Annotated in this window: 47 protein-coding genes, 3 pseudogenes and 1 riboswitch (2 of these 51 cut by a window edge); of the genes and pseudogenes, 36 read left to right on the forward strand and 14 right to left on the reverse strand. The window is 71.3% G+C overall.

Going from position 1 to position 57,671, the window contains the following annotated elements; translation table 11 throughout:
• Positions 1–157, forward strand: partial view of a hypothetical protein gene (locus BC793_RS11825; RefSeq protein WP_109592204.1) — the end only. 347 nt of this gene lie to the left of the window's left edge; 157 of the gene's 504 nt are visible here — the last part of the coding sequence; the start codon falls outside the window, past its left edge; it ends in the stop codon at positions 155–157.
• 43 nt (positions 158–200) lie between these two features.
• On the opposite strand, the gene BC793_RS11830 is transcribed toward BC793_RS11825, so the two are convergent.
• The 7 genes from BC793_RS11830 to BC793_RS11860 form a co-directional block, all read right to left on the reverse strand.
• Positions 201–1,634, reverse strand: a complete 1,434-nt coding sequence (locus BC793_RS11830; protein WP_109592206.1) for a phytoene desaturase family protein — start codon at positions 1,632–1,634, stop codon at positions 201–203.
• 383 nt (positions 1,635–2,017) lie between these two features.
• Complete coding sequence (locus BC793_RS11835) at positions 2,018–3,043, reverse strand: glycosyltransferase family 2 protein (protein ID WP_109592464.1); 1,026 nt, start codon at positions 3,041–3,043, stop codon at positions 2,018–2,020.
• A gap of 47 nt (positions 3,044–3,090) precedes the next feature.
• Complete coding sequence (locus tag BC793_RS11840) at positions 3,091–3,843, reverse strand: carotenoid biosynthesis protein (RefSeq protein ID WP_109592467.1); 753 nt, start codon at positions 3,841–3,843, stop codon at positions 3,091–3,093.
• Positions 3,840–4,409 (reverse strand): GNAT family N-acetyltransferase, encoded by a 570-nt coding sequence (locus tag BC793_RS11845; RefSeq protein ID WP_109592208.1) that lies wholly within the window; start codon positions 4,407–4,409, stop codon positions 3,840–3,842. Before BC793_RS11845 ends, BC793_RS11840 begins: the two co-directional genes overlap by 4 nt.
• Positions 4,406–5,086 carry a monooxygenase gene (locus BC793_RS11850; RefSeq protein WP_109592210.1) on the reverse strand — a complete coding sequence of 227 codons (681 nt, stop codon included), beginning with the start codon at positions 5,084–5,086 and terminating at the stop codon, positions 4,406–4,408. The genes BC793_RS11845 and BC793_RS11850 overlap by 4 nt, the downstream gene beginning before the upstream one ends.
• Positions 5,087–5,089: 3 nt before the next feature.
• Positions 5,090–5,563 carry a YbaK/EbsC family protein gene (locus BC793_RS11855; RefSeq protein ID WP_109592212.1) on the reverse strand — a complete coding sequence of 158 codons (474 nt, stop codon included), beginning with the start codon at positions 5,561–5,563 and terminating at the stop codon, positions 5,090–5,092.
• Between the two features lie 2 nt (positions 5,564–5,565).
• Complete coding sequence (locus BC793_RS11860) at positions 5,566–6,375, reverse strand: SDR family NAD(P)-dependent oxidoreductase (protein ID WP_170167226.1); 810 nt, start codon at positions 6,373–6,375, stop codon at positions 5,566–5,568.
• Between BC793_RS11860 and BC793_RS48770 the strand changes: the two genes are divergently transcribed.
• Both BC793_RS48770 and BC793_RS51225 read left to right on the forward strand, forming a co-directional pair.
• Positions 6,356–6,619 (forward strand): hypothetical protein, encoded by a 264-nt coding sequence (locus tag BC793_RS48770; protein ID WP_146246238.1) that lies wholly within the window; start codon positions 6,356–6,358, stop codon positions 6,617–6,619. The genes BC793_RS11860 and BC793_RS48770 overlap by 20 nt on opposite strands.
• 197 nt (positions 6,620–6,816) lie before the next feature.
• Positions 6,817–6,897: pseudogene (locus BC793_RS51225) on the forward strand (DUF305 domain-containing protein); the annotation flags it as partial.
• 137 nt (positions 6,898–7,034) lie between these two features.
• On the opposite strand, the gene BC793_RS11870 reads toward BC793_RS51225, so the two are convergent.
• Positions 7,035–7,514, reverse strand: coding sequence for a DUF4396 domain-containing protein (locus BC793_RS11870; protein WP_109592214.1), 480 nt, complete (start codon positions 7,512–7,514; stop codon positions 7,035–7,037).
• Positions 7,515–8,335: 821 nt separating this feature from the next.
• On the opposite strand from BC793_RS11870, the gene BC793_RS11875 reads away from it, so the two are divergent.
• From BC793_RS11875 to BC793_RS11920, 8 genes and pseudogenes are all read left to right on the forward strand, one after another.
• A complete protein-coding gene (locus BC793_RS11875; protein WP_109592471.1) occupies positions 8,336–8,737 on the forward strand; it encodes an SAV_6107 family HEPN domain-containing protein in 402 nt (133 codons plus the stop codon).
• Positions 8,738–10,390: 1,653 nt separating this feature from the next.
• Positions 10,391–11,068: pseudogene (locus BC793_RS11885) on the forward strand (hypothetical protein); the annotation flags it as partial.
• 593 nt (positions 11,069–11,661) lie between these two features.
• Entirely contained in the window at positions 11,662–13,371 is a 1,710-nt protein-coding gene (locus tag BC793_RS11895; protein WP_109592220.1) for a DNA polymerase Y family protein, read from the forward strand.
• Positions 13,372–13,382: 11 nt separating this feature from the next.
• Positions 13,383–16,700, forward strand: a complete 3,318-nt coding sequence (locus BC793_RS11900; RefSeq protein WP_109592222.1) for an error-prone DNA polymerase — start codon at positions 13,383–13,385, stop codon at positions 16,698–16,700.
• A 63-nt stretch (positions 16,701–16,763) separates the two neighbouring features.
• Entirely contained in the window at positions 16,764–17,111 is a 348-nt protein-coding gene (locus BC793_RS11905; protein WP_109592473.1) for an SSI family serine proteinase inhibitor, read from the forward strand.
• Between the two features lie 44 nt (positions 17,112–17,155).
• Positions 17,156–17,899 (forward strand): annotated as a pseudogene (locus tag BC793_RS11910) (methyltransferase domain-containing protein); the annotation flags it as partial.
• A gap of 62 nt (positions 17,900–17,961) precedes the next feature.
• Complete coding sequence (locus tag BC793_RS11915) at positions 17,962–19,137, forward strand: alkaline phosphatase family protein (protein WP_373871205.1); 1,176 nt, start codon at positions 17,962–17,964, stop codon at positions 19,135–19,137.
• Between the two features lie 317 nt (positions 19,138–19,454).
• A complete protein-coding gene (locus BC793_RS11920; protein ID WP_109592226.1) occupies positions 19,455–19,844 on the forward strand; it encodes a DUF3040 domain-containing protein in 390 nt (129 codons plus the stop codon).
• A gap of 589 nt (positions 19,845–20,433) precedes the next feature.
• Here BC793_RS11920 and BC793_RS11925 read toward each other — a convergent pair.
• From BC793_RS11925 to BC793_RS11935, 3 genes are read right to left on the reverse strand one after another with little or no spacing between them, the layout of a single operon-like run.
• Positions 20,434–22,878 carry a transglutaminase TgpA family protein gene (locus tag BC793_RS11925; protein WP_109592228.1) on the reverse strand — a complete coding sequence of 815 codons (2,445 nt, stop codon included), beginning with the start codon at positions 22,876–22,878 and terminating at the stop codon, positions 20,434–20,436.
• A complete protein-coding gene (locus BC793_RS11930; protein WP_109592230.1) occupies positions 22,875–24,167 on the reverse strand; it encodes a DUF58 domain-containing protein in 1,293 nt (430 codons plus the stop codon). Before BC793_RS11930 ends, BC793_RS11925 begins: the two co-directional genes overlap by 4 nt.
• Positions 24,168–24,169: 2 nt before the next feature.
• Positions 24,170–25,204, reverse strand: a complete 1,035-nt coding sequence (locus tag BC793_RS11935) for an AAA family ATPase (RefSeq protein WP_109592232.1) — start codon at positions 25,202–25,204, stop codon at positions 24,170–24,172.
• 410 nt (positions 25,205–25,614) lie between these two features.
• On the opposite strand from BC793_RS11935, the gene leuS reads away from it, so the two are divergent.
• Together leuS and aroA are read left to right on the forward strand one after the other, a co-directional pair.
• Positions 25,615–28,416, forward strand: a complete 2,802-nt coding sequence (gene leuS / locus BC793_RS11940; protein ID WP_373871206.1) for a leucine--tRNA ligase — start codon at positions 25,615–25,617, stop codon at positions 28,414–28,416.
• A 133-nt stretch (positions 28,417–28,549) separates the two neighbouring features.
• Complete coding sequence (gene aroA / locus BC793_RS11945; RefSeq protein ID WP_109592233.1) at positions 28,550–29,803, forward strand: 3-phosphoshikimate 1-carboxyvinyltransferase; 1,254 nt, start codon at positions 28,550–28,552, stop codon at positions 29,801–29,803.
• 1,856 nt (positions 29,804–31,659) lie between these two features.
• On the opposite strand, the gene BC793_RS11950 is transcribed toward aroA, so the two are convergent.
• The 3 genes from BC793_RS11950 to BC793_RS11960 are packed head-to-tail and all read right to left on the reverse strand — an operon-like array spanning position 31,660 to position 34,362.
• On the reverse strand, positions 31,660–32,385 hold the full coding sequence (locus BC793_RS11950) for a TVP38/TMEM64 family protein (RefSeq protein ID WP_109592235.1): 726 nt from the start codon (positions 32,383–32,385) through the stop codon (positions 31,660–31,662).
• Between the two features lie 53 nt (positions 32,386–32,438).
• Complete coding sequence (locus BC793_RS11955; RefSeq protein WP_109592237.1) at positions 32,439–33,152, reverse strand: type 1 glutamine amidotransferase; 714 nt, start codon at positions 33,150–33,152, stop codon at positions 32,439–32,441.
• Complete coding sequence (locus BC793_RS11960) at positions 33,142–34,362, reverse strand: MurT ligase domain-containing protein (RefSeq protein WP_109592479.1); 1,221 nt, start codon at positions 34,360–34,362, stop codon at positions 33,142–33,144. The genes BC793_RS11955 and BC793_RS11960 overlap by 11 nt, the downstream gene beginning before the upstream one ends.
• A 380-nt stretch (positions 34,363–34,742) precedes the next feature.
• Positions 34,743–34,933: riboswitch (cyclic di-AMP (ydaO/yuaA leader) on the forward strand.
• Positions 34,934–34,939: 6 nt separating this feature from the next.
• On the opposite strand from BC793_RS11960, the gene BC793_RS11965 reads away from it, so the two are divergent.
• The 23 genes from BC793_RS11965 to BC793_RS12075 form a co-directional block, all read left to right on the forward strand.
• Positions 34,940–35,752: a C40 family peptidase gene (locus tag BC793_RS11965; RefSeq protein WP_170167229.1), complete on the forward strand. Its 813-nt coding sequence runs from the start codon at positions 34,940–34,942 to the stop codon at positions 35,750–35,752.
• Positions 35,753–36,314: 562 nt separating this feature from the next.
• Positions 36,315–36,746: a division/cell wall cluster transcriptional repressor MraZ gene (gene mraZ / locus BC793_RS11970; RefSeq protein ID WP_043523825.1), complete on the forward strand. Its 432-nt coding sequence runs from the start codon at positions 36,315–36,317 to the stop codon at positions 36,744–36,746.
• A gap of 241 nt (positions 36,747–36,987) precedes the next feature.
• The gene (gene rsmH, locus BC793_RS11975; RefSeq protein WP_203896117.1) at positions 36,988–38,067 is read left to right on the forward strand and encodes a 16S rRNA (cytosine(1402)-N(4))-methyltransferase RsmH; all 1,080 of its coding nucleotides are present in this window, start codon (positions 36,988–36,990) and stop codon (positions 38,065–38,067) included.
• Positions 38,064–38,711 carry a cell division protein FtsL gene (ftsL, locus tag BC793_RS11980; protein WP_109592241.1) on the forward strand — a complete coding sequence of 216 codons (648 nt, stop codon included), beginning with the start codon at positions 38,064–38,066 and terminating at the stop codon, positions 38,709–38,711. Before rsmH ends, ftsL begins: the two co-directional genes overlap by 4 nt.
• 6 nt (positions 38,712–38,717) lie before the next feature.
• The gene (locus tag BC793_RS11985) at positions 38,718–40,985 is read left to right on the forward strand and encodes a penicillin-binding transpeptidase domain-containing protein (protein ID WP_109592243.1); all 2,268 of its coding nucleotides are present in this window, start codon (positions 38,718–38,720) and stop codon (positions 40,983–40,985) included.
• A gap of 56 nt (positions 40,986–41,041) precedes the next feature.
• Positions 41,042–42,547, forward strand: a complete 1,506-nt coding sequence (locus BC793_RS11990) for a UDP-N-acetylmuramoyl-L-alanyl-D-glutamate--2,6-diaminopimelate ligase (RefSeq protein WP_109592245.1) — start codon at positions 41,042–41,044, stop codon at positions 42,545–42,547.
• On the forward strand, positions 42,544–43,926 hold the full coding sequence (locus BC793_RS11995; protein WP_109592247.1) for a UDP-N-acetylmuramoyl-tripeptide--D-alanyl-D-alanine ligase: 1,383 nt from the start codon (positions 42,544–42,546) through the stop codon (positions 43,924–43,926). The genes BC793_RS11990 and BC793_RS11995 overlap by 4 nt, the downstream gene beginning before the upstream one ends.
• Positions 43,923–45,041, forward strand: coding sequence for a phospho-N-acetylmuramoyl-pentapeptide-transferase (mraY, locus tag BC793_RS12000; RefSeq protein ID WP_109592249.1), 1,119 nt, complete (start codon positions 43,923–43,925; stop codon positions 45,039–45,041). The genes BC793_RS11995 and mraY overlap by 4 nt, the downstream gene beginning before the upstream one ends.
• 69 nt (positions 45,042–45,110) lie before the next feature.
• Positions 45,111–46,547 (forward strand): FtsW/RodA/SpoVE family cell cycle protein, encoded by a 1,437-nt coding sequence (locus tag BC793_RS12005; protein ID WP_109592251.1) that lies wholly within the window; start codon positions 45,111–45,113, stop codon positions 46,545–46,547.
• On the forward strand, positions 46,547–47,650 hold the full coding sequence (gene murG / locus BC793_RS12010) for an undecaprenyldiphospho-muramoylpentapeptide beta-N-acetylglucosaminyltransferase (protein ID WP_109592253.1): 1,104 nt from the start codon (positions 46,547–46,549) through the stop codon (positions 47,648–47,650). The genes BC793_RS12005 and murG overlap by 1 nt, the downstream gene beginning before the upstream one ends.
• A 30-nt stretch (positions 47,651–47,680) precedes the next feature.
• Positions 47,681–49,117: a UDP-N-acetylmuramate--L-alanine ligase gene (gene murC, locus BC793_RS12015; RefSeq protein ID WP_109592255.1), complete on the forward strand. Its 1,437-nt coding sequence runs from the start codon at positions 47,681–47,683 to the stop codon at positions 49,115–49,117.
• Positions 49,118–49,122: 5 nt separating this feature from the next.
• A complete protein-coding gene (locus BC793_RS12020) occupies positions 49,123–49,893 on the forward strand; it encodes a cell division protein FtsQ/DivIB (protein ID WP_109592257.1) in 771 nt (256 codons plus the stop codon).
• A gap of 297 nt (positions 49,894–50,190) precedes the next feature.
• Entirely contained in the window at positions 50,191–51,312 is a 1,122-nt protein-coding gene (ftsZ, locus tag BC793_RS12025; RefSeq protein ID WP_109592259.1) for a cell division protein FtsZ, read from the forward strand.
• 33 nt (positions 51,313–51,345) lie between these two features.
• The gene (locus BC793_RS12030; RefSeq protein WP_109592261.1) at positions 51,346–52,056 is read left to right on the forward strand and encodes a YggS family pyridoxal phosphate-dependent enzyme; all 711 of its coding nucleotides are present in this window, start codon (positions 51,346–51,348) and stop codon (positions 52,054–52,056) included.
• A gap of 208 nt (positions 52,057–52,264) precedes the next feature.
• Positions 52,265–53,008 carry a cell division protein SepF gene (locus tag BC793_RS12035; RefSeq protein WP_109592263.1) on the forward strand — a complete coding sequence of 248 codons (744 nt, stop codon included), beginning with the start codon at positions 52,265–52,267 and terminating at the stop codon, positions 53,006–53,008.
• A gap of 87 nt (positions 53,009–53,095) precedes the next feature.
• Positions 53,096–53,401, forward strand: coding sequence for a YggT family protein (locus BC793_RS12040; protein ID WP_109592265.1), 306 nt, complete (start codon positions 53,096–53,098; stop codon positions 53,399–53,401).
• Between the two features lie 43 nt (positions 53,402–53,444).
• Positions 53,445–54,260 (forward strand): DivIVA domain-containing protein, encoded by an 816-nt coding sequence (locus BC793_RS12045; protein WP_109592267.1) that lies wholly within the window; start codon positions 53,445–53,447, stop codon positions 54,258–54,260.
• Positions 54,261–54,296: 36 nt separating this feature from the next.
• Positions 54,297–55,067, forward strand: a complete 771-nt coding sequence (locus BC793_RS12050) for a hypothetical protein (protein WP_109592269.1) — start codon at positions 54,297–54,299, stop codon at positions 55,065–55,067.
• Positions 55,064–55,366: a DUF167 domain-containing protein gene (locus BC793_RS12055; protein ID WP_109592271.1), complete on the forward strand. Its 303-nt coding sequence runs from the start codon at positions 55,064–55,066 to the stop codon at positions 55,364–55,366. Before BC793_RS12050 ends, BC793_RS12055 begins: the two co-directional genes overlap by 4 nt.
• 277 nt (positions 55,367–55,643) lie before the next feature.
• Complete coding sequence (locus BC793_RS12060) at positions 55,644–56,063, forward strand: TraR/DksA family transcriptional regulator (protein WP_109592273.1); 420 nt, start codon at positions 55,644–55,646, stop codon at positions 56,061–56,063.
• Positions 56,060–56,626, forward strand: a complete 567-nt coding sequence (gene lspA / locus BC793_RS12065) for a signal peptidase II (protein WP_109592275.1) — start codon at positions 56,060–56,062, stop codon at positions 56,624–56,626. Before BC793_RS12060 ends, lspA begins: the two co-directional genes overlap by 4 nt.
• A 41-nt stretch (positions 56,627–56,667) precedes the next feature.
• Positions 56,668–57,552 carry an RluA family pseudouridine synthase gene (locus BC793_RS12070; protein ID WP_239169888.1) on the forward strand — a complete coding sequence of 295 codons (885 nt, stop codon included), beginning with the start codon at positions 56,668–56,670 and terminating at the stop codon, positions 57,550–57,552.
• A 15-nt stretch (positions 57,553–57,567) separates the two neighbouring features.
• On the forward strand, positions 57,568–57,671 hold the beginning of the coding sequence (locus tag BC793_RS12075; protein WP_109592483.1) for a hypothetical protein. The gene runs 895 nt beyond the window's last position; 104 of the gene's 999 nt are visible here — the first part of the coding sequence; the start codon lies at positions 57,568–57,570; its stop codon lies beyond the right edge, outside the window.

The raw sequence follows: 57,671 nt of genomic DNA on the forward strand, positions 1-57,671 counted from the left end.
GGCGGCCTCCGGAACCGACGACGCGGTGCCGGTCAACTTCACCGTCGAGGACCTGGCGCCGCTCGGCCCCGACGAGGTCCTGGTCGGCAGAAGCGGAAGCAGGCAGGAGAAGGTGACCGAGCAGGAGTTCCGCCGGCGGGCCGGGCAGTCCTGTTAGGCCTGTTCCGTAGGGGCAGACCAGCCGCCCCTGCGAAACAGGCCTAGGCGGGCCCGATCGCGTCGGCCACGATCCGGGCGGACAGGGTCACCATCGGTAGCCCGCCGCCCGGATGCACCGACCCGCCGACCAGGAACAAACCGTCCACCGGGCCGCGGTTGCCGGGTCGCAGTAGACCACCCGCGGTGCCGTAGATCGTCCCGCCCGGCGCCCCCGCGGACTCGGCGAGATCCGCCGGCGTCCGGGTCTCCACGAAGTCCAGCCGGTCCCGCACGTCCACGCCACGCCGGGCCAGCACGTCCAGGACATGCCCGGCGTACGCGTCCGCCAGCCCCGGCCGCCGCCAGTCCACAGCGGACACCGCGGTGCCGTGGCGGGGCGCGTTGACCAGTACGAACCACGCCTCCCGTCCCGCCGGGCGCACCGCCGGATCCACCGCCCGGGTGACGAACACCGCCGGGTCGTCCACCGGCCGGGCCCGCCGCCCCGGCGCCGGGAAGATCGCGTCGAACTCCCCGTCGTAGCGGTGCGGGAAGAAGACCGTGTGATGGGCCAGTTCCGGGGTGTCCCCGCGCACCCCGAGCAGCAGCACGAACCCGCCGAGGCTCCGGTCGGCGAGCCCGGCCAGCCGGCCCGGGGTCGGCAGCAGATCCCGGTAGAGCGTGACCGCGTCCACGTCGGACACCACCACGTCGGCGCGCACGAAACGGCCCGACCGCAGGCTCACCCCGCGGACCGCGGCATCGGCCTCGATCGCGGCCACCTCGGAACCCAGCTCCAGGCGTACCCCCAGATCGTCACATCGCGCGCGCAGCGCCGCGGCCAGCGTGCCCAGGCCGCCCGGCAGATACCAGCCACCGTAGGTCAGCTCCGCGTAGGGGATCGCGGCGAGCGCCGCCGGCGCGTGCCGCGGATCGGTGCCGGTGTAGGTCGCGTAGCGATCCAGCAGCATCCGCAACCGTCGATCCCGCAGGTAGCGCCGGCCCAGCCCGCGCAACGACCGTCCCGGCGCGATCGCCGCGAGATCACCCACCCGCCAGGAGAGCCGCGCCAGCGACGCGGCGGACACCGGCCGCTGGAGCACCGACTCCCACGAGGCCTCCCAGATCCGCGCCGCCCGCCGCCAGAACCGGTCCCAGTCCCGCGCCGCGCCGTCACCGAGCGCGGCCGCGATCCGCTCCAGGAACACCGCATGATCCGGCGACGAGTCGAGCACCACCCCGTCCGGGAAGACGTGCCGCACCACCGGATCCAGCGGCTCCGGCCGCAGGTCCAGCCCCAGATCGTCGAAGACCTGCGGCAGCGTGAGCAGACTCGGCCCGGTGTCGAAGCGGTAGCCGTCCCGCTCGTACACCGCCAGCTTCCCACCGGGCGCCGCGGCCCGCTCGTGCACCGTCACCCGGTGCCCGGCCGCCGCCAGCCGCACAGCGGCGGCGAGACCACCGACCCCGGCCCCGATCACCACGATCTCGCTCACCGCTACCCCCTTCTAAAGGCCCACCCATGTCGTACGGCCAGACCGCCCCCGCCGAACCGTCCCCGTCCCGTAGCTCCCGCGCGAGCGATGCGCGCCTCCCGGCCCTGCCGCGACCGCCGGGCCGGTTGCCCCCTCACCGGCTGGTCCCCACCGCTGTCTCAACCCTCCCGAAACAGCGGTGGAAGCCAGCCGGTTCTCTCGGGCTGGTCCCCACCGTTGTCTCGGGCCTTCCGAGACAGCGGTGGGAGCCAGCTGGTTCTTGCGGGCTGGTCGTCACCGTTGTCTCGGGCCTTCTGAGACAGCGGTGGGAGCCAGCTGGTTTTTCGGGCTGGTCGTCACCGTTGTCTCGGGGCGGTTGAGACAGCGGTGGGGGCCAGCCGGGGTTAGAGGGCGCGTCCACGCCACGCCAAGCGGCCGGTGCGTCGCATGTGGAACGAGCGGGCCACCAGCCAGGCGAACAGGACCACCGAGAGCGGGTGGGCGAACGCGTCCACGAGACGGCCGCCGGTGGCGGCGGCGCTGACCAGACGGCCGGTCACACCGAGCAGATATGCGGCGGCGACGGCCGGCAGGGAACCCGCCAGGAACGGAACCGGGACGGCGTACAGCAAAAGGAGAAGGACCACGACGGCGGCCGCGCCGGACGCCGAGCCGAAGGACGCCCACAGCGATTTGCCGTAGCCGTTCGCCAGTTCGTGCCAGGTGGCGTACATGTGGCAGGTGGCCAGGCGGGAGCCGTCGGCGAGGGCGATCCGCCCGCCCGAGCGCTTCACCGCGCGGGCCAGGCCGATGTCCTCGAGGATGTCGTCGCGGACGGCGGCGTGGCCGCCGGCCCGGTGATATCCGGCCCGGTCCAGGACCAGCCATTGGCCGCCGGCGGCGGCGAGCGACGGGCGCGGGGAGCGTTCCATGACACGCAACGGCAGGAAGGTGAGCCAGGACCATTGCAGCAGCGGCTGGACGAGCCGGCCGGCACCGATGATCTTCGGGTACGGGGAGAGCAACGTCACCCCGGTCTCCCGAAGAAGCCGGACCGCCCCGGCGATCGCGTCCGGTGCCAGGACCACGTCCGCGTCGACGAAGATCAGCACGTCGGCGTCCCCGGCGTCGTCGGCCAGTTGCCGGCACGCGTTCGGTTTGCCCAGCCAGCCGTCGGGCAGCGGGCCGCCGGTGAGCAGCCGCACCCGCGGGTCGTCGCCGGCGACCGCCCGGACCACCCCGGCGGTGCCGTCGGTGGACCCGTCGTCGAGGACGTGAACGGTCAGGTTCGGCACACCGCGCTGGACGAGCAGCGCCTCCAGACAGGGCGTGACCCGGCCGGCCTCGTCCCGCAGCGGCAGCAGAACGGCCACCCGTTCGCCGGTGGTGGCGTCACGGCGGGGCCTGCGCAGCAACAGTGCGTTGACCATCGTGTGCGCGGTGAGCAGCAGCAACGGTGCCAGCACGAACCAGGTGATCACGTGGCCCGGCGTTTCAGCAACGGCAGGACGGCCAATCCCATCAGGACGCCACCCCACGCGGCCGAGGCGGGCAGGTCCAGGAAGACGGCGTGGGCGAGGATCGAGGAGAAGTACGTCCACAGCCAGAGCGCCAGCATCGGCACGTCCTCGGGCTCCGGGGCCGACGCGGAGTGCCCGGCCGCGGCCGACAGCACGGTCATCAGCAGGACGGCGAACCCGAGCCAGCCCAGATAGTTGCCGACCGGGATCCCCGGCACCCCGGGCAGCGCCGGAACCGGATCGTGCCAGCGCCAGTATCCCTCGGCGACCATCTGCGGATCGAGGAACAGGTCCCACGCGGCCAGCCCACCGGCCGCCACCGCGATCCGGGCCACCCGGCCGCGGGCCACCCGCAGCGCCGCGAGCCACGCCGGCCAGGCCATCCACGTCCAGGCCAGCGGAATGATCAGCGGCACGCCCAGCACTTTCGGCCCGAGCTGACCCGAGTAGTCGTAGGTCCCGAACGGGAACCCGGTCGCCACCCCGACCGCCTCGACCGCGAAGCCGCCGAGCATCGCCGCACCCACCAGCGCCGCGGCCGCCCGGCCACCACGGAACCACCACGCGTGCGCCACCGACAGCACGACACCGATCAGCACGGTCGCCACGGTCAGGGCGGCACGTGTCCCGCCACCGGTCAGCGGATAGCAGATCTGGGCCAGGATCAGGGCGCCCAACAGCGTCCAGGAAACCGTGCGCAACGCCGTCAGCCGCCGACGATTCCCTCGGCCGGCCGCTCCACCAGCGGCAGCTCCCGCCCGAGGATCGCGAACGCCCGTTCGTCGCCCGGGAACAGGAAGTCCCGCAGCACGTCGGAGAAACCGAACCGCCGATACAGCCGCCACGCCCGGGACGCCTCCTCGTCGGCCTCCGGAGTGGACAGCAGCACCCGTTGGCCGTCGGCCATCGCCAGCAACGCCCGCAACTGGCGCGCCCCCACCCCGTGGCCCTGCGCCACCGGGCGTACGTGCAGCTCGACGACCTCGAAACAGTTCGACAGCCAGTACCGGCGGGACGGCTCGTCGAGGGCGGCCCGCACCTGGTCGTGCCACCACTGACCGGCGGCGGAGGTGTAGCCGTACCCGAAACCGGCGAGCCGGCCCTCCGCGGTCAGTGTCGCCACCGCCCGGAACCCCGGCCGGCGCACGTGCGAGCCGATGTAGCCGCGGCGCGTCTGCAACAGCTCCTTGCGATACCCCATCGCCTCGCCGTAGACGGTCACCACATCGTCGAGCCGGCGCAGCAGGTCGTCCGGCTGCCAAGCTACGAGCCTCATCGCTCCGTCAGCTCCTTGTCGATCCAGCCCAGCACCGTACGGTCGCCGGTGAGGTCACGCACCGCGAAACGGGCGAAAAGCTCCTCCGCGTACCAGCCGTCGGTGGGCGTACGGGCGATCACCGCGCGGTGCTCCGGCTGACGGTACGCGAACGCGGTCAGATCTGCCGTGCTGCGCCACACGCTTACCGTGCCCTGCCAGCCGATCGGCGCCTCACCCAGCCCGAACCGGGCCAGCAGACCCGGCGCGTCCGCCACCTCCCGGGCGACCGCCGGGACCGCCCGCCAGAACCGCAGCGCACGGGTCGGCCGCAGCCGGGCCCGGGTCAGGGCCACCACCATGCCGTCCGTCTTGCGGCCGGTCGGGCGGAACGGGCTGCGACCCGACCACTCACCCCGGCTCACCAGCGGTTCCAGATCGACGCGGGCCTGCTCCTCGGCTATCGCGTCCCACTGCGGGAACCGGACCGGCGCGTCGCTGACGGTGATGGCCGCCCAGCGGGTCAGGTCCGTGTCGCCCGGACCGAACGTGGCGCCGGTACCCGTACCGAGGAATTTGCCGAACCTGACCGCGGAGAGGTGCCTCCGGGCGAAGGCCATGCGCAGCATGGCGGCACCGACCGCCCGGCGCGGAACCCGCCAGACGTGCAGACTGACATGATCATCGCCCGGGCTCATCGATCAGGCGACCCGCGCGGGGGCGCCGCCGGTGACGCGGATCAGCTCCGCATAGGTCGTGGCGAACACGGACCGGGGTACGCCACCCGCCGCCCACACCACCGGGAACCGTTCCAGCTCGACGTCCACCAGGGTTCGCACCGGCTTCGGATGACCCAGCGGGGCGACCCCGCCGATCGCCTGGCCGGTGTGCTGCCGGACGAACTCCGGCGTCGCCCGCCGCAGCTTGCCGACGCCCAGCTCGGCGGCCACCTTCGCGGTGTCCACCCGGTGCGCACCCGAGGTCAGGACCAGCAGCGGCTCACCGTCGGCGTCGAAGATCAGCGAGTTGGCGATCTGCCCGACCTCGATCTCCAGTGCGGCGGCCGCCGCGGCGGCGGTGCTCACCGCCTCGTCCAGGATGACGATCTCGGTGTTCTCGGCCCCGGCCGCCTTCAGGGCATCGCGGACTGCGGTCACGTTCGGATGGTTGTCCATTCTTACTTGTTTACCGCCTCGGCACTGGCCTCCCACAACCGCCCGGCCAGTGCGGCGTCCCGGGCGTGTGCCGCCGGGCGGGTCAGCGTGTGACCCACGTAGTAACCACCGCTCACCAGCTCGGTCTCCGGCGCCGTGGCCAGCCACACCAGCAGCTCACCGGCCTTCTCCGGGGTGACCAGGAACGGCGCGTACCGGTAGAACAGCCGGACGGTCCGGCCCGCGCCGAAGTTCGTCCGCACCACACCCGGGTGGAACGAGACGCTGAACACATCCGGCCAGCGGCGGGCCGCCTCCGCGGCGAACAGGATGTTCGCGGACTTGCCCGCCCCATACGCCTGCCAGGGGTTGTAGCTCTCCGGATCACCGGCCGGCCGGTCCGGGTCGGGACGGCCCCGCATGTGCGCACGGGACGCCGTGTTCACCACCCGGCCGCCCCGCAGTCGCTCCCGCAACAGGCTGGTGAGCAGGAACGGGGCCAGATGATTGCCCTGGAACGTCGCCTCGAACCCGTCGGCCGTCCGCCGGAAGTCGTTGATCATGCCGCCGGCATTGTTCGCCAGCACGTCGATGGCCGGGAACCCGGCCAGCAGATCTCCGGCGAGCGCCCGGACCTCGTCGAGGCGCTCGAAATCGGCGCGGAAATGCGGTGGCTCCGTGCCGCCGGCCGCCGCCCGCACCTGCGCCACGGCGTCGGCCAGACGTCGCGGGTCACGGCCCACCAGGACCACCTCGTCGCCGCGTGCCGCGAACTGCTTCGCGGCGGCCAGCCCTACACCCGAGCTGCCGCCGGTGACCACGATCGTCGCCATCCCGCCATCGTATTCACCATCGTGCGGATCCGCCCGGGGTGATGGCACGCTCGGCCACGGGCGGGTCCCGGTGGGTGCGCATCCGGAGGAGCGTGAACCCGGTGGCGGGCGCGGCGCGGCGTGGACCGTCTGCCTGGCGGTGCTCGTCGCGCTGACGGCTGCGGTGCTGCAGTCGGCCTGGCTGCTGCGCCGGCGGGCCGGCCGATCGGTATCCGCCGGGAAGGAAAGGTTTCCATCCCGATGACCCGTACGCTGCTGCGCCGTGCCCTCCCGGCCGGTGCCCTGCTGTTGACCCTCGCCGTGGCCGCCTGTGGTGGCGGTCATTCCACCGGCCACTCCAGCGCCGAGATCACCACCTCCGCCTCCCCGAGAGCCGTGTTCAACGACGCCGATGTGGCGTTCGCCGAACACATGAGCGTCCACCACCAGCAGGCGGTCGTGATGTCGGCCCTGGCCGGCGAACGCGCCGCCGACCCCCGGGTGAAGGAACTGGCGGCCACCATCGAAGCCGCACAGTCCCCGGAGATCGCCACCATGACCGCCTGGCTCTCCGCGTGGGGCCGTTCACCGGGCCCCCACCGGCGACGGTCACGGCGCGGCCGGAAGCTTCCGGCCGCGCCGCGTCCGCCGCCTCGTGTCCGCCGGCGGGCGTGGAATCGTCAGTGGTTGTGCTGCTGGTGGCCGTGGTGGTGCTGGTGCATCACCGCGTGGCCCTTGCCGCGGGTGATGAGCCACTTGTTGACCGGCACCGTCAGCACGAATGCCACCGCCAGGGCGAAGGCGAGCGAGAGCCAGAACAGCCAGTTGGCCAGGCCCGCCTCCATCGCGCCGGGGACCGCGAGCATGACCGTGTTGTCGATGATCTCCATGACGGCGATCGACACCGTGTCGGCGGCGAGCGCCACCTTCAGCGCGTCACGGACGTCCATGCCGGAGCTCAGCAGCGGGCGCATGGTCAGCGCATAGCCGAAGACGAACGCCAGCCCGATCGCGAGGGCCACGGTGGGGGCCGCGGTCCAGCCCAGTGCGGTGCCGATCATCATGCCGAGCACCTCGCCGATGGCGCAGCCGGTGAGGCAGTGCAGTGTCGCCTGTGCTGCCATCCGCCACGAGGTGGATCCATGTCTGCTCGAGGTCATGAGCTTCTCCCTTCCACTCCGCTGGAAATATACCCCCTGGGGGTATGCGAGGGAAGGGTGCCCGCCTCCGGATCCCTGTGACGCGCGCCGCCGTACGTCTTCGATCATCCGTTCGAAAAACCTGGTGGCGTGGCGCGTTGAAGGTTGCGTTTTTGTCGTAGGGGGGTGTTAGTCTTTCGGTAGTTAGAACGGATGTTCGAAAGGGTGTTCGTTCGGCTCCGGGAGCGTGTTTCGCGGCTCGCCTCCCGGGTGCGGCGCCCGCGAAGCGCTGCACACATGGTCCGGGCATTCGCGGGTCCGGGCCTCGTTCAAGGCAGGCCGTCGCTCGCTGCCCCCGACCCCCGGTGGCGGGCGACGGACCCGCCGGCGGTGCCGGCCGGGTGTGGTGTGGGGAAGCTTCACACCTGGCCGGCTTGCCGTCGGGCGGTCCCCGTGGCCGCCCACCGGGGCTCCGGCCGCCCGTTGGAGCCCCGGTCTCCGGCTTCGGCCGGTCACGGCATGCTGCGTCTTCCTCCGCAGCGATCGGTTCGACCCACCAACGTCGGATGCGGAACGAGCGAGGAGAAACGACGATGGCGAGCACCAAGGCCCCGGACCTCATGGCGGCTCCCGGTCCGGCGCACAACAGCCCGGCCCGGCCGGCCCCCCAGCCTCCTGCAGACCGTGCGGCTCAGCAGGTCCCCAGGCCTCGCTACGACCATGCGCCCCAAAGGGATCACATGGCTCAGGCGCCCACCGTCCCAGCCCAGCCCGGCCCGGCGAAGATCGGCTCGGCCACGGGTGCGGCCTCTCGGTCCGAGGCGCCCACGGTTCCGGCGCACATGCTGCCCCATCGCACTCCCGCCCAGCTGCTGGCGATCGCGCATGAGGGCTTGACCGAGGCGGCGAAGACCGGTCCGGACGGGTTGCGCTACGCGACGGCTCACCTGGCCGCCCTGCGCGCGGCCGCGGCTCTGATCGCCGCGCGTGCCCGCCCTTCCGCACCCAGCCGCCGGGCCCGTGCGACCAGTGCCTGGTCCTTGCTGGTCCTGGTGGCGCCCGAGTTCAGCGACTGGGCCGGCTATTTCGCTCTGGGCGCGAGCAAGCGCGCAGCCGCCGAAGCCGGCATCCCGCACGTGGTCAGCGCTCGTGAGGCCGACGACCTGCTACGGGCGGCCGAGCAGTTCGTCACCGTGGCCGAGTCCTCCCTGGGCTTCACCTACCAGCCTCCACTGGCCGCATGACCACCCCCGCCGCTTCGGCCGACCCCTTGCCTTCCCCGGCGGCCGATTACCCGCGCCTTTCCTTCCACCGCATGCCCCAGCCTCTTCCCGGCACCCGTACGCTCCGGGCCCTTCCCCCGGTGACATGCCTCAGGCCTTCCCGGCGATGGCGCGTTCTGGGCCGTTCCCGCAGCCGCGTCCTCCGGGCCTTTGCCGCGGTCGTATGCCCGAGGCCTTCCCGGCGGTCGCGGCCTTCGTTGCTTGCCGGCAGTCGCGTGCCCCGGGTCTTCCCTCCGGTCGTATTTCCTGGGTTCTCGCCGCGGTTGCATGTCCCGGGCCCTTCCCCGTGGCCGCATATTCCGAGTCTTAGCGGTGCCACATGACCTGGACTCTTCCCCACGCCCCACACGAGGGCTCTGCCTGATCACGTGCTCAGGGGCGATTCTCGGCCGGCGTCTTCCGCCAGGTCGTGAGTGTCGCTGGACATGACGATGACGGCGATGCCCGCCTTCGTGCGGTGTCCTCCGGCGAGATTCGTGCTTCGTTGCCTCCCGGTCGGGCCTGGGCCTTCGGTTCGGGCCGGGCCTGGGCTTTCGGTTCGGGTCGGGCTGGGCTTTCGGTTCGGATCGGACTGAGCCGGGCCTTCGGTTCGGATTGCCGGTGGTAAGGACTGTCGGCCTTCGGCTGAGGCGTCGGCTTTCTTCGGGGAGACGGGCGGCGTGGGGCCGTGTTGGTGCTGGTGAGGGTTTGTCTACGTGACCGGGGTTGCCGTCCGGGGGCGCTTGACGGGGAAGCGACAGAGCGAGGCATAACGTGGCTGGGCGCATGATCAGTGGTGCGAATGCTCTTGCGGGGCTGGTCCGGACGGCTACCGGAACCGGCGAGGCGGACGTGGACCGGATGCTGCCGGTGGCGGCTGAGCTGGGCGGGTTGCTGCCGGGCCGCGCGCTGCGCCGGGGCAGCACCGTCGCTGTCGCCAACGCGCAGATCCTGCCGGCCGGTGTGGGTAGGCCGTCGCGGGTTGCATCCGGCCGGAGTTCCGGCGCAGTGACCTCGGCCCTCAGGCCAGGCGTCTCTGCCGACCGCGGCATCTCGTCAGCCGGCCCAGGCGTGTCGGCCAGTCGAGGCCGAGTGTCCGCCGCTACCCCGGATCCGTCTGCTGGACCGGAAATGCCGCCTGCCACACCGGCCCTACCCGTTACGTCGGGATTGGCTGGTGAGCGCGCATCCGGAATGCCTGGACCACACAACGTGAGTCCACCCAATGGCGTTCGGTATGACGGCGTCGGCAGACACGAAAGTGCGCTGCTTGGCGGTGCCATCCTGCCGAGCGGTGGCCAGCCGAGCGGCGGTCTGCCTGGTGGTGGTCTGCCTTCGGCCGAGCGGCGGTTCGCCGAGCACGGCGTGAACGGTGCTGGTCTGCCTGGCGGTGCTGGTCTGTCTGGCGGTGCCGGTCCACGCGGTGCCGGCCTGCCAAGCGGTGCTGGTCTGTCTGGCGGTGCCGGTCTACCAGGTGGCTCCGGTGGGGCGGACTTGTCTGACGGGGCAGGGTCGGCAGGCGGGGCAGGTCTGCCTGGCCCATCTGAATCGGATCGTGGCGATGAGCCTGCTGAGGGGGCTGGACCGGCAGGTGGTCCGGCGTCCGGGAGGGCTTGGTCGGCCGGTGGGGCTGAGGTGGCGGGAGGAGCCGGGCCGGCGGCGGTGAGGGCTGGACTGTCGGCTGTTGCGGGATCGGGTGCCGGGCGCGGGCTGTCGGTGGTGGGCGGCGGGCCGGGCGGCTCTGGTTCGGCTGCGTCTAGGGCTGGGGTTTCGGCTGGTGGAGGGACCTCGCTGATGCTGGCGCTGCTCTCCGCCGCGTCGCGGAACGGGGCCTGGTGTGCGGTTGTCGGGATGCCTGCTCTGGGGGCTGTCGCCGCTGCCGAGAGTGGCATCGTGCTGGAGCGGCTTGCGCTCGTTCCGGATCCGGGGCCGGACTGGCCCACTGTGGTGGCTGCGCTGATCGACGGTGTGGATGTGGTGGTCACGGCTGTTCCCGGGCAGGTGTCGCCGTCCGTCATCAGCCGGCTGGCGGCTCGGGCCCGGCAGCGGGGGAGTCTGCTGGTGCCGTTCGGGGACTGGGCCGGTGCGGATGTGCAACTGCGTGTCGGTGAAGGGCACTGGGAGGGGCTCGGCTTCGGACGGGGGCGGTTGCGCCGTCGGGAAGTCACCGTCGTGGCCGATGGGCGGGGTGCGGCAGCGCGGCCACGGCAGATCACCATGTGGATGCCGGGTGTCTCGGTTCGTTCCGCCGGCATTCCGCCGATCCCGTCGGGGGCCAGCCACGGTCCGGCGCCGGTCCGGCCACGGTCCGGCGGCGTCGGCGCTCCCGCGTTGGTGAGGCCCCGATCGTCAGCCGACGCGACGATGCCCGCGGAAGCAGAAGCAGAAGCAGAAACCGAAGTTGTAGCTACAGCGAAAGCCGTAGCGGAAGCAGAAACCGAAGCGGAAGCAGAAACCGAAGCCGGAGCCGGAGCCGGAGCTGCAGCCGGAGCCGGAGCCGGAGCTGCAGCCGGAGCCGGAGCCGGAGTTGCAGCAGAAGCCGCAGCCGGAGCCGGAGCCGGAGCTGCAGCAGAAGCCGCAGCCGGAGCCGGAGCCGGAGCTGCAGCAGAAGCCGCAGCCGAAGTCGTTGTCGAAGCTCAGGGTCAGGGCCTGTCCATCTGCCCGTCACCGGTGAGGCGAGGGTGACGCGATGCGGTCGGCGTGCGGGTTGAGGGCGGTCGACGCGTGTGGGGAGGCCTCGCCGGAGGTGACGGCGATGCGGTCGGTGTGCGGGTTGTGGGCGGTCCCCGTGTGGGGGAGGGCCCCGCGGAGATGCCGGTGATGCGGTGGGTGTGTGGGGTGGGTTCCACGAGGGAGGAGGACCGCGGCAGAGGTGGCGAGGGGCCGGTTGCGGGGGAGGGGACGTAGTGGAGGCGGGGGTTCGCACGTTGCTGGTCTGGTGTCCGGACTGGCCGGTCGTCGCTGCGGAGATCGTGTCGGGTGTGGTGGCCTCGGAACCGGTTGCGGTGTTCTCCGGGAATCGGGTTCTGGCCTGTTCCGAGGCGGCGCGGCGGGAAGGGGTCCGGCGTGGGATCCGGCGGCGGGAGGCGCAGGGGCGCTGTCCGCAGCTGGTGGTGGTGGAGCACGACCCGGGGCGGGACGCTCGGGCGTTCGAGCCGGTGGTCGCGGCCGTCGAGGAGGTGGTGGCGGGGGTCGAGGTGCTGCGGCCGGGGGTGTGTGCGGCGGCGGTGCGGGGGCCGGCGCGGTATTTCGGTGGGGAGGAGGCCGCGGCGGAGCGGGTCGTCGAGCAGGTGGCCCTGGCGTGTGCGGTGGAGAGCCAGATCGGGATCGCGGACGGAGTGTTCGCGGCCGGGATCGCGGCGCGCACCGGGCGGGTCGTGGAGGCGGGGGGCAGCCGGGCGTTTCTGTCACCCGTACCCGTTGATGCTCTTGAGGAACCTGAGCTGACGGACCTGCTGAAACGTCTCGGGGTGGTGACTCTCGGGGATTTCGCGGCGTTGCCGCCGGGGGATGTGCTGACCCGGTTCGGGTTCGAGGGGGCGCTGGCGCACCGGCTCGCGTCGGGTGGGGACGTCCGGCCGCTCGCGGTGCGTAGGCCACCGCCGGATCTGGCGGTCGAGGAGACCTACGACGAGACGCTGGACCGGGTGGACGTGGCCGCGTTCGCGGGGCGGGTGCTGGCCGAACGGCTGCACGAGCGGCTCGCCGCGCACGGGCTGGCGTGCACCCGGCTCGGGATCGAGGCGGTCACCGCGGACGGGCAGGAACTGGTGCGGGTGTGGCGGCACGACGGGATGCTGACGTCCGCGGCCATCGCCGAGCGGGTGCGCTGGCAGCTGGACGGATGGCTGACCGGGGCCCGGCGGGGCCGGCAGACCGCGCCGACGTCGGGGCTGGTGCGGCTGCGGCTGGCGCCGGACGGGGTGCTCGCCCATGTCGGGCTGCAACCGGGGCTGTGGGGCGAGACCGGTGCGGGGCGCGACCGTGCGCACCGGGCGTTCAGCCGGGTGCAGGGCCTGCTCGGGCCGGGTTCGGTGCTGACCGCGGTGCTCGGTGGCGGGCGGTCGCCGGACGATCAGGTGCGGCTGGTGCCGTGGGGTGACGAGCGGGAGCCGGAGCGGCCCGCCGCGGAGCAGACCGAACCGATCCCGGGCGTCGACACGGTGCCGCTGCTGGGCCAGGGCGCGGTGAGCGAAATGAGCGAAGGGCCGGCGGAGAGAAGCGGTTTCACCATGATCGAGGTGGGACGCAAGAAGCGCCGCGGCAGAGCGGCACGCCCCACACCGCTGCCACCGTGGCCGGGACGGCTGCCGCGGCCCGCACCCGCGGTGGTGCTGGCGCATCCGCTGCCCGCCGCGGTGTACGACGAGGTCGGCGACCCGGTCGGGGTGAGTGCCCGCCTGGAGCTGACCGGCGTCCCCGCCACCTTGCGGATCGACCGCCGTCAGCCGGTGGCGATCACCGGCTGGGCCGGTCCGTGGCCGGTGGACGAGCGCTGGTGGGCGCCCGCCGAGGCGCGCCGCCGGGCCCGGTTCCAGATGTTGCTGGAGGACGGCCGGGCGCTGTTGCTGTCCCTGGCCGGTGGTCACTGGCTGGTGGAGGCGATCTATGACTGAGGGACACGGCGATGGGCTTCAATAATCCGGATGTTCCCTGGTCACAGTTGGAGGGTGCACTCTCCGGGCGGACCGTGGTGGACCCGCTGGCGGTCGACGGTGACGGCGGGGACTCGCCGGCCTGGACCCGGAAGCGGGAGCCGTACCGGGCCGCGCCGGACCTGGTCCGGGCGGAGAGCCGGACGGCGTACGCCGAGTTGCACTGCCACACCAACTTCAGCTTCCTGGACGGGGCGAGTCATCCGGAGGAACTGGCCGAGGAGGCGGCGCGACTGGGCCTGACCGGGCTGGCGGTGACCGATCACGACGGCCTGTACGGGGTGGTCCGGTTCTCGCAGGCGGCCCGGGAGCTGCGACTGCCGACGATCTTCGGGGCCGAGTTGTCGCTGGGCCTGACCCGTCCGCGCAGTGGCGAGCCGGACCCGGAGGGCCCGCACCTGCTGGCGCTGGCGCACGGCCACGAGGGGTACGCCCGGCTGGCCCGGGTGATCTCCGAGGCGCAGTTGCGGGGCGGGGAGAAGGGCCGCCCCGACTACGGGAGCCTGGAGGAGACGGCCGAGCTGCTGCGTGATCACGTCCTGGTGCTGACCGGCTGCCGGAAGGGGGCGGTCCCGTCGGCCCTGGCCACCGGCGGTATTCCGGAGGCCGCCTACGAGCTGGATCGTCTGGTGGCGAACTTCGGCGCCCCGAACGTGGCCGTCGAACTGACCGATCACGGTGACCCGTACGACGGCGATCGTAACGACGTCCTGTTCGATCTGGCCCGCAGCCGTGGCCTGGAGGTGGTGGCCACCAACAACGTGCACTACGCGGCCCCGTCCCGCCGCCGGCTGGCGACCGCCCTGGCCGCGGTCCGGGCCCGCCGGAGCCTGGACGAGATGGACGGCTGGCTGCCCGCGGCCGGCGCCGCCCACCTGCGCAGCGGTGACGAGATGGCCCGCCGGTTCGCCGACTATCCGGGTGCGGTGGAGAACGCCGCGATGTTCGGCGGCGACCTCGCCTTCAGCCTGGACCTGGTGGCGCCGCGGCTGCCGGACTATCCGGTGCCGCCCGGTCACACCGAGATGAGCTGGCTGCGGGAGCTGACGATGCGGGGCGCCGCGGTGCGGTACCGGGACGACCCGAAGGCCTACGGGCAGCTCGAGTACGAACTCCGGATGATCGAGGAACTGGGCTTCCCCGGCTATTTCCTGGTGGTGTACGACATCGTCCAGTTCTGCCGGGACAACGACATCTACTGCCAGGGGCGGGGCTCGGCTGCCAACTCCGCTGTCTGCTTCGCGCTGTTCATCACGAATGTCGATGCGGTGAAGCACCGGCTGCTCTTCGAGCGGTTCCTCACCGCGGAGCGGGACGGCCCGCCGGACATCGACGTGGACATCGAATCCGATCGGCGCGAGGAGGTGATCCAGCACGTCTACCGCAAGTACGGCCGGGAACACACCGCCCAGGTCGCGAACGTCATCTCCTATCGCCCCAGGTCGGCGGTGCGGGACATGGCGCGGGCGTTCGGCTTCTCACCGGGCCAGCAGGACGCCTGGAGCAAACAGATCGACCGCTGGGGCGACGTCGTCGAAGCCGAGGACATCCCGGACAGCGTCCGCCTGGCCGCCAACGACGTGCAGAACTTCCCCCGCCACCTGGGCATCCACTCCGGCGGCATGGTCATCTGCGACCGCCCGATCATCGAGGTCTGCCCGGTCGAGTGGGGCCGGATGCCGGGCCGCACCGTGCTCCAGTGGGACAAGGACGACTGCGCCGCCGTCGACCTGGTCAAGTTCGACCTGCTCGGGCTGGGCATGCTGTCGGCGCTGCACTACGCCTACGACATGATCGACGACGAGCTGGACATCGGGACGATGCCGCTGGACGACCCCGAGGTCTACGCGATGCTGTGCCGGGCCGACTCGGTCGGGGTGTTCCAGGTGGAGAGCCGCGCCCAGATGGCCACGCTGCCCCGCCTCAAACCCCGCGAGTTCTACGACCTGGTCATCGAGGTGGCGCTGATCCGGCCGGGGCCGATCCAGGGCGGTTCGGTCCACCCGTACATCCGGCGCAAGAACGGTCTGGAGAAACCGGATGTGCCGCATCCGCTGATGGCCAACGCCCTGGCCAAGACGCTGGGGGTGCCGCTCTTCCAGGAGCAGCTGATGCAGCTGGCGATCGACGTCGCCGGCTTCGACCCGGCGGAGGCCGACCAGCTGCGGCGCGCCATGGGCGCGAAACGTTCCATGGAGCGGATGGAGAGGATCAAAACGCGACTGTACGAGGGGATGGCGGCCAACGGGATCACCGGCGCGCTCGCCGACGACCTGTTCGTGAAGCTCTCCGCGTTCGCCAGTTACGGCTTTCCGGAGAGCCATGCCATGAGCTTCGCGTACCTGGTCTACGCGAGCGCCTGGCTCAAGCGCTATCACCCGGCGGCGTTCTGTGCGGCGCTGCTCAACGCCCAGCCGATGGGCTTCTACTCGCCACAGACGCTTGTCGACGACGCGCGCCGGCACGGCGTCGAGGTACGGCGGCCGGACATCAACCGCAGCGACGCGGCGGCCACGCTGGAGACGACACCGGCGAGCCGGCACCGCAGCGAACCCGGCGAGCCGCCGCACGCATGGGGGCTGGGCGGTCCGGCGGTCCGGCAGGGGCTCTCCCGTATCCGTACGATCGGCGCCGACCTCGCCGAGCGGATCGAGCGGGAACGGCGTACCCATGGTCCTTATCGGTCGATGACGGATCTCGCACGGCGTACCGGATGCTCTGCCGGACATCTGGAGGCCCTCGCCACCGCCGATGCCTTCGCGAGTTTCGGGCTGTCGCGCCGGGAGGCGCTCTGGGCCGCGGGGGCGGCCGCCCAGGACAAACCGGACCGCCTTCCGGGGACGGTGACCGGCGTCGAGGCGCCGACCCTGCCCGGCATGAGCGATGTGGACGTGCTGGTCGCGGACGTGTGGGCGACGGGTCTGTCGCCGGAGACGCATCCGGCGCGGTTCCTGCGCGAGGAGCTGGACCGGGCCGGGGCGCTGCCGATCGAGAGGCTGGCCGAGGTGGAGGGCGGCACCCGGGTGCGGGTCGGCGGGATCGTCACCCACCGGCAGCGGCCGGCGACGGCGGGCGGCGTGACCTTCGTCAACCTGGAGGACGAGACCGGGATGTTGAACGTGACCTGTTCGCCCGGGCTGTGGCTGCGCTACCGGCGGGTGGCGCGGACCAGCGCGGCGCTGCTGGTGCGCGGGCGGCTGGAGAAGGTGGAGGGGGTGCTCAACCTGGTCGCGGACCGCCTCGACGCGGTGTCCCCGCCGGTCGCCTCCACATCTCGCGATTTCCGATGATTTGCACCTTTGGCGGTGTACGGTGCAGTCGAAGTCATCCGGGGGTGCATCATGATCCGTACGATGATCGGTCTTGCCACGGCGTTCGCCGTGCTCGCTGGACCGACCGGACCGGCAGCGGCCGCCGGTCCGTCGAAACTCACACTCGCCTACGAGGCCAAGTCGGTGCAGCTCACCTGCGGCCCCGCCGGCGGCGGCCACCCGCAGGCCGACCAGGCCTGCGCCACCCTGCGCGGCATCGGCGGCAACCCGGCGAAGCTCAAGGGCGGCGACTCGCTCTGCATGCTGCTCTACCAACCGGTCACGGCCAGCGTGAAAGGCACCTGGCGCGGCAAGGTGGTGAAGTGGCGGCAGACCTTCGGCAACAGCTGCGAGATGACCCGCGCCACCGGTGTCCTCTTCGACTTTTAGGTGGACGTCGCCGATAGGCTGCTCGCGTGGAGAAACTTGCTCGCGTGGACACTTCTGCGCGTACCGGCCGCCCGCACGTCACGGCCCGCACCGCCGCCGTCTGGGCCGTGCTCCGTCGTGAGCTCGACCGGCAGGCCGGCCGCGAGCTGACGGTGCTCGACGTCGGCGGCGGGACCGGCGGGTTCGCCGTGCCGCTCGCCGAGGCCGGCCACACCGTCACCGTGATCGACGCCAGCCCCGACGCGCTCGCCGCGCTCACCCGCCGCGCCGCCGACGCCGGTGTCGCCGACCGGGTCCGGGCCGTGCAGGGCGACGGCGACGCGCTCGCCTCCCTCGTCGAGCCGGGCAGCGCCGACCTCATCCTCTGCCACTCGGTCCTGGAGATCGTCGACGACCCGACCGGCGTGGTCGCCGCGATCGCCACCGCGCTCCGGCCGGGCGGCGCGGTCAGCATCCTGGTCGCGGGCCGGGCCGCGGCGATCCTCGGCCGCGCCGTCAACGGTCACCTCAAGGCGGCGTCCGCGCTGGTCACCGACCCGGCCGGCCGGGCCGGGCCGCGCGACACGCTGCTTCGCCGCTACGACGCGGCGGGCGCCACCGACCTGCTCACCACCGCGGGGCTCACCGTCGAGGACACCCAGGGGGTACGCGTGGTGGCCGACCTCCTGCCCGCCGCCGTGCTCGAGGAGGACCCGCAGGCTGTCCTGGATCTGGAGCTGGCGCTGAGCAACCGTGCGCCGTTCCGGGACGTCGCGTCCCAGCTGCACCTGTTCGCCCGCCGCCCGGCCGCCGCACCCACCGGCGCCGCCGAGACCACCGGCTCCTTCAGCGGGGTCGTCCCGGAGCGGTCGTGACCACCGGGGGCGGGCGGGAGTTGCCGCCGGTGCCCGAGGACGGGCTGCCTGCCGAGGCCTTCCTTCCCGTGACGCCCGCCTACGGCGCCGGCAGCCTGGCCGACCTGATGCCGAGCGTGTCCGCGGTGCTCGGGATGCCGGGGGCGGTGGACGTCCTCGGCCTGAGCGAGTCGCTGGCCGGGGTGGACCGGATCGGGGTGCTGCTGGTGGACGGCCTCGGGGCGTACCAGTTGCCGACGGCCGCGCCGTTCGCGCCGGTTCTCGCGTCCCTCTCCGGCCGGACCCTGACCACCGGATTCCCGTCCACCACACCGGTCAGCCTGGTGACCGTCGGCACCGGCGTCCCGCCGGGCGTGCACGGGATCCTCGGCTTCACCGTCCGGCGGCCGGACGGGCGGACGGTCAACCACATCCACTGGGGCGACGACCCGGACCCCTACCAGTGGCAGCCGGTCCCGACCGTGCTGGAGACCATGGCGGCCGCCGGGATCGCGGTCACCCTGGTCAGCCGCTCCCTCTACCGGGGAACCGGATTGAGTCTCGCGGCCAACCGGGGCGCCCGCTATCACGTGGCCGACGACGGCCCGGCCGTGGCCGAGGGCATGCTGGCGGCGCTGCGGTCCGGGCCCGGCCTGGTCTACGGCTACCACCCCGACATGGACAAGGCCGGCCACGAGTACGGCGTCGCCTCCCCGGCCTGGGAGGAGGCGGCCCGCGGCCTCGACGCGATCCTGGACCGGCTCGTGCACGAACTGCCGCCGGGCGCCGCACTGCTGCTGATCGCCGACCACGGGCAGCTCAACGTGCCCGCCGAACGCCACGACCTGGCCACCGGCCCTCTCGCCGACGGGCTGGCCGCGGTGACCGGCGAGCCTCGGGCCCGCTATCTGCACGTCACCGACGGGGCGCTGGACGACGTGCTGGCCACCTGGCGCGGCGTACTCGGTACGGACGCCCGGGTGATGCGCCGCGACGAGGCGATCGCCGAGGGCTGGTACGGCCCGGTGGCCCCGTCCCACGCGGGCCGGATCGGAGACGTGGTGGTCCTCTGCCAGAACCGGGCGGTGGTGGTCGCCTCCGGCTGGGAACCGCCGATGGCCGGCCGGCTGGTGGCCTACCACGGATCGGTCACGGCGGCCGAGATGACCGTACCGCTGTTGATCGTCCGATAAGATCTATTTGCGTCAGTCGATTTGTCCGCCTTCCGGCGGCAACTCTGCAGATCATGTATTGAGGCAGCTCACGGCGCGTGATCAGGGCCACATGCTGCGGTGACGGACGCGTTGTGCGGCCGGGTGATCGGTCTTTTGGGACGAACCGATCTTCCGGACATGGAAAATCACCCGCACTCGGCGGTCGTCCCGCTTTCCGACCCGCCAAGCCGCTCGTAGACTTGCGTGGTAAGGCAGCCGACGGCTGCCCCGCATCATCACACCTGCACCACCCCGACCCCACCACGGGGCCGGACATGCGCCCGGGGAGGAATGCCGTGCCGCTCTCGGAGCACGAGCAGCGGCTGTTCGATCAGATCGAGCGGTCGCTTGCCGAGGACCCCAAGTTCGCCTCGGCTGTGCGGGCCAGCGACCCGCGTTTCCACGCACGGCGCCGGCTCCTGGTTGCCGCGTTCGTGATCGTCACCGGCCTGGCGCTGCTCGTCTACGGAGCCGTCAGCCAGAACACGCCGCTCGGCGTCGCCGGATTCGTCGTGATGCTCGGATCGGCGGCCTTCGCCATGCAGTCACGCCGCCGCATCCAGGCGCCCGACCTGAAATCGGTCGGCGGCACCGCGTCACGGCGCACCCGCCAGAGTCGCAAGAGCGGCGGCTTCCTCGAACGTCTCGAGGACCGCTGGCGCCAGCGCCCGGAGGGGCATCGCTGACCCAGCCGAGCCGGCTCTGATCCGGCTCCCGACGAACGGCGGCCGATCCCGGCCGCCGTCGTCGTGCTTCCGCACGCCCGGTTCCGCTCCCGGCCCGCGCTCATGCCACTTCGCGCCTGCGCCGTCCCGCGCCCGAGGCGGCTCGCCTCGGGAGGTGCCTCGCGCCCGAGTCGGCTCGCGTCCGCGACGGCTCGCCGTTGGAGCCTTCTCCCGGCCCGTGTCGACTCGTGCCTGTGCCATCTCGCGTCCGCAGCGCCTCGTGGCTCGTGCCGTCTTGCCGACCGCCCGTCCGTTTCGCGCGAACGATGCGACGGGTGCGCCCATGCCGGGACAACCGCATACGCCCGGCGGCCGCGCTGCGGCCGTGATCCGGGCAGGCGTCGCGTGGTAGCCCGGGAACGACCTGTGTTCGGCAGGGCGGGCTGGCCGTACAGAAGAGGTGTCCGCCGGACCGAAGGTGTGCGCCGAACCGAAGATGCCGGCTGTACAAAGATGCCGCCCGCCCGAAAAAGGTGAAGGCGCCGTTGGGGAAACGGCGCCTTCGGCGGAGCTGGTGGTTCCGGCCGCCGGATGCGGCCGGACCAGGTGATCAGCGGGTGCGGGTCAGTAGCCGGCGGGGGTTGAAGCGGGTCAGCGACTCACGAAGGCCGGCGAGGCGTTCCGCGGACCTGGTGGACCACTCGCCCATGCCCCGGCGCCAGCTGAGCAGCACCGACGGCGGCAGCAGCGTGGCGCGGAGACGGATCCGGCGGGAGACCGATCCGGACATGCCGGAGCGGATCCGGCGGAGTGCCGACGTCAGCTCGGCGCCCTGGAGGGGTTGCCGGGCGTAGCGGGCGCGTTCCTCGGCCGTACCCAGCAGGGTCGCGGCCTCGGCCGGCTCGCCGGTCAGGGACAGGTCCCGGACCAGGCGCTGCGCGGTGACCCGTGGCGTCTCCGTCGGGTCCACCGGGACCTGGAAGTCGACCATCGAGTCGACCAACTCGTCCCACGCGGCGTGGGCGTCCTGGCGGGCCCGGCCGGTCTCTCCGGTGACGGTCAGGTCGGTGATGCCCTCCGCGGACAGGACCACCGGTGCTTCGGGGGCCGTGGCCGCATGCCTGCGCCTCCGCACCAGGACCCGGCGCAGGGCCGGGACCAGCAGGAGCGCGAGCACCAGGGCGATACTCGCGGCGATCCACAGGCCGGTCCAATCGGTCGTCTCGGTGGCCTGGCCGGTGGTGCCGCCCTGCTCCTCGCCGACGCCGGACTTGTCGGGGCCGTTGGCGGCGCCCGGGTCGCCGGACGAGTCCGGGACGGGTGCGCCGGCGTCCGCCGAGGTGGACGCGGTCGGGGCGGGCCGGTCGACGTCCGGCGCCCAGTTCGACGCGGAGCGGGCCGAACCGGTCACCCCGGCGGCCGGGGTGGCGTCGAACGGCACCCAGCCGAAGCCCTGGAAGTAGACCTCGGTCCAGGCGTGCGCGTTGCGGTTGGTGATCGTGTAGGTGCCCTCGCCGCCCGGGGTGCCGCGGGTGAAGCCGAACGCCACCCGCGCCGGGATGCCGGCTGCCCGGACCATCCAGGCCATCGCCGCCGCGTACTGCTGGCAGTAGCCGGCCTTGTTGTTCAGGAAGTCGGCGATCTCCGAGGCCTTGCCGGTGGTCTGGGTGGCCAGGCTGTACCGGAAGCCGTTGTCCTTGGAGAACCAGTTGTAGATCGCGCGGACCTTGTCGTAGTCCGTGGTCTTGCCCTTGATCAGGCTGGTCACCGCGGCCTCGACCGTGGCGTCGCCGGGGGTGGCGGTGTAGGCCATCAGCGCGTCGTTCGACGCCAGTGACGGGGCCTGCCGCAGCTGGTCGGCGGTGTACCGGGCCCGCAGATACGTGATGTCGTACTGCTGGTCACGGGTGGTGGTCCGGCCCGAGTAGAGCACCTGCTGGTTCTGGTCGTACGCCCACGAGCCCTTGAGGTCGCTCACCCCGAGCGCGTACGTGTACAGCGGCGCCATGTTCTGCTGAAGATCCTTGGAGACCTCCACCCGGGCCCGGTGCTCGGTGTAGGTGCTCAGCCGGGTGGCCGCCTGCCGCCGCGGATCGGGCAGGCCCAGATTCAGCGCGCCGCCCCGGGGCGACTCGTTGCCGAACCCGTTGTCGGTGAGTACGTCGGCGATCGCGAACCGCAGATAGAACGGTTCCGGCTCGTCGGTGGTGACCTTGAGCAGCGGAATCGTCGTGGTGTGGTTGAGCTGCCCGCTCAGCGAGGCGAACAGGTTGATCCGCCCGCCGGGGCCGTTGCCGCTGCCCGCCCCGGCCCCGGAGCCGCTCTGGGTGAGCTGGGTGAGCAGGCCACCCTCCACGGTCGGCACGGCCAGCGGCAGCACCACGGCCACGAGCATGCCGGCCACGCCGATCCGGCGGCCGGCCGCGGCCAGCGGGGACGGCTCCCAGACGTCGACGTCACGGCCGTCACCGGTGAAGCGGCGACCGAACCGGCGCACCCGGTCGACGTTGTCGGCGACGAGCAGCCACATGAAGCCGGCCGCGCCGATGACGAACGGGATCGCCGGGACACTCTCGGTGTAGACGGCGACCGGGATGGAGTAGATGGCCAGCATCGGCAGCCCGGCCAGGGCGGGCCGGCGGAACACGGCGGTCAGCAGGTCGACCACGATGGTGACCGCGCCGACACCGAGGACCGCGACGAACAGCAGACCGTCCCGGTCGGGGACCGGCACCCCGAAGGCCCGGGTGTCCTCCCCGGCCTGCCGGATCAGCTCCGCGAAATGGGCGAAGGTGTCCGGCTGCGGGATGATGATCTCTTTCCCGCTCGGGAAGATCCAGGTCAGCGCGAGGAGCAGGGCCAGCGTCATGCTCGCCGCCTGCGCCCACGTCGGGAACCGGAACGTCCTGGTGGTCACGGCGGCGCCCTCGATCAGCGCAACGGTGACCAGGCAGTACATGATCCAGGTCCAGGACTCGAAGATCGCGGTGAGCGGGGCGGCGGCGAGAAGCGTGGATCCCGCGGCCACCAGGCCGAGACGACGGCGCCCGGTCATCGGATCACCCCGCTGACCGTCGTCTCCGCCATCGCGGCGCGATAGGCGAAGCCCTGCGAACCGCGGGCCACACTCGGCCAGAGGGTGGCCAGGGTGTCGCCGTGTGTCACCGGCACCGACCGCCAGCCCGCCCGGACCAGGGCCAGCGACGCGGCGGCGTGCTCACGCTCCGCCTCCGCCATGCCCGACGGCACCCAGGTGGAGGAGTCGATCGCGAAGCCGATACAGGTCGCGCCGTTGCCGCGCAGGCCGCTGAGCAGCTCCGCCTCGGCGACCGTCAGCGCGCCGAACAGGCCGATCACCAGCCCGCCGTCGTTGCGCCGGCGGACGTGCTCGATCAGCACCGAGACGTCGCTGTTCTGGTCGGACTTCACATCGGCCAGAGTGTCCAGGATCAAGCCCTCACCACCGCCCTCGATCGCGTCGATGTCGGTACCCGAGCCGGTCACCAGGCGCACCTTGTAACCGGCCTCACGAAGATGGACCGCGACGCTGGCGGCCGCGGAGACGGCCCACTCGAAGCTCGCGGTCGGACCCTCACCACGGTGGGCGAAGGCCCGGGTGTCCAGCACGACCGTGGCCCGGCTCTCCCAGGGCTGCTCCTCGCGGCGGACCATCAGCTCACCGGTACGGGCGGTCGACCGCCAGTGCACCCGGCGCAGGTCGTCGCCGCGCCGGTACTCCCGGGTGGCCGCGTCGTCCTCGCCGTGCACCGCCACCGACCGGGCCCGGCTCTCGCCGGTCCCCGCATACTCGCCGGCGAGCCGCACCCGGGGGAGCGTGAACACCTGCGGGATCACGGTCAGCCGGTCGACGCTGGGGAACGAACGGGTCAGCTCGCACAGCCCGAACGGGTCGGTCAGCCGCACCATCAGCGGGCCGATCGGGTAGCGGCCGCGCACGTCGGCACGCACCGTGTACGCCACCGAGCTGGCCTGGTGCGCGCCGAGGCGCTCCAGCACGACCCGGGGGCGGCTGCCCAGCGCGTACGGCAGGCGGTCCTCCAGCAGCATGGTGCCGGTGGGCAGCCGGGACAGGTTCTGCAGGCGCAGGATGACCCGCGCGCTGGACCCGACCGGTGTCCGGGCCGGCTCCAGCGAACGGGTGCACGCCAGCTTGTACCGGCTGCGCCCGACATACCAGGCGGCCAGCAGCGGCAGGACGGCCAGCAGCACCGCCACCCGCAGCAGGTCACTCTCGCCGAGGATGAGCGCGGAGACCGCGGCGGCGACCGCCGCGGCCAGGAACGAGCGGCCGCGCGTGGTGAGTCCCCGCAGCGCCTCCCGCATCCTCACCGCCCCCGGGACTCGTAGGAGGCGCGGCCGTCCCGGGTGTCGTACGGATTACGGGCGTGCGGCAGTGGCAGCCGGTGCACGATCTCCGAGACGATGGCGTCGGTGGTACGCCGGTTGAGCTGCGCGTCCGCGGTCGGGATGATGCGGTGCGCGAGAACCGGCACGGCCAGCGCCTGGAGGTCGTCGGGGAGCACGTAGTCACGCCCCTCCAGCGCCGCCACCGCCTTGGCCGTGCGGATCAGCTGCAGCGTGCACCGCGGCGACGCCCCGAGCCGGATCTCCGGAGCCTCCCGGGTCGCGGTGACCAGGGCGATCGCATACTGCTGGACGGCGTCGGCGGCGTGCACCGCGCGGGCCGTCTCGATCAGCCGGCGGACCGTCGCCGCGTCCGTGACCGCACGCAGATCGTTGAGCGGGTCGTGATCGTTCTGCCCGGCGAGCATGGCCAGCTCGGCCCGCGGGTCCGGATAGCCCATCGCGATCCGGGCGGTGAACCGGTCCCGCTGCGCCTCGGGGAGGGGGTAGGTCCCCTCCATCTCGATCGGGTTCTGCGTGGCGACCACCATGAACGGCGCCTGCAACTCGTAGGTCGTGCCGTCGACGGTGACCTGCCGCTCCTCCATGCACTCCAGGAGGGCGGACTGGGTCTTCGGCGACGCCCGGTTGATCTCGTCGCCGACCACCAGGTTGGCGAAGACGGCACCCGGCTTGAACTCGAAGTCGCGCGTCTCCTGGTTGTAGACGCTGACGCCGGTCACGTCGCTGGGCAGCAGGTCTGGCGTGAACTGGATGCGCCGAACCGAGCAGTCGATCGAGCGGGCGAGCGCCTTGGCCAGTTTCGTCTTGCCGACGCCCGGCACGTCCTCGATCAGCAGGTGGCCCTCGGCGATCAGGACCGCGAGAGCCAGCCGCACCGTCGCGCTCTTGCCCTCGATGACCTGTTCGATGTTGGCCATGATGGCTTGGGCCGCGGCGCGGAATTCAGCGCTCGTCAGCGGGCCTGCCGGCTCGCCCCAGGTCGGCGTTGTCACGGGCCTCCTCCATAACGTGTCTACCCCCGTAGGGCGGAGATCACCCACCGTCAAGGGCACCGTAAGGTCGCGGGCGCCCAGCGGCCGTGGGCCTCCGGCGCTCGTTGCCCGTCCCCACAGGTTAGCCCCGTCCGCGCGCAACGCCGAAAGGCCTGATCGAGGGGGATTCGGACGAACAGGGGCCATCCGCCATCCCAGGCCGGTCGCCTGTGGACAGCCGGGAGTATGTCACGCGCCCGCCATACCGGTCGCCGTCCGTGACGGACGAGGGGTATCATCCACGCATGGCTCGGTCCGTTCTGCTCCTTAGCCGGCCGTGCTGATCCGCTAGACAAGCGGGCCAGGCACGGCAACCCCTCCTGTGCGAGGGGCTTTTTTATGCCCTCTTTCAAAGACGAGACGTAGACGAGATGGTGAAGATGAGCGACACCGAGACCCCGCCTTTCCGTTACACCGCGGCGCTGGCCGGCGAGATCGAGCAGCGCTGGCAGGACTTCTGGGACGCGAACGGGACGTTCCACGCGCCCAACCCGACCGGTGAGCTGGCCGACCCCGAACACCCCCGGGCCGGGGCGCCCAAGCTGCACGTGCAGGACATGTTCCCGTACCCGTCCGGTGCCGGCCTGCACGTCGGGCATCCGCTGGGCTACATCGGCACGGACTGTTACACCCGGTATCAGCGCCAGGCCGGTTACAACGTGCTGCACCCGATGGGCTTCGACGCGTTCGGCCTGCCCGCCGAGCAGTATGCGGTGCAGACCGGCACCCATCCGGCGGTCACCACGGCGGCGAACGTCGAGCGGTACCGGCAGCAGCTGCGGCGGCTGGGCCTGGCGTACGACGAGCGCCGCTCGTTCTCGACGACCGACCCGGAGTACTACCGCTGGACCCAGTGGATCTTCCTGCAGGTCTTCAACTCGTGGTTCGACCCGGCGGTCGGCAAGGCCCGCCCGATCGACGAGCTGATCGCGTCGTACGAGTCCGGCGAGCGTGGCCCGGAGTGGGCCGGCCTGTCCGCCGTCGAGAGGCGCAAGCTGATCGACGACCACCGCCTGGCGTACGTGAGCGAGGCCCCGGTCAACTGGTGTCCCGGCCTGGGCACCGTGCTGGCCAACGAGGAGGTCACCCCGGACGGCCGCTCCGAGCGGGGCAACTACCCGGTCTTCCAGCGCAGCCTGAAGCAGTGGATGATGCGGATCACCGCGTACGGCGACCGCCTGGTCGAGGACCTGGACGCGCTGGACTGGCCGGAGCCGGTCAAGCTGATGCAGCGCAACTGGATCGGCCGGTCGCGCGGCGCCCACGTCGACTTCCCGATCGGGGACGGCCGCATCCGGGTCTTCACCACCCGCCCGGACACCCTGTTCGGCGCCACCTACATGGTCCTGGCGCCGGAGCACGAGCTGGTCGAGTCGATCATCCCGGCGGTCTGGCCGGCCGGCGCGCAGGAGGTCTGGACCGGCGGTCACGCCACCCCGGCCGACGCCGTCACGGCCTACCGCGCCGCCGCCGCGGCCAAGACCGAGGAGGAGCGGACCGCCGACGGCAAGGTCAAGACCGGTGTCTTCACCGGCGCCTACGCGACCAACCCGGTCAACGGCGAGCAGGTCCCGGTCTTCATCGCCGACTACGTGCTGGCCGGCTACGGCACCGGCGCGATCATGGCGGTGCCCGGGCACGACGAGCGCGACTTCGACTTCGCCACGGCGTACGCGCTGCCGGTCGTCCGGACCATCGAGACGCCGGAGGGCTTCGACGGCGCCTATGTCGGCGACGGCGTCGTGATCAACTCGGGCTTCCTGAACGGCCTGAACAAGGACGAGGCCAAGGCCGCCATGATCGAGTGGCTGGAGGCCGAGGGCAAGGGCCAGGGGGCGACCACCTATCGCCTGCGCGACTGGCTGTTCAGCCGCCAGCGGTACTGGGGCGAGCCGTTCCCGATCGTCTACGACGAGACCGGCCTGCCGATCGCGCTGCCCGAGTCGATGCTGCCGGTCGAACTGCCGGACGTCGACGACTTCTCGCCGCGCACCTTCGACCCGGACGACGCGAACTCCGAGCCGGAGACGCCGCTGTCCCGCAAGAAGGACTGGGTGCAGGTCGAGCTGGACCTGGGCGACGGGCTGAAGACGTACACCCGCGAGACCAACACCATGCCCCAATGGGCCGGTTCCTGCTGGTACGAGCTGCGCTACCTGGACCCGAAGAACGAGAAGGTCCTGGTCGACCCGGAGAACGAGGCCTACTGGATGGGCCCCCGCACGCCCGGTGACGCCGGTGGTGTCGACCTGTACGTCGGTGGTGTCGAACACGCGGTCCTGCACCTGCTGTACTCGCGTTTCTGGCACAAGGTGCTGTTCGACCTGGGGCACGTCTCGTCGTTCGAGCCGTTCAAGAAGCTGTTCAACCAGGGCTACATCCAGGCGTACGCGTTCCGTGACGCCCGCGGCATGATCGTGCCGGCCGACGACGTCGTCGAGCGGGACGGCAAGTGGTACCTGGGCGACCAGGAGGTCTACCGCGAGTACGGCAAGATGGGCAAGGGCCTGAAGAACGTCGTCACCCCCGACGAGATGTGCGAGCAGTACGGCGCCGACACGTTCCGGGTGTACGAGATGGCGATGGGCCCGCTGGACGTCTCCCGTCCCTGGGACACCCGTGCCGTCGTCGGCTCCCAGCGGTTCCTGCAGCGCGCCTGGCGCCTGGTCGTCGACGAGGAGACCGGCGCCGTCCGGGTCGGCGACGAGCCGCTGGACCCGAAGACCCGCAAGATCCTGCACCGGATCATCGCCGGCGTCCGCGAGGACCTGGAGGAGCTGCGGTTCAACACGGCCATCGCCAAGCTGATCGAGCTGACCAACACGCTGACCCCGATGGGCACGGTGTCGCGGGAGGCCGTCGAGCCGCTGGTGCTGATGATCTCGCCGTTCGCGCCGCACCTGGCCGAGGAACTGTGGACCAGGCTGGGCCACGAGGGCTCCCTGGCGTACACGGCCTTCCCGGTCGCCGACCCGGCCCAGCTGGTCGCCGACGCGATCACCTACCCGGTGCAGGTCAACGGCAAGGTCCGCGGCCGGGTCGAGGTCTCCCCGGACACGACCGAGGACGAGGTACGCGCGGCCGCGCTGGCCGCCGTCGCCGAAGTGCTGGCCGGCAAGGAGCCGAAGAAGGTCATCGTGGTCAAGGGGCGCCTGGTCAGCGTCGTCGTCTGATCACTGGCCGGCCCGTCCCCGCGCCCGGTCGGCCACCGCCCCCCGCCGCCCGCTCCACGGGTTCGGCGACCACTGTTCGGAACGGCCCGCCTCCGCTGCCGGGGGCGGGCCGTCCGCCTGTTTGGATGGGCACATGCCTGAGGTGCTGTCCGTCGAACCGCTGACCACGCCCGTCGACGCGACCGTCCGGCCGCCCGGCTCGAAGAGCATCACCAACCGTGCTCTGCTGTGCGCCGCCCTGGCCCCCGGCACGTCCACCCTCACCGGGGTGCTCTTCGCCGACGACACCCGCGCCATGATGGGCGCCGTCGCCGCGCTCGGCGCCACCGTCGTCACCGACGAGCAGGCGTGCACGGTCACCGTCACCGGCATCGACCCGGCGGTGTCCGGCGGCGCCGGCACGATCGACGCCCGCCAGTCCGGGACCACCTCCCGCTTCCTCCTGCCGGCGGCGGCCCTCCTGCCCGGGCGCACCGTCGTCGACGGGACGGAGCAGCTGCGGGCCCGCCCGTTCGGCCCGGTCCTCGACGCGCTGCGGCAGATCGGCGCCGAGGTCGACGAGCTGGCCGCGCCCGGCTTCCTGCCGGCCGCCGTCACCGGGCCCGCACACGGCGGTCCCGTCGAGGTGAGCGGCCACATCTCCAGCCAGTTCCTCTCCGGGCTGCTGATGGCCGGGCCACTGATGGCACGCGGGCTGTCCGTTTCACTGACGTCGCCACTGGTCTCGGTCCCCTACGTGGAGATGACCAAGGCGGTGATGGCGGCGTTCGGCGTCACCGTCGACGGGCTCGACGTCACCGCCGGCGCCTACCGGCCCACCCGCTACGCGATCGAGCCGGACGCCAGCGCGGCGTCCTACTTCCTCGGTGCGGCGGCCATCACGGGCGGTCGGGTCACCGTTTCCGGCCTGGGCGCGGAGAGCCTCCAAGGGGATGTACGGTTCGCCGACGTCCTGGAGCGGATGGGGATGTCGGTGAGCCGTACCGCGGACTCGTTGACCGTCCGCGCCACCGGCAGCCTCCGCGGCGTCGACGTCGACATGGCCGACATCTCCGACACCGCACAGACGCTGGCCGCCGTCGCCGTCTTCGCCGACTCCCCGACCCGGGTCCGCGGCATCGGCTTCATCCGCGGCAAGGAGACCGACCGGATCGGCGCCGTCGTCACCGAACTCCGCCGCGCCGGCATCGACGCCATCGAGGACGCCGACGGTTTCACCATCCACCCCGGAGTGTCGCAGCCGACCCGCTTCGCCACCTACGAAGACCACCGCATGGCGATGAGCCTCTCCCTGATCGGCCTCCGAACCCCCGGCATCGAGATCAGCGACCCGGGCTGCGTCGCCAAAACCTACCCCGCCTACTTCACCGACCTAGCCACCCTCTGACCCCTCACCCCACCCCACCCCACCGCCACCCGCACCCGCACCGCACCCGCGCCCACCACCCGGCTCGTGTCACCGCCCGCGCTTCGGTCCCGCCCGGTTTCCACCGCCAACGTCGCGGCCCGTCGCCCCCCTCGTGCGGTTTCCATCGGCCTGCGTCACGGTCGGTCGCCCCTTTCGTCCGGTTTCCGTCGGCGTGCGTCGCGGTCTGTCGGCCGGTTTCGTCCGGTTTCCGTCGGCCTGCGTCGCGGTCTGTCCCCGGTTTCGTCCGTTTCCCCATGGGGGTGCGTCGCGGTGTGCCGCCCGGTTTGGTCTGGCTCCCATCGGGCTGCGTCGCGGTGTGTCGCCCGGTTTCGTGCGGTTTGAAACGGCCTGCGTCGCGCTGTGTCGCCCGGATTTTGTTGGCTTCCGTTGCGGTCTATCGCCCGGATTCGTCTGGTTTCCATTTCCCTGCGTTGCGGTCTGTCTCCCCGGTTTCCGTCTATCCGCTGCCCAGCTCACACCGTCTGTCCGCAGTCCGGCTTCCGTCGAGACAGTGTCCTGCGCTCCGGTGCATGCCGGTGGCCGCCGATCTGGGGACTGACCGCGCAACGGTGAATCACGCCCGGCTGGTCCTCACCGCTGCCTCAAGCGGTGTGAGACAGCGGTGACGGCCAGCCAGCCATCTCTGCTCGGCCGGCCCGGCATGGCTCTACTCGGCTGGCCCGGCGAGATCGGCGGCTACCGCGGCATGCAACGGAACGCAGGACACTCCCGCCGATCTTGCCCGACCCGCCATCACCTCCTGTCTCAAGACCGCCGAACCAGCGCTGGCAGCCAGCGGAAGGGATCCCGCTGGCCGTCACCGCTGTCTCGCGGCGCTCGAGACAGCGGTGGGGGCCAGCCGGGCGGGATCCGGCTGGCTGTCACCGCTGTCTTAAGCGCGCTGACACAGCGGTGGGGACCAGCCAGGGGTGATTGAGAATTGCGCGGGTGGTCCCTGCTTCGGCTTTCACTGGCCTGGGGCAGCTTTCGCGCGTCGCTGACAAGCGGCCGTTTGCCGCGGTTGCGGTAGCCGGCGCACACGATTGCGGATCGTGGTGTCTCGTCGTCGCTATCACGGTGACGAGCGCACACGGAAGGCCGATCGTGTGCGCTTACCCGTGTGATGGCAACGATGGGGGCACACGTACCGGGATGGTGTGTCCTGGCCGTCGTTGTCACCGCGGGTTTGCTGCCTCGGTGGAGATCGAGTAGTCAGCGTGCTTGTGGTGACTCGGGTGGCCCCCGCGGTAGATCACCACGGGAGTGGCTTCGATGAGCGGGCAGCCAGCCCGGCGGCCGCGTTGTGGTCCTGGCCCGGGGCTGCGTCGCGTGGACCCGGCGGAACAGGATCTTCGCGGTTGTCGGCGGGGTGGCCGTACAAGAAGGGCGGTTTTGGAGCGAAGTACGCCTTCGGTGAGTCGCCGGCCGGTTGTGAGATCGGGTGGCGTCGCGGGGTGACGTCTTCGGTTGGTCGCCGACCAGGCGTGAGGATCGGTGGCGTCGCGAGGCGATGGGCAGCTGTTGGCCAGCCCGTCGGAGTTGGTCCGGCCAATCGGTGTGGTCCGGCCAGTCGAGGTGGCCCACCCAATCGGAGGTAGCCCGCCATCGGAGGTAGCCCGGGTAATCGGAGGCAGGCCGGCCAGCCAAAGGTAGCCCGGACGGGACGGCCGGTGGCCGGGCGGAGCGGTGGGTCGCCTGGCGGGGCAGTGGGGGCTTCCGGCGGGCGGTGGGCCGCCTGGCGGGTGAGGGAAGTCGCCTGGCGAGTGGGGGAAGTCGCCTGGGGGTGAGGGAAGTCGCCTGGCGGGTGGGGGAAGTGGCTCGGGAGGTGGGTGCGGTCAGGCGGGGGTGGCGTCGCGGCGGGCGGTGTGTCGCCAGCGGAGGATGATCGCGGTGGAGAGGATGAAGCTGATCGCCGCCGGGGCGAGGGTCAGCAGGTTCATCTCGCCGGGGGCGGCGACCGCGGCGCCGATGATGGCGTAGGTGACCGTGGACGGGATGGCGGCGATCGTGGTGCCGATCAGGTAGCGGTTGCGGCAGACGCTGGTGGTGCCGTAGGCGTAGCCGACCAGGCCGAACGGGGCCAGCGGAAGGAAACGGACCAGCAGGACCGCGGCGAGGCCCCGGCGGTTGAGCCAGCCGTCGAGGCGGGCGAGGCGGCTGCCGGCGCGGGCCTGAAGGGCACCGCGGCCGGCCCAGCGGCCCGCGTAGTAGGTGGCGACCGCGGCGATCACCGCGGCGGCCAGAGCGGCGGCACCGCCGGTGACGGCACCCAGGAGGGCGCCGCAGGTCATGGTGATGAGCGTACGCGGCACGAGCACCGACAGCAGCATGCCGCCGAGGACCGCGACCGCGACGACCGCGCTGGGGCCCATCGCCGACAGTGTCTCGGCGATCTCCTTGAGCGGGAGGAGCGCGGCGACACCGGCGAGAGCTGCCACGCCGGCTGCGAGCAGGGCGAACCGGATGAAGCGTCGTCTCCACCCGGTGGTGGGGCCGGCTTGCTCAACTGCCTGAGGGTCCGCGGGCTCGGTGCCCCGCGGGGCGATCAGGTTGTCGGTCATGCAGGCCTACCGCCCCAACTGTCGTCGGTTATGGACAAGGTCTCAGGATCGGGTCACGCCGGGCTCGCCGCGGCCAGTCGTTCGGACCGGAGCCGGTCGGCCCAGGTGTCGTCAAGAGGGGCAAGCCTATCCGCGCCGGTCGCCCATCGCAGTAGCAGATCGGCTATCGCCGGGTTGCGGGCGAGCGCCGGGCCGTGCGAGTAGGTGCCGAGGATCTTGCCGGCCCAGGCGCCCTCGGTCTGGCCGTCGTTGCCGATCCCGGCGGTCACCCGGGCCAGCGGTGCCGCGTGGGCGCCCAGGTGAGTACGCCCGCCGTGGTTCTCGAAACCGGTCAGCGCGGGCAGGCCGAGCCGTGGGTCGATCTCACCGCGGAGTTCGCCGACCGCCCGGGTCTCGCCCCGGTCGGAGCTGATGTCCAGCAGTCCCAGTCCGGCGCACTTGGCCCCCTTGGCAAAGAACGAGTGACCGAGCAACTGGTAACCGGCGCAGATGGAGAGGACCGCCGCACCCTGGGCGACGGCCTGGTGGAGGCCGCCGTCGGCGAGGAGGCGCTGGGCGGCCAGGGCCTGCGGGCCGTCCTCACCGCCGCCGATCAGGTAGATGTCGGCGGTGTGCGGCATCCGCTGGTCGGAGCGGACCTCGTAGGTCTCGGCCGGGATGCCGCGGTCGGCGGCGCGGCGGGCGAGGATCAGCATGTTGCCGCGGTCGCCGTAGGTCGAGAGCAGATCGGGGTAGATCCACACGATCCGCAGGGCCTCAGTTGACACGGTCCAACTCCGCTCGGATGTCCTGGAACGCCGTGTAGTTGGCGATCACCTCGAGGCGGCCGGGCGGCACCGACCGCAGCGCCTCGTCGAATGTCTGTACGTGCCGGAACTGCACCTGGTTCACCTGGAGCCGCACGGCCAGGTCGTACGCCCGGTCGCCGGTGATCAGCACGGGGCGGTCACGCAGCGGCGAGAAGTCGACGTCGTAGAGCCACGACGTGTCGAGCCCGTCGGGGTCGCGGGCGTTGATGGAGAGCAGGGTCGGCGCCTGGTCGGCCATGTCGAAGGCCTCCAGCCAGCTTGCCGGGTTCTTCGCCAGCAGCAAGCGGATGTTGCGGCCGTCACGGTCGACCTGGGCGTAGCGGCCGGCGATCGACGCCACCCGGGAGAGCCGGGGGAGTGCCTCTATCGGGCGGACCCCGAACTCGGCGGCCACGGCCAGCGCGGTGGCCGCGTTGCCGATGTTGACCCGGCCGGGCAGCTGCAACTTGACCAGGTGCCAGTCGCCACGGGGGTCGATGACGCCCTCGTCCTCGACGATCCACTGTGGGCGCGGGCGGCGCAGCGGGCAGCCGGTGCACCACCAGTCACCCTGCTGGCGCTCGATCGGGTGGCCGCTCTCCGGGCAGACGAACGAGTCGTCGAGCCAGCGCTGGCCGGCGCTGAACCAGGTGATCTGCCGGCTGCCGGAGGCCGCCCACACCACCATCGGGTCGTCGGAGTTGGCGACCACCCGGATCTCGGGGTGGCCGGCGAGTGCCGTCTTCCACAGCTGCGCCATCATCGCCACCTCCTTCGCCCGGTCGAGCTGGTCGCGGGAGAGGTTGAGCAGCGCCACGACCTTGGGCCGGGTCTGGTCGATCACCTGCGCCAGGTAGTGCTCGTCCACCTCGAGGACCGCGAAGGGGGTGTGTCCCTCCTTCGCCAGCGCGGAGGTGTGGCCGGTCGGCATGTTGGCGCCGAACGAGTTGGTGGCGACCCGGCCGAGGACGCCGACCGCGGCTGCGGTGAGCCGGGTGGTCGTCGTCTTGCCGTTGGTGCCCGAGACCAGCGCGACGGCACGGCCGGCCGCGAGGTGGGTCAGGAGGTCGGGATCGATCTTGAGGCCGATCCAGCCGCCGATCACCGAACCGTCGCCGCGGCCCGCGGCCCTGGAGAGCGCGGCCGCGGTCTTCGACACGGAGGTCGCGACCTTGGCGATGAGAGGCATTCCGTCCGTCACGCCAGCGAGGGTACCGGACTCCAACGTCACGTCGCGTTGCCAGACCGTCAAGATCACGGTGTGGACGGTGTTTTCCCCGGTCCGGGCTTTTCGGACGTCTGGCACGGTGGTGACGGGACTATTTGTGTGTTCTGTTTCACCCGTAACCATCAACTGTATGTAGCTGTGTCACTACGTAACGTGGGCGCATTTGTCACGCGGCGGTAACAAACTGGACACCGACAAGTGTGCCAATTACGCACGGTGACTATCCCCACGCTGACGATCATGGGCCGACTCGGGTACCAAGGATCAGCCGGAGGCATTCCGCCGCCGGCCGCACCGGATCGGTTCACGCCGAGCCCTGCCCCGGGCCGGACCAGTGCGACACCGCAGTTGAGCCACACCAGACAAGGCATTCGGGGGCAGGGACGGGGGACCCAATACCGGTCTTCCCCGCGCCGCACGACGTTGCGTGGCGCCGTGGGAAGACCTTGGGGTGAAGCCGCCCACCCGCGGCCGGGCACACCTTCCCGCCCGAACCCGACAGCTAACCTCGCAGGCGTGCCGGAGGGATCTCTCTACCGTGCACGAACACAGTTCGAGCCGGCGCCGCCGCGCGTCCATCGGCACCGGAACCGTCGCACTGTCCCTGGGTCTCTGCCTCTGTGCCGGGCAGTTGATCGCCGCATCACCCGCGGCGGCCGCAACGACCCCCGCCGTCACCCCGGTCGCCGCCGCGGCGGCCGCGCCGAAGGTCACACCTTCGATCTGGGCCAGTGGCGCCCGGACCGTCAAGTGGGGTTCCACCCTCAAGGTCACCGCCAAGGTGATCGACCCCACCACCAAGAAGGTCGCCAAGGGCACCGTGCGCCTTCAGGGCTACACCAACGGCGCCTGGCGTACGTGGGACACCGCCACCGTGAGGAACGGCGTGGTGTCGCTTACCGCCAAGCCGACCACCACCGCGTGGGTCCGCACGGTCTTCACCGGCAGTGGGTACAACCAGCGGGGCACCGGCAGGTTCAAGGTGACGGTCAAGGCCAGCGGCGCCAAGGTGCTGGCCGAGGCCAAGAAGCACAGGGGCGCGCTGTACAAGTTCGGCGCCTCCGGTCCCAAGCGCTTCGACTGCTCGGGCTACACCAAGTACGTCTACAAGAAGACGACCGGCAAGAACCTGCCGCACAAGGCGAACTCGCAGCAGAAGCACGGCAAGGCCGTCGCCAAGAGCAAGAAGCAGGTCGGCGACCTGATCGTCTTCCGCAACGGCTCGTACGGTTACCACGCCGGGATCTACGCCGGCAACGGCTACATCTACGACTCGCCGCGCACCGGGGCCAGGGTCGGCAAGCACAAGATCTGGAACAACAACTACGTGGTACGCCGCCTGGTCGCCTGACCGCATGACCGGAGCCCGGCAGCGGCGCAGTAAGTGCCGCATGACCGGAGCGCGGCAGCGGCGCAGTAGGTACCGCATGACCGGAGAGCGGCAGCGGTAAGTGCAGCGGCGCAGTAAGTAAGGAATAGCAATGACGCCCGTGGGGCGTGACCCGGACCTGGGTCACGCCCCACGGGCGTCTGTCGTGTCCGGGCGATGTGGAGTCCGCGATGGGCCTCCCTTCTCCTCCCCGGGCGGCCCCACTTCGCTCCACCGGGGCCGGAATCCGGTCCTCGCCGGGCATTTCGGCGGGTGTTTTCCGCCGGCGACGCCTCGATGTCGGAAACCGGACGTTGTTGATCATGGTCACGCCCTCCACTCGGCCCCACCGCCTGTGAACTGGGATTACGTCCGTGAGAACGGCTCGTGAGGGTTTGCTTTTGGGTTGCAGGTGGAGGGAAGTGGAGTAGAGTGGGGCGCAGTGGCAGGGCGGAGGAGCGACGCCGGACCTGCCGGCCCGAGTTGACAGGCGACCAGCTCCCTCCGCGATGGGGCGGCCGCCACGGCAAAGGGGTGGGGGCCGATGTTTCTCGGCACGCACACCCCGCGCCTGGACGAGAAGGGCCGGCTGATCCTCCCGGCGAAGTTCCGTGATGAGCTGGCGGGAGGTGTCGTGATCACCAAGGGACAGGAGCGCTGTCTTTACGTGTTCCCGATGCCGGAGTTCCAGCGCATCGCCGGCCAGCTGCGCGAGGCACCGGTCACGAACAAGGCGGCCCGGGCTTACAGCCGGGTCTTCTTCGCGAGCGCGCACGACGAGGTTCCCGACAAGCAGGGCCGGGTGACTATTCCGGCCCATTTGCGGGAGTATGCCAGCCTTGGTCGTGATCTCGTGGTGATCGGCGCGAGCACCCGGGTCGAGATCTGGGACAAGCAGTCCTGGGATGACTACCTCTCGGCGAGCGAGGAAGAGTTCGCCGACATCGAGGAGGGGGTGCTGCCCGGCGGACTGTAGGGCGTGGCACTCGGTGGGCCGCTGGTCTCGGCCCGGACGCCACTGCCGCCGTACTGCGAGATCTCCAGCCGCTCCCGCTCCTGGCGCCTCTTCCCCGGCGCCAGGCGCGTGTCCGGGGCCGGTTCGCCGGCCCGGGACATGAGAGCGGATGGGGATCTGGCGGTACGGACGGGCGACCGGGCCGGGCGGTAATCGGTGACGAACGAGTGAGACGCGAGCGGGCACGGCAATGGGGGTCGACATGGGGGAGCCGCGGGGCACGCACGTGCCGGTGTTGCTCGAGCGCTGCCTCGAGCTGCTCGATCCCGCCCTCACGCTGCCGGGCGCCGTCCACGTCGACTTCACGCTGGGTCTGGGCGGGCACGCCGAGGCGGTCCTGGAGCGGTATCCCGACGTCGTCCTGATCGGACTCGACCGGGACACCGAGGCGCTGGCCCACTCCCGGCACCGGCTGCTCCGTTTCGGTGATCGCGCGCACCTGGTCCACGCCGTCTACGACGAGCTGCCGCGGGTTCTCGAGGAACTGGGGATCCCGGCGATCCACAGTGGGCTCTTCGACCTCGGGGTCTCGTCGTTGCAGCTGGACGAGGCGGACCGCGGCTTCGCGTATGCGCAGGACGCGCCTTTGGACATGCGGATGGACCAGTCTCGCGGGATGACCGCGGAAGAGGTCGTCAACACGTACGAGCCGGGTGATCTTGTTCGCGTTTTGCGGCAGTACGGCGAGGAGAAGTTCGCGCCGCGGATCGTCTCGTCGCTCGTGCGGGAGCGGGCGAAGGGGCGGATCACCTCCACGGCCCGGCTTGCCGAGCTCGTGAAGGACGCCATTCCGGCCGCCGCGCGGCGAACGGGTGGAAATCCCGCAAAAAGGACATTCCAGGCACTACGCATTGAGGTGAACAGGGAGTTGGAGGCGCTCGAAGGGGCGGTTCCGGCCGCTCTGGACGCGTTGGCACCGCACGGGCGACTTGTGGTGATGAGCTATCAATCGCTGGAGGACAGGATCGTCAAGCGCGAACTCGCCGCGAGGTCGCGCAGCACCGGGCCGGTCGACCTTCCGGTCGAGCTCCCGGGCACCGGTCCCAGCCTCCGGCTCCTGACCCGCGGGTCGGAGCCGCCCAGCGAGGCGGAGGTGGCGGCGAACCCGAGGGCGGCCTCGGTGAAGCTGCGCGCGGTGGAACGGATCGACGAGCAGGAGCAGGCGAACAAGTTCGAGAAGGCGTTCGGAGCCGGCCGCGAGCGGCCCCGAATGTCTACAACGCGTGGGGGACGAGGGCGGATACGCCCTGGGGCGAAGGTAGAGGGGGAGGGACGAGCATGAGCGAGCGATCCGAAGCGCCGCGGTCGGGGGGCCGATCGGCGCAGCCGCGCACCACGCGCCGGAGCAGCCGCGATGCCGAGACCACGAAGGGTGGTGCGCGGGGGGCGCGCCGGCCCGAGCCGGCCGACACGCGCCGGTCAGGGATCCGGAGCCGGGGGGCTCAGGATCCGGCCGCGCCGGTCGACGGCGCCACCGCGCTGTCGATCGAGGTGACCGGCGACACGCCGCCGATCCCGGGCCGTCCGCGGCTCTGGGTGGCGCCGCCGCTGCCGGTGCGGGCACCGCGCGCCACCTTCGCCGCGGCGATCATCGCCGTGGTGCTGGTCGGCGTGGTCGGCATCCTGCTGATCAACACCAAGACCATGGAGCAGTCGTTCCGGCTGGACGCCCTCCGTAAGGAGAAGTCCGCGCTGGACCAGCGGCAGCACGACCTGGAGCGGCAGATCGTCGACGCGTCCGGGCCGGGCAAGCTGCACGCCGCCGCGAACCGGCTGGGCCTGGTCCGGGCCGACAAGCCGGCGGTCATCTGGCTGCCGAACGGCGACATCGTGGGGATGCCGGTGCCCGGCAAGGGCCCGACGGCGCCGACCACCGACGACGGTCTGCGCGAGAGCGGCGCGCCGTCCACCGCGGTCGAGCGGTAGGCCCGCATGTCGCCGCGAGCCGACGACGAGACACCGCGCCGGGGCACTTCACCCCGGCGCGGTTCGTCGCGTGACATGCCGGGTGACGAGCCGGAGGAGACTCCGCGCGACAACCGGCGCGGCCGTTCCAGCATCGGGGAGGCGCGCGCCTATACCCCGCGGGGGCGGACCGTGGCCGAGCGTGGCCGGCTGCCGCGCGACACCGGCCGCAACACCGACCCGTTCCGGCCGGCACTCCAGGTGCTCGACGGCGGGGAGAGCGGCCAGCGGACCCGGGGACGCGGCCGGACCACCGAGCCGCCGCCCCAGCGCGAGCAGGCCAAACCCCGTGAGCAGACCAAACCCCGCGAGCCGGCCAAGCCGCGGGAGCAGCCAGCACCCAGGACGAAGACGCGGGAGCCGGAGAAGACCCGCGAACGGGCCCGGACCCGGGAACCGCAGCGGTCCCGGGAACCGGAGCGCCGGAGGCCGGAGCCGCGGACCAGGGAGAAGACCAGAAGGCCGGTCCCCGCGGAGCCGCCGAAGCTCGCCAGCAGCAGCCGGCGACTGCGGCTCGGCACCGTCCTGGCCCTCTCGCTCTTCGTCACCATCGGCGTACGGCTCGTGGTGTTGCAGGTCGCCACCTCCCCGGAGGAGGCGGCCAGCCTGCTGGAGCTGCGGGAGAACAGGCTGACCAGCGTCACGCTGCCGGCCCCGCGCGGCCGCATCCTGGACCGCAACGGCAACGTTTTGGCGCACAGCGTGGAGGCGCGGTACGTCTACGCCGACCCGGAGAACAAGAAGCTCCAGGAGGACGTCGCCGGCACCGCCGCGAAGCTGGCCCCGCTGCTCGGCGTCCCGCATTCCGAGCTGGTCGAGAAGATGCAGCGCAAACAGGTGATGGGCCAGTGGTCGAAGTTCCGTTACCTGGACCGTGGTGTGGACCTGCCGATCGCCGACCGGATCGACGCCCTGAAGCTGCCCGGCATCTACACCCACTCCGACGAGCGGCGTGACGTGCCCGGTGGCGACCTCGCGTCGAACCTGATCGGGTTCACCGGCGAGGAGGGCCGCGGTCTGGAGGGCCTGGAGGCGCGCTACGACGACCTGCTGCACGGCGCCGACGGCAAACGGGTCTTCGAGATCGGCACGGGCAAGCTGAACAAGCCGATCCCGGGTGGGTTCCAGCAGGACGTCGAGGCCCGGCCGGGTAGCTCGCTCCAGCTCACCATCGACCAGGACCTGCAGTTCCAGGTGCAGCGGGTGCTCGACGCGGCGGGCAAGAAGAAGAACGCGAGGGTCGGCGGCGCGGTGGTGCTCGACGCCCGTACCGGGGAGGTGCTGGCCCAGGCGAGCTACCCCCTGTACAACGCGGCGAAGCCGAACGCGGTCGACCCGATCGAGCGGATCGACATGCCCAGCAGCGTCGTCACCGACCCGGGATCGAGCCACAAGGCCTTCATCTTCGGCGCGGCCCTCCAGGAGGGTCTGGTCAAGCCGGACGAGGTGATTGCGATCGGCCCGGCGATCAAGAAGGGCGACACCCTTTTCAAGGACACCCACCCGCAGGACAAGGGCACCCGGATGACTCTGCCGGGATTGCTCGCCTTCTCCTCGAACGTGGGAACCATCCTGCTCGCCGACCGGCTCGGCCCGGACAAGGTCTACGAGTACCAGCAGAAATTCGGGCTGGGCAAGGCGACCGGTGAGGGCATGCCGGCCGAGGCGGACGGCGACCTGCTGGAGACGGCCGACTGGAGTGGATCCTCCTACGGCTCGGTGCCGATCGGGCACAGTGTGTCCGCCACGCTGATCCAGATGGCCGCCGGGTACGGCGCGATCGCCAACGACGGCGTCTACATCCAGCCGCACCTGATCAAGGCGACCATCTCCGGCGAGGACGGCACCGAGACCCCGGCCGCCGCGCCGTCGACGCACCGGGTGCTGGACACCGAGGTGGCCCGGGAGCTGCGCCTGATGATGGAGGCGGTGACCACCGTCAAGGACGCCACCGGCCTCGCGGCCCAGGTCCCCGGTTACCGGGTGGCGGGTAAGACCGGCACCGGCAAGCTGCTCGTCAACGGCCAGTACACCAGCAACAACGCCAGCTCGTTCGTCGGCATGGCCCCGGCCGAGAACCCGCGTTACGTGATCGCGGTGTCGATGGACGTCAGCAGCGGCGGCGGCGGTGACGTGGCGGCGCCGGCGTTCAGCGAGATGATGTCCTACGTCCTCCTCCAGAACCACGTGCCACCGTCCGGTAGCGAGGCACCAGATTTCAAGATCAAGGAATGACGCGGGTCGCATGGCGTTGACGACGGCCCGTCGAAGACGGGGTAGGGTCTGACGCCGTGTCCGGCATTCCACGTCCCGAGACCGTGGAGCCGTGCCTGCTGGCGCGGCTCGCGGAGCTGTTACCGGCAGATCTGACCGGCGGTGACGTCCCGGTCACCGGTGTAACACACAGTAGTCGGGAGGTGCGTCCGGGTGATCTCTACGCGGCGCTTCCCGGCGCCAACCGGCACGGCGCGGAGTTCGTGGCGGACGCCGCGCACGCCGGCGCCGTCGCCGTCCTGACCGATCCGGCCGGTGCCCCCGCGGCCGTCGCCGCGGGGCTCCCGGTCCTGGTGGCCGACGACCCGCGGGCGGTGCTCGGTGCGGCCTCGGCGGCGATCTACGGGGAGCCGTCACGGCGGCTCACCATGATCGGCGTCACCGGGACGGCCGGGAAGACCTCCACGTCGTACCTGGTCGAGGCCGGCCTGCGGGCCGCCGGCCGGGTGACCGGGCTGGTCGGCACGGTCGAGACCCGGCTCGGCGACCTGGTGGTCAAGAGCGTGCGGACCACACCGGAGGCCACCGACCTTCAGGCGATCCTCGCGACCGGCGTCGAGCGCGGCGTCGAGGCGGTGGTCATGGAGGTCTCCAGCCACGCGCTGGTGATGGGCCGGGCCGGCGGCATCCGGTTCGCGGCCGGCGGGTACACCAACTTCGGCCAGGACCACCTCGACTTCCACCCCACCTCGGAGGACTACTTCGAGGCCAAGGCGCGGCTCTTCGACGGCCGGTCCGCGGCCGAGGTGCTCAACTTCGACGACCCGGCGCTGCGCCCGCTGTTCAAGCCGTCGACGATCACCTACTCGGCGGCCGGCGACCGGGCCGCGAGCTGGTGGGCCTCCGACGTGCGACCGTCCGATTTCGGTCAGCTCTTCACGGCACACGGCCCGGACGGTCTGACCGTCGAGACCGGCGTGACGCTGCCCGGCCTGCACAACGTCGCGAACGCGTTGCTGGCACTGGCCCTGCTGGTCGCGGTGGGCGTGGACGCCCGGGTCGCGGGCGCCGGCATCGCCGCCTGCCGCGGCGTTCCGGGCCGGCTGGAGCTGGTGGACGCGCCCGGGGAGATCCTCGGCGTGGTTGATTACGCCCACAAGCCCAACGCGATCGTCGCGGCCCTCACCGCGCTGCGCGGGCTCGCCACCACGCGCGGTGGCCGGCTGATCTGCGTCATCGGCGCCGGCGGCGACCGCGACCAGGGCAAACGGCCTCTGATGGGCGCGGCCGCGGCCGAGGGCGCCGACCTGGTGATCATCACCGACGACAACCCCAGGACCGAAGACCCCGCTGTCGTACGGTCGGCGGTCCGCGTGGGCGCGGAAGAGGCCTCCACGCCCGCGAAGATCATCGAAGTTGCCGGCCGGCGCTCCGCCATCGGTGAGGCGGTCCGACTGGCCGCCGCCGGTGACGTGATCGCGGTGCTGGGCAAGGGCAACGAACTCGGCCAGGAGGTGAACGGCGAGGTGCTGCCGTTCGACGACCGTATCGAGCTGGCCGTCGCTCTGGAGGCGCGCGCATGATCCCCCTGACCCTGGCGGAGATCGCCGAGATCACCGGTGGCCGGGTCGTCGGCGACCCGTCGGTGACCGTGACCGGCGACCTCGAGTACGACTCCCGCAAGATCGGACCGGGCGGCCTGTTCCTCGCCTTCGCCGGTGAGAAGGTCGACGGCCACGACTACGCGGAGGCCGCCGTGGCGGCGGGCGCCGCGGCCGTGCTGGGCTCCCGGGACACCGGGGTGCCCGGCGTCGTCGTCGAGGACCCGCTGGCCGCGGTGGCCGCCCTGGCCCGGGCCGTGGTGTCCCGGCTGGACCGGCTCACCGTGGTCGGGCTGACCGGCTCGTCCGGCAAGACCACCACCAAGGACTACATCGGGCAGCTGCTGTCCCGGCTCGGGCCGACGGTGGCGCTGCCCGGCTCGCTCAACAACGAGCTGGGTTTCCCGTACACCGTGCTCCGGGCCTCGGAAGAGACCCGGTTCCTGGTGCTGGAGATGGGCGCCCGCGGGATCGGGCACATCCGGTACCTGACCGAGATCGCCCGCCCGTCGATCGGCGTGGTGCTGAACATCGGCGCGGCGCACATCGGCGAGTTCGGGTCGAAGGAGGGCACCGCGCTGGCCAAGGGCGAACTGGTCGAGGCGCTGCCGCCGTCCGGGGTGGCGGTCCTCAACGCCGACGACCCCCTGGTGGCCGCGATGGCCTCCCGCACGTCGGCGTCGGTGGTCCTGGTCGGGTCGACCGGATCGCTCACCGCCTCGGACGTCACGCTCGACGCGGCCGGCCGTGCCTCGTACACGATCTCCGACGGTTCCCGCACCGGGACGGTCCACCTAGCGACGGCCGGCGAGCACCAGGTCGCCAACACGCTGGCCGCCGGCGCGGTGGCGCTGGCCGCCGGAATGGAGTTCGACGACCTCGTCGCCGCGCTGGGCGGGGTCGGCATCGCCTCCGAGCGCCGGATGGACGTCTTCACCCGGCCGGACGGCGTCACGGTGGTCGACGACTCGTACAACGCCAATCCGTCGTCGACCTCGGCCGCTCTGCGCGCGCTGGCGGCGATGGGCGGCGGTCGGCGCACCACCGCCGTCCTCGGCTTCATGGCCGAGCTCGGCGAGCACGAGGTGTCCGGTCACGCCGAGGTCGGGCGGCTCGCCGCCGAGCTGGGTGTGGACCGGCTGATCGCGGTGACCGGCGGTGCGGGTCCGATCCTGGACGGCGCCGCCGCAGTGGCCGGCTGGCGGGGCACGGGGCTCCTCGCCGACGACCAGGCCGCCGCGATCGACATCCTGCGCCACGACCTGCGCGCCGACGATGTCGTGCTGGTCAAGGGTTCCCGCTACCGCACATGGGACGTCGCCGACTGGCTGCGGCGTTCCGAGGAGGTTCAGCCCACGTGAGGGCAGTCATCGTCGCGGCCGCGGTCGCCTTTCTCATCTCGCTCTTCGGCACGCCCCTCGCGATCCGGGTCTTCTCGGCGCTCAAGGCCGGGCAGCCGATCCGGACCATCGGGCCGCAGACCCACCTGGGCAAGCGGGGCACCCCCACCATGGGCGGCGTGGCGTTCATCATCGCCACCGTCTTCGCCTATGCCGCCGGGCACCTGGCGCTGACCACGCTGCCGGACCGGCAGATCGCCCAGGAGAAGCCGACCATGACCGCGCTGGTCCTGCTCGGGATCTTCGTGTTCTGCGGCGCGGTCGGCTTCATGGACGACTTCCTGAAGGTGCGCAAGAAGAACTCGGACGGTCTCAGCGCCAAGGGCAAGCTTCTCGGCCAGCTGCTGATCGGCACCGTGTTCGGTATCGCCGCGCTCTACTTCCCGAGCACCAACGGCCAGACCGTGGCCAGCGAGAAGATCTCCTTCATCCGGGACGTGAGCTGGCTGGACGTCGGCAAGGTCGGCTCGGTCATGGTGTTCGTCTTCGTGATCATGGCGATGTCGAACGGCGTGAACCTCACCGACGGCCTGGACGGTCTCGCCACCGGTGCCTCGATCCTGGTCCTCGGCGCGTACTCGCTGATCGGCTTCTGGCAGTACCGGCACTGGTGCGGTGACAACGACTACGTCGGCCAGGCGGGTTCGGCCACCGCCGAGCACTGTTATCAGGTCCGGGACCCTCTGGAGATCGCGATGATCGCCGCGGCCGCGGCGGCGGCGTGTGTCGGCTTCCTGTGGTGGAACACCAACCCGGCCCGGATCTTCATGGGTGACACCGGCGCGCTGGCGCTGGGCGGCCTGATCGGCGGCCTGGCCGTGGCCACCCGCACCACGCTGCTCTCGGTCATCATCGGCGGCCTGTTCGTGATCATCACGATGTCCGTGGTCATCCAGATCATCTCGTTCAAGACCACCGGTAAGCGCGTCTTCCGGATGTCGCCGTTGCAGCACCACTTCGAGTTGGCCGGCTGGAGCGAGGTCAACATCGTGGTCCGGTTCTGGATCATCGCGGGAATCTGCGCCGCGATCGGCCTGGGCCTGTTCTACAGCGAGCATCTGGCCGTCATGGGGTAGCGCAGATCTCCTCGCGACACGCCATCGGCATGCCGTCGGGAGATGTGGACATCGGACGATGATGGGGGTATGGCGGACGACCGTTCTCAGCAGGCCCGCCCGTCACTGAGCCGGCAGCTGCTGCCCGCCGTGCACGGGATACTGGCCAGACCCCTGTCCTCGTACTACCTGTTGATCGCCAGCTGTGCGTTGCTGCTGCTGATCGGGCTCACCATGGTCTTCTCGGCCACGAGCGTGAAGGCGTACGCGGAGAAGGGCAACGCGTTCACCGTGATCAGCAGCCAGGCGGTGTACGCGCTGCTCGGCCTGGTCGCGTTCTGGATCTTCCAGCGGCTGCCCTCGGTCACGTTGCGGGTCCTCGGCCGGGGCCTGCTCGCCCTGTCCGTGCTCCTGCTCACGCTGCTGGCCTCGATCAACGCGCTGGCCTCGGTGGGCGTGCTGAGCCGCAACAGCGACGGCGACGCGACGCTCGGCCCGCTCGTGGCCGACCTGAACTGGCTCATCCTCGGCTCGTTCAGCATGCAGCCGGGTGAGCTGGCGAAACTCGCCATGGTGCTGTGGGGCGCCGACGTGATCGCCCGCAAGGGCCCGGCCCTCGGGCACTGGCGGGAGCTCGCGATGCCGCTGTTCCCGGTGATCGGCCTGCTCTTCGTCCTGGTCGGCTACAACGACCTGGGCACCATGCTGGTGCTGCTGGCGCTGATCGTCGGCCTGCTCTGGGCGGCCGGGGTCCGGCTGCGGGTGTTCGGCGCCCTGGGGGTGCTGGGCCTGGCCGGTGTCGGCCTGTTGATCGCCGCCGCGTCCCGGGGCGCCGGCTCCGGCACCGCGGGCGAGGACAACTACCGGTGGCGGCGGCTCACCGCGTTCATGCAGCCGCTGGAGACGTGCGAGACGACCAGCACCGCCGGTGAGTACTGCTACCAGCTGGCCCAGGGCCGTTCGGCGATCTTCGAGGGCGGCTGGTTCGGTGTCGGTCTGGGCAAGAGCGCCCTCAAGTGGGGCTGGGTGCCGGAGGCGGGCAACGACTTCATCTTCGCGATCGTCGCCGAGGAACTCGGTGTGGTCGGCTGCGGCGTGGTGCTGGCACTGCTGTCGGTGCTGGCCTACACCGGCTTCCGGATCGCCCGCCGGGTCAACGACCCGTTCCGCCGTCTCGCCGCCACCGCCGCCACCACCTGGCTGGTCGCCCAGGCCGTGATCAACATGGGTGGTGTGGTCGGGTTGCTGCCGATCACCGGCCTCCCGCTCCCGTTCATCTCCGCCGGTGGCACCGCGCTCGTGGTGACGATGGCGGCGGTCGGCATACTGGCGTCGTTCGCCCGGGCCGAACCGGACGCGGCGCGAGCGCTGAACGCCCGTCCGACGCCTCGGTGGGTGCGGCTACTCTGGGCCCCGCTGCCGCCGCTTCCCCCGGCGCGGCGGCCGGGACCGCAGCGTTCGCCTGCCCCGAAAACGGGCAGTGACACCAAGGCATCCGAGGGCGCGGGGGGTGTGAGGAGACGGTGATGGCATCGCTGCGGTCGGTCGTGCTCGCCGGCGGAGGCACCGGCGGCCACATCTATCCGCTGCTCGCCTTCGCCGACGCCCTGCGCCGCCACTTCCCGGAGATCCGGATCACCACGCTGGGCAGCCCCAAGGGCATGGAGAACCAGTTGATCCCGGCGGCCGGCTACGACCTGCGCGGCATCCCGGCGTTCCAGCTGCCCCGCTCGCTCAATCTCGACCTGCTGCGCACCCCGGACCGGATGTTCAAGTCGGCCCAGGCAGCGGGCGAGGTCATCGACGAGGTGCAGGCCCAGGTGGTCGTCGGTTTCGGTGGCTACGTGTCGGTGCCGGCCTATCTGGCGGCGTGGCGGCGTGAGCTGCCGATCGTCATCCACGAGGTGAACGTGCCGCCGGGCGTGGCCAACCGGATGGGCATGAAATTCACCAGGCGCATCGCCGTCGGCTTCCCGCACCAGCTGGAGCAGGCCGAGGCGCTGCGTAACGCCCGTCTGGTCGGCGTCCCGCTGCGGACCGGGATCACCGGGATGGACCGGCCGGCGCTGCGCCCGCAGGCGCTCTACCACTTCGGGCTGCGCCCGGATCTGCCGGTGCTGTTCGTCTCCGGCGGCTCGTCCGGCGCCCGCACGATCAACCTGGCGGTGGCCGCGGCGGCCAAGCGGCTCGCGCACGCCGGCATCCAGGTGCTGCATGTGCAGGGCGGGCGTAACGACCCGTTCGAGGTGCCGACCGACCTGCCGGTTCCCTATGTCGTCGTGCCCTACCTGTCGGACATGCAGCTCGGCTACGCTGCCGCCGACCTGATGCTGTGCCGGGGCGGTGCGATCACGGTGGCCGAGACGACCGCGCTCGGTATGCCGGCGATCTACGTGCCCTATCCGTTCAGCAACCAGGAGCAGCGCCGCAACGCGCTGCCGGTGGTCGAGTCCGGTGGCGGCATGCTCGTCGACAACAGCGAGCTGACACCGGAGTGGATCGAGCACAACATCATCCCGCTGGCCCGGGACCGGCAGCGGCTGGCGGCCATGGGTACGGCCGCGGCCCGCTACGGTCGCCGCGACGGTGACGAGCAACTGCTGCGCTTCGTTCTCGAAGCCGTGAGCTGACTGAGCTGATGAGGACTGAGGAGTGACACTGTGAACACGGCGGAGCTGACGCCGGCCGGCGAGATGACCGCCGAGGACCTGGGCAGCATGCACCTGATCGGGATCGGCGGGGTCGGCATGGCCGGTCTGGCCCGTCTCCTGCTGACCCGTGGTGTGCCGGTCTCCGGCAGCGAGTTGCGGGAGTGGCCGGCACTGGCCGCCCTGCGCGCCCTCGGTGGCACGGTGCACATGGCCCACGAGCCGTCCAACCTCGACGGCGTGGACACGGTCGTCTACTCGACCGCGATCCCGCAGGACCACGTGGAGATGGTGGAGGCGCGCCGCCGCGGGCTGCGTGTGCTGCACCGTTCGGAGGCGCTGGCCGCGGCGATGACCGACCGGCAGACCATCGCGGTGGCCGGCACCCACGGCAAGACCACCACCACGTCGATCATGACGGTGATCCTGCAGCACGCCGGGAAGGACCCGTCGTTCGTGATCGGCGGCGAGATGTCGGCCGCCGGGTCGAACGGGCACCACGGCACCGGCCCGCATTTCGTGGCCGAGGCCGACGAGCACGACCGGACGTTCCTGATCTACCGGCCGCATGTCGCGATCATCACCAACATCGAGGGCGACCACCTCAACAACTGGGGTGACCTGGAGACGTTGAAGGCCGGTTTCCTGGAGTTCGGCGGGCTGGCCGACGGGTTCGTGGTGACCTGTGCGGACGGTCCGGGCACCGACGAGCTGATCGCGGGGCTCAAGGCCCAGGGCAAAACCGTCTACACGTACGGCGAGTCGGCCGGCGCGGATCTGCGGATCTTCGACATCACCTCCTCGGTCAGCGGCGTGCGCTACCGGGCCGAGTTGCACGGGCAGCCGCTCGGTGAGTTCAAGCTGGCGCTGCCCGGCACGCACATGGGCCTGAACAGCGCGGCCACCGTGCTGACCGCGCTCAAGCTGGGTATCGACCAGTCGCTGGTGACCGAGGCCCTGGCGTCGTTCCCGGGGGTCCGCCGCCGGTTCGAGCGCAAGGGCATCGCGGCCGGCGTGCGGGTGTACGACGAGTACGCGTACCACCCGACCTCGGTGAAGGCGGCGCTGCGCACGCTGCGCGAGGTGGCCGGTGACGGGCGGCTGCTGGTGGTCTTCCAGCCGTACCGGGTGTATCGCACCCGGGATCTGGAGGCCGACCTGGCCGACGGGCTGGCGGTCGCCGACGAGGTGATCTGCATGGAGGTCTTCGGGCCGGGGGAGACCCGTGGTCCCGGTGAGGGTGGCCGGGCGCTGACCGCGGCGATCGCGCTGCCCGACGAGCGCAAGGTCTTCGTCCCGGACTGGGAGGACGTGCCGGCCGAGGTGGTGCGGCGCAGCCGTCCCGGTGACGTGGTGGTGACCATGGGGGCGCCGCCGATCTCGCTGATGGGTGACGAGCTGCTGGGCGCCCTCACCGAGGCGGACCGCCGGCCGGACCTGGCCGGGTAACGACGATGGCCGGCGGGGGCTCGCGCAACTGGCGGCTGGTCCGGGCCGACACGGACGCGGTGCCGTCGTCGGCCCGGCGCTTCATGGCGCGGGCCCGGCAGCGGCGCCTGCGCGCCGCGATGCCCTGGCTGATCGGCGCCGGCGTGCTGCTGGCCGTCGGCGGCCTGGTCTGGCTGGTCTACGGCACCTCGGTGCTCGGGGTCCGCGAGGTCCGGGTGGTCGGCGCGCAGATCCTCACGCCCGATCAGGTGCGTGCGGCCGCCGCGGTGCAGGCGGAGCTGCCGCTGGCCAGGGTCGACCTGGACGAGGTGGGCGCCCGGATCCGGCAGCTGCCGCCGGTGGACCGGGTGGTGGTGAGCCGCAGCTGGCCGTCGGCGGTGGTGATCGAGGTGGTGGAGCGGACCGCGGTGGCGGCGGTGCCGGCGCGTGACGATCAGTTCGTGCTGATCGACGACGAGGGTGTGCCGTTCCGTGCGGTGCCCGCCGCGCCGAAGGGGCTGCCACTGGCCCGGCTCGGCACGCCGGGTGCCGGCGATCAGAACACCGGGTCGGCGCTGACCGTGCTGGCGGCGCTCAGCGACGAGCTGCGCGAGCAGCTGGTGGCGATCTCGGTGCCGTCGCCGGTGCAGATCCGGCTGGAGCTGCGTAACGGCCGGGTGGTCATCTGGGGTGACGACACCAAGAGCGAGCGCAAGAGCACGGTCGCCACGGTGCTGCTGAAGCAGAAGGGCGACGAGATCGACGTGAGCGCCGTGAAAGTGGTGACCATACGATAGCCATGCGGTTATTCGGACAAAGCGTGATGAACGCAATAAAAGGTTCAAGGTTACGGGTGAGTCGGATACTCACCTCCTAAGCGCACGCGACACGCCGCCCGGGGTCTTTGGTTGCGGCCGCATGTCCGCATACGTTGCGTCGAGAGGTTCGCGTGGTTGACATAACACTGAACCTCTAGTAGAGGGTGAGGGTTTCCTCGCCTTCCTTCTTTGTACGGCAGCGGATGTCGAAGTGCGGTTCCCTGGACCGCAGGGGCCGTCGACGTCCGCCAACCCCGGAAGGGATGGCTGAGCCCGATGACACCTCCGCACAACTATCTTGCGGTCATCAAGGTCGTCGGCATCGGCGGTGGTGGCGTGAACGCCGTCAACCGCATGATCGAAGTTGGGCTCAAGGGTGTGGAGTTCATCGCGATCAACACGGATGCGCAGGCACTGTTGATGAGCGACGCCGACGTCAAGCTGGACGTCGGCCGGGAACTGACGCGTGGCCTGGGGGCCGGCGCGCAGCCCGAGGTGGGCAAGAACGCCGCCGAGGACCACCGCGACGAGATCGAAGAGGTGCTCAAGGGCGCCGACATGGTCTTCGTGACGTGTGGCGAGGGCGGCGGTACCGGTACCGGTGGCGCCCCCGTGGTCGCCAACATCGCCCGCAAGCTGGGCGCCCTCACGATCGGTGTGGTCACCCGCCCGTTCAACTTCGAGGGCAAGCGGCGCCAGGTGCAGGCCGAGGCCGGCATCGACGAGCTGCGCAACCAGTGCGACACGCTGATCGTGATCCCGAACGACCGGCTGCTCGCGCTCGGCGACCGCGGCATCAGCATGATGGACGCGTTCCGTCAGGCCGACCAGGTGCTGCTCTCCGGCGTGCAGGGCATCACCGACCTGATCACCACGCCGGGTCTGATCAACCTGGACTTCGCCGACGTCAAGAGCGTCATGAGCAACGCCGGCAGCGCCCTGATGGGTATCGGCAGCGCCCGTGGCGACAATCGGGCGGTCGAGGCCGCCGAGAAGGCGATCTCCAGCCCGCTGCTGGAGCAGAGCATGGACGGCGCCCGCGGCGTGCTGCTCTCCATCGCCGGCGGTTCGGACCTCGGTCTCTTCGAGATCAACGACGCGGCGCAGCTGGTGACCGACGCGGCCCACCCGGACGCGAACATCATCTTCGGCGCGGTCATCGACGACGCCCTCGGCGACGAGGTGCGGGTCACGGTGATCGCGGCGGGCTTCGACGCGGGCGCGCCCGCCTACAAGCCGGCCGAGCCGGCCCGCAAGGTGCCTGCCCCGTCGACCGGGAGCTCACTGCCCCCGGTCCCGCCGCCGGTCGCCCCGCCGCCCAGCACCCCGTCGCCGCGTACCAGCCGGGTGCTCTTCGACGACGTCGACGTACCGGATTTCCTCAAGAACGGCTCCTGAGCGCCGCTTCTCCCGTACCCCTCAAGAAGGCTGATTTTGATCGACGCCGGACGGCGCGCTGAGCTCGCCGCCAATCTCGAACGGGTGCGGGAGCGCATCGCTCTCGCCTGCGCGGCGGTCGGAAGGCCGCCGGACGCGGTCACCCTGACCGCGGTGACCAAGACCTACCCGGCGAGCGACGTCCTGTTGCTCGCCGGGCTCGGTGTCACCGACGTGGCCGAGAACCGGGACCAGGAGGCCTCGATCAAAGCCGGGGCGGTACGCGCGGGGGGCGCGCGGCCGCGCTGGCACTTCGTCGGCCAACTGCAGCGGAACAAGGTCAAATCAGTTCTCGGGTACGCCGACGTGGTCGAGTCGGTGGACTCGGTGCGCCTGGCCGAGGCGCTGGGCCGGGCCGCCGCCGGCCGCCAGGATCCGCTGGAGGTGCTGATCCAGGTCAGCCTGGACGGTGATCCGGCACGTGGGGGCGTGGCCGGAGATGATCTCTGGCGGGTATCCGACGCGGTGACCTCATCGGAGGGTCTGCGGCTGGGCGGCCTGATGGCGGTGGCGCCGCTGGGCGAGGATCCCGGCGCCGCCTTCGCTCGGCTGGCCGTCATCGCAGCTCAGATGGCTTCCCGTCATCCCGGTTCGACGACCGTCTCAGCGGGTATGAGCGGCGATCTGGAAGCCGCCGTCCGGTATGGGGCGACACACGTACGGATCGGTACTTCTTTACTCGGGATGCGAAACTCGCTGCGGTAGCCTTGCGGCGGGCAGCAAACTACACAGGTGTTGTTCAACGCGACGAACCGCCACGGGTCTCGCATTGGACGGCGCGGCGTCGTAACGGGTCGTGGGTCCCAACAGGACCCGTTCCGGCTCGTAAGGGGGGACGCGGCACGCCGAGGGGGCGCGGGCCGCAACAGCGGACGGAGGGTGGGGGCATGGACTCTCGGCAGGGAGAGGTGGCATGAGCGGAGGCGCGTTTCGCAAGGCGGGCGTCTGGCTCGGCCTCGTCGAGGAGGACGACGACCGCGGGTATGAAGACCGTGGTTACCGGGAGAGCTCCTACCGTTCGCGCGAGCGTGACCGGGATCGCGACCGTGACCGCTACTCCAGCGACCGGTATTCGGCGGCCGACGAGTTCGCCGACGAGGACGACGAGGAGGAGCGCTCCGTCCCGCGGGCGCGCACCGATCGCCGTGAGCGTGACCGGCTCTCCACCGCGCGGCAGGACCGTGAACTCGACCGGGACCGTGACCGGGAGGAGAGTGAGCGCCTCGATCGGGCGAGCGTCCGCTCCATCACCCGGCCGGCTCCGGCACCGGAGCAGTCCGCCCCGTTGACCTACTCCACCCGGGAGAATCTGGCGCTCAAGCCGCAGCCGGTCGCCCCGCCGCAGCCGGTGCACCAGCGCCAGGCCGAGGAGGAGCAGCGGTACCAGATCACCACGCTGCACCCGACGACGTACCGGGAGGCGCGGACGATCGGCGAGCACTTCCGGGACGGGGTGCCGGTGATCATCAATCTCACCGAGATGGACGAGTCGGACGCCCGGCGTCTGGTGGACTTCGCCGCCGGGCTGGCTTTCGGCCTGCGGGGTACGATCGAGCGCGTCACCAACCGGGTCTTCCTGTTGTCTCCCGCGAACGTGCAGGTCACCGCGGAGGACAAGGCCAAGATCGCAGAAGGCGGCTTCTTCGCCCAGGGCTGATCAGCTCTGGGCGACCGCCCGGCGATCCTGACCCGGCGAGTGACGCAGATCCGGCTTTGATTGACCCGAACGAGGGATCCACCTGACGTGCTGTCGATCGTGCTCCAGATCCTCTACATATTGCTGTACCTCTTCATGATGGTGCTGTTGGCCAGGTTCGTGATGAGCGCCGTGCTCCAGTACGGACGGCGCTGGCAGCCGAGCCGGGGCGCGTCGGCAGCCCTCGAAGCCGTGTGGAGCGTCACGGATCCACCCCTCAGGACGTTGAGGCGTGTGATCCCACCGCTGCGCATTGGTAACGTGAGTTTGGACCTGGCTTCCATCGTGCTGCTGGTTATCCTGTTCGTGCTCATGAACGTGGTACTCGCAAGATTGATTTCGCAATACAGCTAGACAGCAGCCCCAACCGCGGCCGCGACTGACCCGAGGAGTTTCGATGCCGCTGACCCCGGCCGACGTGCACAACGTCGCCTTCAAGAAGCCCCCGATCGGCAAGCGGGGGTATGACGAGGAGGAGGTCGACGCCTTCCTTGACGAGGTGGAGCGCGAGCTCGCCCGTCTGATCGAGGAGAACAACGAGCTGCGTGCCCAGGTGGAGCGCGGCGGGCGGGGTGGTGCACCGGCTGGACCGGGTGCTGATCCGCGTCTGGCAGCCGAGCTCAACGACCTGAAGGCGCAGCTCGACCGTGTGCAGCGGGACAAGGCGGCGGCCGAGCAGGCAGCCCGTCAGATGCAGGCCGAGCTGGACCAGGTCCGTGCCCAGGGCCCCGGCCCCGGTGCGCCCGCCGGTGGCGCGGATGGCGAGCAGCAGGCTCTGCGCGTGCTCATGATGGCCCAGCGCACCGCCGACGACCACGTCGCCGACGCGCGCCGTGAGGCCGACAAGCTTCTCTCCGACGCCCGTTCCAAGGCGGAGGAGGTCACCCGCGAGGCGCGGGCCAAGGCCGACGCCCTCGAGCGGGACGCCCGTCAGCGCCACCAGGAGGCGATGGGCGGCCTGGACGCGAAGCGGACCGCGCTGCAGAAGCACATCGAGGAGCTGAAGCAGTTCGAGCGGGAGTACCGCACGCGTCTCAAGGCGTACCTGGAGAGCCAGCTGCGTGACCTGGACGGTCGTGGCCAGGGCCTCGAGGCCGAGCTGACGCGGGCCGACTCCGGCCGTGCCGTCGGCGGCTCCGGTGGTCTCGCCGCCGCCGGTCTGGCCAGCTCCTACAGCGGTGGCCGCACCAACTCCATCGAATCGGGTCGCTGACCGCAGCACGCCCCCGCACCGCGACGAGGATGAGCCATGATCGTTGCTAGTCTCCTGCTCATCCCCGTCGCGGTTCTGTTTCTCGCGTTGGGCCTGGTCAACGGCTCAAGCAGTCTTCTCATAACCTCGATCGTGGTCAGCCTGCTGGCCGCGGTCGCCCTGGTCATCGGGACTCGTCAGGCCGCCACCCGGCGTGCCGGGGCCCCGGTCGCCCGGCCGGCCCGGCGTGAGCCGCCGCCCGCCTTCGCGGAAGATTCTGCCTCCGCCGCCGAGCCTCCCGCAGGCGAATCCACCGAGTACGAGGAGCCCGCTCCGGTCGATGTGGATCGCGACCGGGGTCTCGACGTGGATCTCGATGTGGAGGCGGCGAGGGCGGCCGGTGCGCGCGATACGGCCACCCGTCTGGGCGACCGCGGAGGGCCCGCCGCAGATGACGTCCATTCCGACTCCCCGGTCGATTCCGGCCCCCTCGCCGACGGGTCCGGCGAGCACGCCTGGCAGCCGGCGTCGGCCGCGGAGACGGCGGAGCAGGCCGACGAGTTCGCCGAGCCGGACGACGACGACCCGGACGACGAGCCGCTGCCGCAGTCGGTGCGGCCGGCCGACGCGGTGCTCGTCGCGCGGTTCGACACCGAGGTGCTCGTGGTCGACGGGCGCCCGCGCTATCACATGGCCGACTGCCCGCACCTGGTCGGCCGGCTGACCGAGCCGCTGCCGGCGAACGAGGCGGTCGAGCTCGGTTTCAGCCCGTGCGGCCTGTGCCGTCCGGTGGACCGGCTCGTCGCGGCCGTGGCCCACCAGCGTTGAGTCAGCGGCCGGCCGGGGTGTCGGTGCCGGTCCGGGTGCGGCCGGGAGCCGGGCGGACCCGGGTGGGCGGGCGGTATGAGGGGCCGCACGGTCCCGCACTGATCGTCGCGGTGGGCGCTCCCGCGGTCGACGGCAAGGCCACCGAGGCGGTGCGGAAGGCCCTGGCCGGGGCGATCGGGGTGCGGCCCGGCGAGGTGTCGCTGCGGCTCGGTGCCACCAGCCGGGACAAGGTGTTCACCGTCACGGCTGCGCCGGGCTCCTGGACGGCGCGACTCGCGGATCTTCGCGACAGCGGATAGTGATCATGAACTCGCGTAGGGTGTATCGTCGTTAATCCGTCCACACGCTGGCACTTCCTGACGATTTGTCGGATCTGACAGGGATAGCGGGTTGTCGTGATAGTTCACGTTCCGTATCCTTGCCACTTTCCGCCAGGGCTTGACCTCTTGCCGGCCGTGCCGTTTGTGCAGGACAGGCCAGTTGTGCAGGACAGACCAGGGAAGGGCGGCCCGTCATGGGGCCGCCCGTTTTCGTAGACCGCTGACCGCCGCCGGACGGGCGGCCGAGGGAGCGACGATGGCCAAGGCAACGGAGACCCGGTCCGGAACGAACGGCGCGGCTGCGGAGCGGGTCCGCGACGAGGCGGAGACCGAACGGATCCGGGAGGCACTGGTCGCCCGGCTCGGCGAACTGCAGGCCGAGTACGATCGGTCGCTCAGCGAGATCACCGAGCTGCAGCGCGAGCGGCTGGCCGACTCGGCCGGGGACGACCTGGCCGACACCGGGACCAAGACGTTCGAGCGCGAGCAGGAGATCACGCTGGCCAATACCCTGCTGGAGCGGATCACACAGGTCGAACGCGCGATCGATCGGCTCGGGTCGGGCAACTACGGTTGGTGTGAGCGGTGCGGCACCCAGATCCCGGTCGAGCGTCTGGCTGCCTTCCCCTCCGCCACGCTCTGTGTCTCGTGTAAGCAGTTGGAGGAACGACGCTGAACGCCGACGAACAGGCCGCCCCACGATTCCATCCCAGGGCGGTGGCCGTCCTGGCCACGACCGCGGTCATCGCCGTGGCGGTCGACCAGTGGGTCAAGCACCTCTCCACCGAGAACCTGGATCCCGGCGAGCCGGTCCGGATCCTCGGTGGCCTGATCTATCTGTCCCTGATGCGCAACGGTGGAGCCGCGTTCAGTCTCGGCAGCGACTACACCTGGATCTTCCCGGTGATCACCCTGGTGGTGGTCGGCGTGATCGGGTGGCTGGCGTCCCGGCTGCGGTCGGTGCCCTGGGGCCTCTCCCTCGGCCTGGTGCTGGGCGGCGCCCTCGGCAACCTGGGTGACCGGCTGTTCCGCGCGCCCGGCCCGTTCCAGGGCCACGTCGTCGACATGATCAGCCTCTTCGCTCCGAACGCTGAGAAGTTCGCGGTCTTCAACATCGCCGACAGCTGCCTCACCGTCGGGGTCTGCCTGGCCGTGCTGCTGGAGCTGACCGGCCGCCAGCGTGACGGCACGCGCCTGGTCAACGAGAAGAAGGCTCCGGCCAAAGAGGAGACCGCGTGAGTGGGCAGCGATCGCTTCCGGTTCCGGACGGACTCGACGGGATGCGGCTCGACCAGGCCGTCTCCCGGCTCTTCGGGCTGTCCCGGACCGCGGCGGCCACCCTGGTCGAGTCCGGTGACGCGCTGGTGGACGGCGTCGCCCGGCTCAAGTCGGAGAAGGTGGTGGCCGGCTCCTGGCTGGAGGTGACCCTGCCGTCACCGGCCGCGCCGGTCGCCGTGGTGGCCGAGCCGGTGCACGGACTCGGCATCATCTACAGCGACGACGACATCGTGGTGGTCGACAAACCGGTCGGCGTCGCCGCGCATCCCAGCCCCGGCTGGACCGGCCCGACCGTGATCGGCGGGCTGGCCGCGATGGGGCAGAACGTCGCGACCAGCGGCGCCGCCGAGCGGCAGGGTGTGGTGCACCGGCTCGACGTCGGCACCACCGGGCTGATGGTGGTGGCCAAGAGCGAGCAGGCGTACACGCTGCTGAAGCGGGCCTTCAAGGAGCGCGAGGTGGAGAAGCGGTACCACGCGGTGGTCCAGGGGCACCTGGATCCGCTGCGGGGCACCATCGACGCGCCGATCGACCGGCACCCGACCGCCGACTGGAAGTTCGCGGTCATGTCCAGTGGCAAGCCGAGCGTGACCCACTACGACACGGTCGAGGCGTTCCGGTCGGCGAGCCTGGTGGACGTGCGGCTGGAGACGGGGCGCACGCACCAGATCCGGGTGCACATGTCGGCGATGCGGCACCCCTGCGTGGGCGATACGGCGTACGGCGCCGACCCGACGCTGGCGGCCCGGCTGAAACTGGACCGGCAGTGGCTGCACGCCCGGGAACTGGCATTCGCACACCCCCGAACGTATGAGGAGGTGCGGTTCGTCAGCGACTACCCTGACGACCTGAAATACGCGCTGGACGTCCTCCAGGACGCCGGCTGACCGTCGGGAGTGAACGTGGGCCCCGCGATCCGTATGCGGGCGGTCCTCGTCGGGTTCGGGGCCGCGGCGCTCCGGTTGCAGATCATGACCGGAGTGGCGCTGGCCGCTATCGGTGCACT

Source organism: Actinoplanes xinjiangensis (assembly GCF_003148685.1).
Classification (GTDB): Bacteria; Actinomycetota; Actinomycetes; order Mycobacteriales; family Micromonosporaceae; genus Actinoplanes; species Actinoplanes xinjiangensis.

What these genes read in the sequence shown, in the direction of transcription:
- BC793_RS11835 (WP_109592464.1), bottom strand. Translation starts at nt 3,043, where the DNA reads ATGGTCAACGCACTGTTGCTGCGCAGGCCCCGCCGTGACGCCACCACC.
- BC793_RS11845 (WP_109592208.1), bottom strand. Translation starts at nt 4,409, where the DNA reads ATGAGGCTCGTAGCTTGGCAGCCGGACGACCTGCTGCGCCGGCTCGAC.
- BC793_RS11850 (WP_109592210.1), bottom strand. Translation starts at nt 5,086, where the DNA reads ATGAGCCCGGGCGATGATCATGTCAGTCTGCACGTCTGGCGGGTTCCG.
- BC793_RS11855 (WP_109592212.1), bottom strand. Translation starts at nt 5,563, where the DNA reads ATGGACAACCATCCGAACGTGACCGCAGTCCGCGATGCCCTGAAGGCG.
- BC793_RS11860 (WP_170167226.1), bottom strand. Translation starts at nt 6,375, where the DNA reads ATGGCGACGATCGTGGTCACCGGCGGCAGCTCGGGTGTAGGGCTGGCC.
- BC793_RS11870 (WP_109592214.1), bottom strand. Translation starts at nt 7,514, where the DNA reads ATGACCTCGAGCAGACATGGATCCACCTCGTGGCGGATGGCAGCACAG.
- BC793_RS11875 (WP_109592471.1), top strand. Translation starts at nt 8,336, where the DNA reads ATGCTGCCCCATCGCACTCCCGCCCAGCTGCTGGCGATCGCGCATGAG.
- BC793_RS11900 (WP_109592222.1), top strand. Translation starts at nt 13,383, where the DNA reads ATGGGCTTCAATAATCCGGATGTTCCCTGGTCACAGTTGGAGGGTGCA.
- BC793_RS11905 (WP_109592473.1), top strand. Translation starts at nt 16,764, where the DNA reads ATGATCGGTCTTGCCACGGCGTTCGCCGTGCTCGCTGGACCGACCGGA.
- BC793_RS11925 (WP_109592228.1), bottom strand. Translation starts at nt 22,878, where the DNA reads ATGACCGGGCGCCGTCGTCTCGGCCTGGTGGCCGCGGGATCCACGCTT.
- BC793_RS11930 (WP_109592230.1), bottom strand. Translation starts at nt 24,167, where the DNA reads ATGCGGGAGGCGCTGCGGGGACTCACCACGCGCGGCCGCTCGTTCCTG.
- leuS (WP_373871206.1), top strand. Translation starts at nt 25,615, where the DNA reads ATGGTGAAGATGAGCGACACCGAGACCCCGCCTTTCCGTTACACCGCG.
- aroA (WP_109592233.1), top strand. Translation starts at nt 28,550, where the DNA reads ATGCCTGAGGTGCTGTCCGTCGAACCGCTGACCACGCCCGTCGACGCG.
- BC793_RS11950 (WP_109592235.1), bottom strand. Translation starts at nt 32,385, where the DNA reads ATGACCGACAACCTGATCGCCCCGCGGGGCACCGAGCCCGCGGACCCT.
- BC793_RS11960 (WP_109592479.1), bottom strand. Translation starts at nt 34,362, where the DNA reads ATGCCTCTCATCGCCAAGGTCGCGACCTCCGTGTCGAAGACCGCGGCC.
- mraZ (WP_043523825.1), top strand. Translation starts at nt 36,315, where the DNA reads ATGTTTCTCGGCACGCACACCCCGCGCCTGGACGAGAAGGGCCGGCTG.
- rsmH (WP_203896117.1), top strand. Translation starts at nt 36,988, where the DNA reads ATGGGGGAGCCGCGGGGCACGCACGTGCCGGTGTTGCTCGAGCGCTGC.
- ftsL (WP_109592241.1), top strand. Translation starts at nt 38,064, where the DNA reads ATGAGCGAGCGATCCGAAGCGCCGCGGTCGGGGGGCCGATCGGCGCAG.
- BC793_RS11985 (WP_109592243.1), top strand. Translation starts at nt 38,718, where the DNA reads ATGTCGCCGCGAGCCGACGACGAGACACCGCGCCGGGGCACTTCACCC.
- BC793_RS11995 (WP_109592247.1), top strand. Translation starts at nt 42,544, where the DNA reads ATGATCCCCCTGACCCTGGCGGAGATCGCCGAGATCACCGGTGGCCGG.
- BC793_RS12005 (WP_109592251.1), top strand. Translation starts at nt 45,111, where the DNA reads ATGGCGGACGACCGTTCTCAGCAGGCCCGCCCGTCACTGAGCCGGCAG.
- murG (WP_109592253.1), top strand. Translation starts at nt 46,547, where the DNA reads ATGGCATCGCTGCGGTCGGTCGTGCTCGCCGGCGGAGGCACCGGCGGC.
- BC793_RS12020 (WP_109592257.1), top strand. Translation starts at nt 49,123, where the DNA reads ATGGCCGGCGGGGGCTCGCGCAACTGGCGGCTGGTCCGGGCCGACACG.
- ftsZ (WP_109592259.1), top strand. Translation starts at nt 50,191, where the DNA reads ATGACACCTCCGCACAACTATCTTGCGGTCATCAAGGTCGTCGGCATC.
- BC793_RS12035 (WP_109592263.1), top strand. Translation starts at nt 52,265, where the DNA reads ATGAGCGGAGGCGCGTTTCGCAAGGCGGGCGTCTGGCTCGGCCTCGTC.
- BC793_RS12045 (WP_109592267.1), top strand. Translation starts at nt 53,445, where the DNA reads ATGCCGCTGACCCCGGCCGACGTGCACAACGTCGCCTTCAAGAAGCCC.
- BC793_RS12050 (WP_109592269.1), top strand. Translation starts at nt 54,297, where the DNA reads ATGATCGTTGCTAGTCTCCTGCTCATCCCCGTCGCGGTTCTGTTTCTC.
- BC793_RS12060 (WP_109592273.1), top strand. Translation starts at nt 55,644, where the DNA reads ATGGCCAAGGCAACGGAGACCCGGTCCGGAACGAACGGCGCGGCTGCG.
- BC793_RS12070 (WP_239169888.1), top strand. Translation starts at nt 56,668, where the DNA reads ATGCGGCTCGACCAGGCCGTCTCCCGGCTCTTCGGGCTGTCCCGGACC.